The sequence below is a fragment of the Mesorhizobium sp. NPDC059025 genome (assembly GCF_042739655.1).
In the GTDB taxonomy this organism is placed as follows: domain Bacteria; phylum Pseudomonadota; class Alphaproteobacteria; order Rhizobiales; family Rhizobiaceae; genus Mesorhizobium.
In genome coordinates this window covers 669,540-727,210 of record NZ_JBHYIM010000002.1, presented here as the reverse complement: position 1 = coordinate 727,210, position 57,671 = coordinate 669,540, and the positions used below count along the sequence as shown (strand labels likewise).

Sequence of the window (57,671 nt, the reverse complement as noted above, 5' to 3'; positions counted from 1 at the left end):
GCATTTTGCTTGCGACTGGGGGAACTTGACGATCCGAAAGTACGAACAGGGGATATCAGTGAAAATCCACACCCTTCTTCTCGGCTCGGCCGCGGCAATGATCGCCGTTTCCGGCGCTCGCGCCGCCGACGCCGTCGTCGTCGCAGAGCCGGAACCGGCAGAATACGTCAAGATCTGCGACGTCTACGGCGCCGGCTATTTCTATATCCCGGGCACCGAGACCTGCCTGCGTATCGGCGGTTATGTCCGTTACGATGCCGGCCTCGGCGATCTTGGCTCGTTTGACGGCGCCAAGACCCGTGATCGCCTCAATGGCGATGAGCAGGACACCTGGCAGAAGAACGCCCGCCTCGCCCTGCGCACCTGGACCGGTCAGGAAACCGAGTTCGGTACATTGAAGACCTTTACCGAGACCCGTTTCAACTTCGGCAACCGTGATGGCAGCGGTGAAGCCGGCAACAAGGGCGACATCCAGCTCAAGTGGGCCTGGATTCAGCTCGGTGGTCTGCGCGTTGGTAAGGACGAGTCTGCTTACGACACCTTCTCGGGCTACGCTGCCAACGTCATCCAGGATACGCTGGTTCCATACGGCGAGTTCGATACCAACCTGATCAGCTACACCTTCGACGGCGGCAATGGTTTCTCCGCGATCGTGTCGCTCGAACAGGGCTCGGGCAGCTACAACACCTATGTGAAGGACGGTGCCGGCAACTGGGTCTTCGCTCCTGGCAACGACCAGACCATCGACAGCTACGTTCCAAACGTCGTGGTCGGCGCCAAGTACACGCAGGGCTGGGGTGGTATCTCCGGCGTCGTTGCCTACAACTCCTCATGGGAAGAGTGGGCCGGCAAGGTTCGCCTGGACGTGAACGCAACCGACCAGATCTCGCTGTTCATCATGGGCGGCTACGGTACGGACGACAACATCTACCGCAGCTTCTACAAGCCATGGGGCGGCAACTGGGCCGTCTGGGGCGGCGGCACCTACAAGTTCAACGAGAAGACCTCTTTGAACGCCCAGGTGTCGTATGACGAAGGCGAGACGCTTGGCGTCGCCGTCAACGTCGCGCATCAGCTGGTTCCGGGCTTCACCGTCACGGCCGAAGTTGACTATGTCAATGAAGGCAAGTTCGGCAAGGCCGACTACCGTGGCAGCTGGTCCGGTGCGGACAAGGAAAGCAGCGTCGGCGGCATCCTCCGCTTCCAGCGCGATTTCTAAGCATTTCTCCTTTAGCGGGTGCCGGCTTGACCTCCAGTCATTCGCTCTTTTTATCGAGGTGATATCTCACCGAGGAATGGCCCGGCCCCTGGTCGGGCCATTCCTTTTTGGGCATCGACAATGTTCGAGCTGCGGCCGGGGCCGCCTGCCGTGCTGGCTCCAGCCTTTGGTCCAGAACCCGCCTTTGCATTGACGTAGCGTCAATGATGGTTGCCGCTTCCATTTCCTGATGGCGATATGCATTTGTCGCTTGGTTGATCGAAAGATCAAAGGAGGACTGAGCGCGTTTTCATCAGAGTGGAGGAGACACCATGGAACGTGCAAACAGAAGTCTGGTCGGGGCGATGTGCGGCATCGCTCTGGCTGTGAGTGCAGCTGCTGCGTCGGCTGCCGATAAACCGCGTGCCCGCGACCTCGGCATTCCGTTCGAAGGGACGCCCGGGCCAAACAACGCCATCACCGATGTGCCGGGCGTCACCGTCGGGTATTCGACGATCATCGAAGGCGAAGGCAAGATTGCGGTTGGAAAGGGACCCGTGCGCACCGGCGTCACCGCAATCCTGCCGCGTGGCAAGGCGTTCGGGCCGTCTTTCGCCGGCTGGTATTCGCTGAACGGCAATGGCGAGATGACCGGGACGACCTGGATCGAGGAAAGCGGTTTCCTCGAGGGCCCGATCATGATCACGAACACGCACAGTGTCGGCGTCGTCCGCGACTCTGTCATCTCCTGGGAGGCAGAGAACAACCTCGTCGGGCCGCATTTCCGCGATCTCTATTGGAGGTTGCCGGTGGTAGCAGAGACCTGGGACGGCATCTTGAATGACATCAACGGCATGCATGTGAAGAAGGAACATGTCTACGCCGCGCTCGATACGGCCAAACCCGGTGCAATCGCGGAAGGCAATGTCGGCGGCGGCACGGGCATGAACCTGTTCAACTTCAAGGGCGGCACCGGCACGGCCTCGCGAAAACTGTCGGCCGAGGATGGTGGCTACAATGTCGGCGTTCTGGTCCAGGGCAATTTCGGTTCGCGAGCAGATCTCACCATTGCCGGTGCCCCGGTCGGCAAGGAGATCACCGACCTGATGCCGGATGTGTCATGGAAACGCGAGGAGGCGGGGTCGATCATCGTCGTGGTCGCGACTGATGCGCCGTTGTTGCCGCATCAGCTGAAGCGGCTCGCCCGCCGCGTGCCGCTCGGCATCGCCAAGACGGGTGGTTATGGCGGCAATGGCAGCGGCGACATCTTCATCACCTTCTCGACCGCCAATCCGGAGGCTTTCAATCAGGAGAAGAACACGACGGTCGAGATGGTCTCCAACGACAAGATCAATCCGCTGTTCCATGCTACTGCGGATGCGACGGAAGAGGCGATCATCAACGCCATGGTCGCGGCCGAGACCATGAAGGGACGCGACGACAATGTCTCCTTTGCCATTCCGCACGACAGGTTGCGGGAAGCCCTGAAGAAGTACAACCGGTTGGCGAAGTGAAATAAGGCGACCAGAAAGGCCAGCCCCTGCCTGGGGGCTGGCCAGACTTGACCACTCCGGGTGATCCCCGCGCCTATGTCCGCGAAGCAACGATGCGTTTGTGCACGCCGCCCAGGCTTTGGGTGAAAGTGTCGAACAGTCCGGCGTCCGTCAGTTCGCGCAGGATCTGCTCGTTGATGCCGTCGCGTGTCGCGTATTCCTGCGACAGATGCATGAAGCCGCTGGCAGGCGAAGCGTCGGGTGCATTGGCCAGCGCCTTGAACAGGGTGGCGATATAGTCGCGCCCCTTGGTGTCATCGACGCCCTGGGCCTTGAGCCACACGTGAACGGTATCGAGATATTTGAAGAAGCTGGCATAAGTCGCTGTCACGACGCTGAGAGCGTCGAACTCGCTTGCGCTCTCCACCTCGATGGCCTTGCCAAGTCCACCGAAGAGAGCAGCGATATCCTTGTCGGGCGGGCAGATGATGGTGGCGCCTTGTCTCAACGCGATCATCGGCATCGGCAGCGCCTTGGTCAGCTTGTGGGCTGGCGCAACCAGCGTAGCGATCTCCTCCAGCGAGAGCGTCGCGATCAGGCTGACGATGTGATGGTCCGCCCTGAATCGCAGCGATGGGATGACCTCGTGTGCGACCTGTGGCCTCACCGCCAGCATCACCGTGTCGCTGCCGTCGAGCACGGCCTGATTGTTGCTCGCCACCTGCACGTCCTCAAAACGCAAGGCGAGGTTTGCAGCGATCTCTTCGTTGCGTGGCGACAGAAGCACCGACACCGAGTTGTCGGCCACCGATTTGAGCCCTGTGACAATCGCTGCGGTGAGTGCGCCCGTGCCGACGAAGCCAAGTTTCATATGATGCTCTGTGTTGCTGGTTGGATTTGAATTATCGGCGACCATAGTCGCGGCAGCCACGCAGGCAAGGGCTGAAAATGTCTGCTCGCCGGTGTTTCTACCCGTCTTGGCAGTGGGAGGTTGTCATCCATGATCGGATCGCTTCGTCTGAACGGTTGTCTGCCGTCGAACGTATCGGTTAAGGTCCGCGCGGTTTGCCATTAAGGACGTGGTAGGGAGACGCAGTCGCCGGTGTTCATTTCGTGTTCAGCCCCGATGCGCTAATAAAGGCGCCATGAACAGGATCCGCTCCACTCTTCGGTCATTTTTGCTGGCGCTTTGCGTCGGCGGGCTGATTGCCGCCGCTCCGGCGAGTGCCATGCCGATCTCGTCTCCCGCCTATACCAGACAGGTTGTGACCGTCGCGGCCGACTGTTACGCGATCGGCCAGGAAGTCGCGGCCCAGAACGGTGGTACGCTCGCCAAGGCCTCGTCCGCCAACCGCGGTGGACAGGAGGTGTGCGTGATTGTCGTGCTGGTGCCGGGCAAGGACGGAGAGCGCCCGCGCAGGGCCGAGATGGTGGTGCCAGCGGGCTGATCCGGTTTCCGCGTTCCGGATCGATCTATATCCGAACAATACAACAGAACGACATGAGGCATAATGCGCGTACTGGTGGTCGAGGACGACAAGGAACTGAACCGGCAACTCGCCGATTCGCTTGTCGACGCGGGTTATGTGGTCGACCGCGCCTATGATGGCGAGGAAGGTCACTATCTCGGCGATACCGAGCCCTATGACGCGGTCGTGCTCGATATCGGCCTGCCGCAGATGGACGGCATCAGTGTCGTCGAGCGATGGCGCCGGGATGGCCGCAAGATGCCGGTGCTGATGCTGACGGCGCGCGATCGTTGGAGCGACAAGGTTTCCGGTATCGATGCCGGCGCCGACGACTATGTGACAAAGCCTTTCCACATCGAAGAAGTGCTGGCCCGCGTGCGCGCGCTCATTCGCCGCGCTGCCGGCCATGCGTCATCCGAGCTGACCTGCGGCCCATTGCGCCTGGATACCAAAGCGTCCAAGGCCGACGTCGACGGCGTGCCGCTGAAGCTGACGTCGCACGAGTTCCGGCTGCTTGCCTACCTCATGCACCACATGGGGGAGGTGGTGTCTCGCACTGAGCTGGTCGAACATTTGTATGATCAGGATTTCGATCGCGATTCCAATACCATCGAAGTTTTTGTCGGCCGGCTGCGCAAGAAGATGGGTGTCGACATGATCGAGACCGTGCGCGGCATGGGATACCGCATGCGTGAACCGGAGGCGTAAAGCGGAACCGCTTGCCACCACCAAACGCTCGAAGACGAAGGCGCCGCTGCGTTTCTGGCTGCGTTCGCTGACCTTTCGTGTTGTTGCCTTCTCGTCGATCTGGGCGGTGCTGACGCTGGTCGTCATCTTCACCCTGATCACCACGCTCTACCGTCAGGCCAGTGAACGCGGTTTCGACAGCCTGCTCTCGGCGCATCTCTTCAACCTGATCGGATCTGTCGGCATCTCGGACAAGGGCGTGTTGATCGGTGCGCCGGATCTCGGCGACCTGCGCTTCTCCGAACCTTTTTCCGGCTGGTATTGGTCGGTCGAACCGGCCTCGGAAGGTGTCAGCGGCCACTTGCGTTCATCGTCGATGATGGCGCAGACGCTGCCTTCACCGGGCATCGGCGAAGTGCCGTTCAACTCCAGCTTCCAGCGCAGCTATTCGACAAAAGGGCTGAGGGGCGAGGAGCTGCAGGTCTTCGAAAGCGAATTCGTGCTGGACGCGAAGAACCACATCGCTCGTTTCAGGGTGATGGGCAACAAGAGCGAGCTGGAAGAGGAAATCCGGTCGTTCCAGGGCCGGCTGCTTACCTACCTGTCGTTGTTTGGCGCTGGCATGATCGCCATCAACGCAATCGCCATTCTGCTTGGTCTACAGCCCTTGCGAAGGGTCCGGGCGGCCCTGGCGCTGGTGCGCGAGGGGACGGCGCAGCGCCTGGATGGGCATTTCCCGGCGGAGATCGAGCCTTTGGCCAACGAGACCAACGCGCTGATTGAGAACAACAAGCGCATCGTCGAGCGCTCGCGCACGCAGGTCGGCAACCTGGCGCATTCGCTGAAGACACCGCTTGCCGTACTCCTGAACGAGGGACGGGCGCTTGGCGGGCAGAAAGGCCAGTTGATCACCGATCAGGCTGCGTCGATGCAAAAGCAGGTCGAGCACTATCTGCAGCGGGCGCGCATCGCCGCCCAGCGCAACAGCGTGGTGTATCGCACGCCGGTCACGCCGTTGGCCGAACGCATGGTGCGCGTGATGCAGAAGCTGAACCCCAAGGTGACGCTTTCGCTTTCGCTGCCTGTCGAGGCCATCATCTTTGCCGGAGAGCGCGAAGATCTTGAAGAGATGATGGGCAACCTGCTCGAGAACGCCATGAAATGGGCGCGCGGCAATGCAAAGGTTACGGTCAGGCCGGTGGTCGCGGCCGGCGAAAGCAGCGAGCAGTTCGAGATATTGATCGAGGATGATGGTCCGGGGATCCCCGAGGACAAGGCGCGAGAGGCGCTGCAGCGCGGGAAGCGGCTGGATGAGACGAAGCCCGGGACAGGGCTGGGACTGGCTATAGTTGCTGACCTGATCAAGGAGTATGGCGGCACGCTCGCGCTCGAGCGTTCGACGATGGGAGGCCTGAAAGCGATCGTGCGCCTGCGCAGCGTCCAGTGAAGAACGTGTTATGGGGGTGGCACATGGCCCAATTTCAGCCCAATATCGGGATTATCGCCGCGGCCGCCGCCGATTGCGCGGCGAAGAGGGGAATTTTGACAGCATGACGATTCGCATGGGCCTCGTTGCCGGAATGCTGGCGCTGGCCGGCTGCAGCACGACAGGGTCGAATGGAAGCGGACCTGATATCGCTCCGAAATCGGGTTCTGACGGTTCCTCGATTGCCTCTACTGTGCTTTCGGAAATGGGCGGTGGCCTTATCAGCGGCAATATCGGGGCGAACCTGACCACGACCGAAAAGCGCAAGGCGCTGGAGGCTGAATACAAGGCGCTCGAGTATACTGCCAGTGGCCAGACAGTGACCTGGAAGAGCGATCAATCCAGCCGTTATGGCGAGGTCGTCGCGGCGCAGCCATACCGTGTCGGTTCCCAGGATTGCCGTCAGTATCGCCACACGGTCTATTCGGGTGGCGCCGGCCAGATTGCGCGTGGCACAGCCTGCCGCAACTCGGACGGCAGCTGGACACCGCTGACCTAGAGCAATTCCAGGAAAAGTGTGTAACGGTTTTCCGTCCGGAATTGCGTAAAAACAAAAGGCTGGAGCGTTTCCGCGTTTCCGTGAAAAACGGAAACGCTCTAACCGCTGCTACCACGATTTTCCAAGGGCTTTAGCCGGGCATTTGCGCTCGATCAAAGTCTCCTGGCCGCAATTCTGTCAAAGCGTCGCAGGACGCTTGTGTTGGCAGGACGAAGCCGGACCGCTATTGGAAGTGCCATGCTGTTTTGGGTCATAGCCGCGGTGCTGACGCTGGGCGCGAGCCTGGCCGTGCTGTTGCCTCTCGCCGGAGGGGGGAGGGGGCAGGATTCTCAAAATGCGCACGATCTCGAAGTCTATCGCGACCAGCTCAGAGAACTCGACGGTGACCTGTCGCGTGGGCTGATCCAGCCGGCCGAGGCCGAGCAGGCCCGTGCTGAAATCGGTCGCCGTATCCTGCGCCTGGGCGGCAATGAAACCGCGCTACAGGATTCCGGCTCCGGGTCGAAAATCGTCCGTCTGCTGTCCGTCGTCGCGGTGCTGGCCGTGCCTCTCTTGAGCTGGGGCATCTATGGCCGTCTCGGCTCGCCGGACTTGCCCTCCCAGCCTCTCGCGGAGCGCCTTGCGAAGAATCCGGCGGATAGTTCGGTTGATGAACTGGTGGCGAGAGCCGAAGCGCATCTGGTAAAGAACCCCACCGATGGCCGTGGCTGGGATGTTCTGGCCCCGATCTATCTGCGCATCGGCCGGTTTGGCGACGCCGTCACTGCCTACCGCAACGCGATCCGGCTCGAAGGAGACAATGCCGCTCGCCAGACAGGGCTGGGCGAGGCAATGGTCAATGACGCCGGCGGGGTGGTTTCGGCCGATGCACAGGCTGCCTTCGAGACCGCGTTGAAGCTTGAGCCGAACGATCCAAAGGCGAACTTCTATCTGGCGCTGGCATTTTCGCAGGAGGGCCGCAAGCCGGAAGCGGTCGCCACACTTCAGAGACTGCAGACGACGCTGCCGGCGGATTCTCCATGGCGCAAGGCCGTTGGACAGGCGCTGGCGAGCCTGAAGACCAATCCTGTTCCGCCCCAAGGCGGCCCGTCGGAAGGCGATGTCGCCGCCGCTTCGTCGCTGTCGGACGAGCAGCGCGGCGCCATGATCGAGACGATGGTGGCCAGCCTCGATGAAAAGCTCAAGCAGAACCCGCGCGACACGGAAGGATGGATGCGCCTCATGCGTTCGTATGTCGTGCTGGGCAAGACCGACGAGGCCCGCGCTGCGCTGCGGCGCGGGATCGCGGTTTTTGGCGCCGATAGTCCGGAAGCCAAGCAATTCACAGCCTTTGCCGGTAAACTCGGCCTCGCGGCAACGGAGTAGGCGATGACGCGCAAGCAGAAACGACTGTCGGTGATCGTGGCGGGGCTGGGTTTCCTGTCGATCGCGGCGGCCCTGACTTTTTATGCCCTCGGTCAGAAGGCCTCTTACTTCTACATGCCGGGCGATCTTGCTGCCGCCAACGTCGCGCCAGGCCAGCGTATCCGGCTCGGCGGGCTGGTGGAAAAGGGCACGATCGTGCGCGGCCAGGGGACAACCGTGTCCTTTGCCGTGACCGACACGCACGACGCCGTGAAGGTAACCTACACAGGCATCCTGCCGGACCTCTTTCGTGAAGAGCAGGGCGTCATCACCGAAGGTTCATTTGGCTCCGATGGCGTTTTCGTTGCCGATAGCGTGCTGGCCAAGCACGACGAACGCTATATGCCCAAGGAAGTCGCCGACGGGTTGAAGGCCAAGGGCGTGTGGCAGGAAACACAGGTTAAATAGCGGGCATGGTTGAGATCGGTCATTTCGCCCTGGTTCTGGCTTTTGCACTGGCATTGATCCAGACCGTCGTGCCGCTGGTCGGCGCCCGGCTCGGCAATGAACGCATGATGGCAGTGGCCGCGCCCACCGCCATCACCGGTTTCGCGCTGACGGCGCTTTCCTTCGCTGCGCTGATGGTTGCCTATGCCGGTTCCGACTTTTCGGTCGTGAACGTCTGGGAAAATTCGCACTCGCTGCAGCCGATGATCTACAAGCTCACCGGGACCTGGGGCAATCACGAAGGCTCCATGCTTCTGTGGGTCCTGATCCTGGCTTTCTTCGGTGCCCTGGTCGCGGCCTTTGGCGCCAATCTGCCGGCCAGCCTCAAGGCAAACGTGCTGGCCGTTCAGGGCTCGATCGGCGTCGCGTTCCTGCTGTTCATCCTGTCGACATCCAACCCTTTTACCCGGTTGATCCCGGCTCCGGTCGAAGGACGCGACCTCAATCCGATCCTGCAGGATCTTGGATTGGCGGTGCATCCCCCGCTGCTCTATCTCGGTTATGTCGGCTTCTCGATCTGCTTCTCCTTCTCTGTCGCTGCCTTGATCGATGGCCGCATCGATGCCGCCTGGGCGCGCTGGGTACGGCCGTGGACGCTGGTGGCCTGGATATTCCTTACCGGCGGCATCGCGATGGGCTCCTACTGGGCCTACTATGAGCTTGGCTGGGGCGGCTTCTGGTTCTGGGATCCGGTCGAGAATGCCTCCTTCATGCCTTGGCTGGCAGGGACTGCACTGCTGCACTCCGCCATCGTCATGGAAAAGCGCTCGGCTCTCAAGATCTGGACACTGCTGCTCGCCATTCTCACCTTCTCGCTGTCGCTGCTCGGCACTTTCCTGGTGCGCTCCGGGGTGCTGACGTCAGTTCACGCCTTTGCCACGGACCCGTCGCGCGGCGTCTTCATTCTGTGCATCCTGCTCTTTTTCATCGGCGGTTCGCTGGCGTTGTTTGCGCTGCGTGCATCCTCGCTGACGGCGGGTGGCCTGTTCCAGCCGATTTCGCGTGAGGGCGCGCTGGTGCTGAACAATCTGTTCCTGACCACCGCGACGGCAACCGTGCTGATCGGTACGCTCTATCCACTCGCGCTGGAGGCAGTGACGGGAGACAAGATTTCAGTCGGCGAGCCCTTCTTCAACCTGACGTTCGGTCCGCTGATGGTACCGCTCCTGCTGCTGGTGCCATTCGGCCCGCTGCTCGCCTGGAAGCGCGGCGACATGTTTGCCGCCGCACAGCGGTTGATGGCGGCTTTCGGGGCCGCCTTGCTGGCTGCGCTGGTCGTGCTGTTCTTCATCGATGGCGGGTCGGTCCTCGCTGCCTTCGGCACTGGCCTCGCCGTCTGGCTGATCCTGGGGGCGGCCACCGACCTGGCGATGAAATCGGGTTTCGGTTCCGTGGCGCCTCGGATCATGCTGCGTCGCTTCGTTGGCCTGCCGCGCTCGGTCTTTGGAACCGCGCTCGCCCACGCCGGCCTCGGCGTCACGCTGATCGGCATGGTCGGCACATTGAATTTCGGTGAAGAGCACATCCTGACCATGAAGCCGCAGCAGACGGTCGAAGTTGCCGGCCGGATTGTGCGGTTCGACGGAATCCAGCCGATGAAGGGACCGAACTTCAACGAGGATCGTGCCCGCTTCGAATTGATCAATGCAGGCGGCCAGGTGACGGGCACGATCAATTCGTCCAAGCGTTTCTACCCGGCCCGCCAGATGCCGACCACCGAGGCCGGCATAAAGACGATCGGCTTCAGCCAGCTTTACATCGCACTCGGTGATGAGTCCGCCGACGGCTCGGTCGTCGCGCGCATCTGGTGGAAGCCGCTGGTGACACTGATTTGGCTGGGTGGTCTGGTCATGATGGCGGGTGGTACGGTGTCCCTGGCCGACCGGCGCCTGCGGGTCGGTGCGCCAGCCAAGCGCAAGGGCAAGCCGGCAGCGGCGGCAACCGTGTCATGACGATGCGAGGTTTTGTCGCCGGCCTGGTCTTGGGATTGGTGCTGCTGGCTTCAGGCAGCGCCTTTGCCGTCAAACCCGATGAGATGTTGTCCGACCCGGCACTGGAAGCGCGCGCGCGCTCACTGTCGGCCGGCTTGCGCTGTATGGTCTGCCAGAACCAGTCCATCGACGAATCCGATGCCGATCTTGCGCGCGACCTGCGCGTCCTGGTGCGCGATCGGCTCAAAGCCGGCGACAGCGACACGCAGGTCATCGACTATGTCGTCTCGCGCTACGGCGAGTTCGTGCTTTTGAAGCCGCGTTTCGAATGGCGCACGGCTCTGCTGTGGGGGACACCCGTTCTGCTGCTTCTGATCGGCGGGGCGTTCATGTTGCGGTCGGCACGTCGGCCGAGAGCGCAGGAAACGGCTGGATTGAGCACGGATGAAAAGGCCAGGCTCGACGCGATCCTGAAGCGCGATTGAGCAATTTCAGGAAAAATGCACAGCGGCTGACCAACATTACCAAAGTTTCATCTACCGGAAATGAAGCGGTAATGTCGGCTTCTCTATCTGTTGTCCCGAAGGATGCCGCTTGAGCGTCCAGTTCTAGAGGATAACGGATTCATGACTGCTACCCCTACTTCTTCCCGCACCCGTTCGCGCCTTGCCGCTGCAGCCGCTTCGCTGGCGATCGCCGGCGCCATCGGCTTCGGCGCGGTGACGACCGGCACGGCCCCCGTGATGGCCGAGGCCGTCAATGTTCAGGCTCCCCAGGTTCCGGGTTTTGCCGATCTCGTCGAGAAGGTCTCGCCTGCCGTTGTTTCGGTGCAGGTCAAGGCCAAGGTCCAGCCGGCATCCGATGACGGCGGCATGCCCTTCGACGCTCCCGATTTCTTCCAGGACAATCCGCAGCTCAAGCGCTTTTTCAAGGAGTTCCGCGGTCCCAACGGCCAGGGTGGCCGCAGCTTCCAGCATCGTGAAAACCCCAATCGCGAGCCGCGTCCGGTTGCGCAGGGCTCAGGCTTCTTCATTTCCGAGGACGGCTACATCGTCACCAACAACCACGTCGTCGATGGTGGCACCGCCTTCACCGTCGTCATGACCGATGGCAAGGAATTCGACGCCAAGCTGGTCGGTACCGACCAGCGCACCGACCTCGCCGTGCTCAAGGTCGACAACAAGGACCAGAAGTTCACCTATGTCGAGTTCGCTGACGACTCCAAGGTCCGTGTCGGCGACTGGGTGGTGGCCGTCGGAAATCCGTTCGGTCTCGGCGGCACCGTTACCTCGGGTATCGTCTCGGCTCGCGGCCGCGACATCGGCGCCGGCCCTTATGATGATTTCATCCAGATCGACGCACCGGTGAATCGCGGCAATTCCGGCGGCCCGACCTTCAACCAGAGCGGCCAGGTGGTCGGCATCAACACCGCGATCTTCTCGCCTTCGGGCGGCAGCGTCGGCATCGCCTTCGACATTCCGGCTTCCACCGCCAAGCAGGTCGTGGAAGTGCTGATGAAGGGCGGCACGATCGAACGCGGCTGGCTCGGTGTCGAAATCCAGCCGGTCACTGCCGATATCGCCGAATCGCTCGGCTTGAAGGCTGAAAAGGGTGCGCTGGTTTCCGGTGCCCAGGACGATAGCCCTGCCAAGAAGGCTGGCATTGTCGCCGGTGACGTCATCACCCAGGTCGACGGCAAGGATGTCGCGACCACCAAGGAACTGGCCCGCCTGATCGGCGCCTACCAGCCCGGCAAGTCGGTGGATGTCACCGTTTGGCGCGGTGGCAAGGCAGAGACCATCAAGGTCGACCTCGGCAAGCTGCCGAATGGGGACAAGATGGCGTCGGCCGGCAAGCCGTCGGAGCCGTCGGGGACCAACTCCCTGGCCGACCTCGGCCTGACGGTCACCAAGTCCGACAACGGCAAGGGCGTGGTCGTGACCGAGGTCGATCCCGACAGCGATGCCGCTGATCGTGGCATCCAGGCGGGCGACGTCATCACTGCGATCAACAGCCAGGAGATCGCCGGGGCATCCGACATCTCCAATGCGATGAAGGAAGCGCAGAAAGCCGGTCGCAAGCAGGTGCTGGTGCAGATCAGCCGCGAAGACGCCAACCGCTTCGTGACGCTGCCGGTCGCCAAGGGCTGATCGATCGCCGCTGGCAAGGGAGTGCCGGAAACGCCTGGGGCAGTGGGGGCACTGAGCCAGGCGGGCCGGATATCCGGTGCCTGTCGGTGTCTTTCGGATGTTGGCCGTCCTGGGGATGGTTTCAGCGCCCGGAAAACTCTGCTTCCGGAGCGGTGGTGTCGCACCCCCGGATCACCGTGAAGGAAGCATGGTCGGCGTGTCAGTCAGTAGTGTCCGACCTCAGCGGCAGCGGGGCTCTCGTCCCGCTGCCGCAAAATCACAGGATGTCCAGAGATGTCTGCCGCAACGGCTTCGGAAATTGCGTATAACGGCTCGATGAAGATTCTGATCATCGAAGACGATCGGGAAGCCGCCGACTATCTGGAAAAGGCCTTCACCGAGGCAGGCCATACCGCCCATGTCGCCGGCGACGGTGAGACCGGCTTCGCTCTGGCCGACAGCGGCGAGTATGACGTCATGGTCGTCGACCGCATGCTGCCGCGTCGTGATGGGCTTTCCGTCATTGCGGCACTGCGTTCGCGCGGAAACACCACGCCGGTGCTCATTTTGTCGGCGCTCGGCGAAGTGGATGATCGCGTAACCGGGTTGCGCGCGGGCGGCGATGATTACCTGACCAAGCCTTATGCCTTCTCGGAGCTGCTGGCGCGTGTCGAGGTCCTGAACCGCCGCGCCGGCGTGAAGGAGAGCGAGACGGTCTACAGGAGCGGTGATCTCGAGCTCGACCGGCTGTCGCATTCGGTCAAGCGCGCCGGCAAGGAGATTGTCCTGCAGCCCCGCGAGTTCCGCCTGCTCGAATATCTGATGCGTCATGCCGGCCAGGTGGTGACGCGCACGATGCTGCTCGAAAACGTCTGGGACTATCATTTCGATCCCCAGACCAATGTCATTGACGTGCATGTGTCGCGGCTGCGCGGCAAGATCGAAAAGGGCTTCGAAAAGCCGATCCTGCACACCATTCGCGGCGCCGGCTACATGCTGAAGAGCGGCGGTTAGGTCTCGATGGCCCTGACCGTGCCAGCCATCATGAAGACGACGGCAGCGCGCCTTTCCGCGCTGTATCTTCTGCTGTTCGCGATCTGCGCGGTCCTGCTGGTCTTCTACATGACCTCGCTGTCGGCGCGCATGCTGACGGCGCAAACACAGGAAACCATCAACGAGGAAGTGGCCGATCTTGCCCGTTCCTACCAGCGGGGCGGCCTGCCATTTCTCGTGCGCACCATGGAGCGGCGCTCGCGCGCGCCCGGCGCCAATCTCTATATGATCGCCGATCCAAACGGTGAGGTCCTGGCCGGCAACGTCCAGAGCATCGAGCCCGGGGTGATTGCCCGCGAAGGCTGGACGGAGATCCCGTTTTCCTACGAACGCTATGGCGAAAGCGGCGGCGAGCAGGCGCAGGGCGCGAACGACACCAGCAAGCCATCGGGGCAGGCGCCGGCCCAGATACGCCGCAACAAGGGCCATGACGCCATTGCCCTTGTAGTACGGCTGCCCAACCAGATGATCCTGCTCGTCGGCCGTGACCTCGGCGAGCCCGAGCGTTTCCGCAGCGTGGTTCGTCGGGCGCTCACCTTGACGCTCGGCATGATGGGACTGGGCGCATTGCTGATCTGGTTCCTGGTTGGCCGCACCGCGCTCAAGCGCATCGACAACGTGTCGGAGGCCAGCCGCCGCATCATGGGCGGCGACCTGACCGGCCGGCTTCCTGTCAGCGGAGCAGGCGATGAGTTCGACCGGCTTTCCGAGAACCTCAATGCCATGCTGGCGCGCATCGCCACGTTGAACGAGGGCCTGAAACAGGTCTCCGACAACATCGCACATGATCTCAAGACGCCGCTGACCAGGCTGCGCAATCGCGCGGAGGCGGTGCTGTCGGGCAAACACAGTGCGGCCGACTACAAGGCCGCCCTCGAAGGCACGATCGCGGAGTCCGACCAGCTTATCAGGACCTTCAACGCGATCCTGATGATCTCTCGGCTTGAGGCTGGCTATTCGTCCGAGAACGTGACGCAGGTCGACCTGGCCGCCACCGTCCGCGATGTCGTCGATCTCTATGAGCCAGTGGCAGAGGAAGCGGGCGTCGGCCTGGAAACCAATGTCAGCGGGCCATATCTGATCGATGGCAACCGCGAACTGGTCGGGCAGGCGCTGTCCAACATCGTCGACAATGCCATCAAGTATTCGGTCGATGCTACGGCCAGCCCGATGGTGCGGGTCACGCTCGAACGCATGGCAGGCATGATCAGGCTCACCGTGGCCGACAATGGCCAGGGTATCCCTGACGACGCCGACCGTGCGCGCGTCACCGAAAGGTTCGTGCGGCTGGAAAAGAGCCGTTCGCAACCTGGATCGGGACTTGGGCTCAGCCTTGCCAAGGCGATCATGAAATTCCACAAGGGCACCCTTGATCTGCAACCTGCCGATCCTGGACTATGCGTCGTCATGAGCTTCCCGGAGCGGGAAGTTTCGTCGGGGAGAAACGGATGACGGCAAGTGCAGCGGCTGAGCGCAAGAAGGTGGGATTTCGGCTGCAGCCGAAATTGAAACTTGCGCCGCTCGATGTCGGCCATGGACGCGAGGAACTTGCCGACATGGCGGCGGCGGCCAGGGAAGACGAACTGCCGCGTTTGGCCACGTTTCTGGCCGGCACGGGGGACGCACAGGATTTCCTGGCTGCCGTTTTCGATCTTTCTCCGTTCCTGCGCGATGTGGCGAGACGCCGTCCGCAGATACTGGATGCGTTGTTCGACGAAACCGTCGAACAGCGTCTTGCCGCGGTGGCCGAGATGATAGGCACCGCGTCGCGCTTGGAGAACGTTTCCGAGCAGAGCCTGATGATGGAGTTGCGCCGTCTCAAGGCCGAGGCGCATTTCCTGATCGCACTCGACGATCTGGCCGGGGTTGCCGAGACGTCGCTGACCGTGCGCAGGCTTTCCGATCTGGCCGACGCCTCGATCCGCGCGGCAGTCGATTTTCTGCTGCGCGACGCCCACGAACAGGGCAAGCTGAAGCTCGCGGATCCGAAGAAACCGACGCTGAAGTCAGGCTGGATCCTGCTCGGCATGGGCAAGCTCGGTGCCCATGAGCTGAACTTCTCCTCAGACATCGACCTCGTCGTCTTCTTCGAGCCGGAGGCTCCGGCGGTGATCGATCCGCTCGATGCCACCGAGCTGTTTTCCCGGTTGACCCGCCGTCTGGTTCGCATCCTCCAGGATCGCACCGAACATGGTTATGTCTTCCGCACCGATCTCAGGTTGCGGCCGGATCCCGGCTCGACGCCGCTGGCGATCCCGGTGGAGGCTGCGCTGACCTACTATGAGGGCAGGGGGCAGAACTGGGAGCGCGCCGCGATGATCAAGGCACGGCCCGTGGCTGGCGACATCGCTGCAGGCGAGGCCTTCCTCAAGGAACTCCAGCCCTATGTCTGGCGCAAATACATGGACTATGCGGCGATCGCCGACGTTCATTCGATCAAACGCCAGATCCACGCCCACAAGGGGCATGGCGAGGTTGCGGTCAAAGGCCACAACGTGAAGCTCGGCCGCGGCGGTATCCGCGAGATCGAATTCTTCGTACAGACCCAGCAGCTCATTGCGGGTGGCCGGTTTCCGGAATTGCGAGGGCGCGAGACGGTGCCGATGCTTGGTCAACTTGCAGAGCGCAGCTGGATCACGCCCGAAGCACGCGACGTTCTCACCAAGCAATACTGGTTCCTGCGCCGCGTCGAACACGCCATCCAGATGGTGGCCGACGAGCAGACCCACATGCTGCCGGAGGACGACGAGGGGCTGGAGCGCATCGCCCACATGCTGGGCTACAAGGACGCCGGGACTTTTTCGGCAACGCTGCGCGCTGCCTTGCAGCAGGTGGAAGGCCACTATGCGGCGTTGTTCGAAGCCGCGCCCGAATTATCGGCCGGCGTCGGCAATCTGGTCTTCACCGGTGATGTCGATGATCCCGACACCCTGCAGACATTGCTCGGGCTGGGCTTCCAACGGCCAAGCGACATTTGCCGCGTCATCCGCACCTGGCATTTCGGCCGCTACAAGGTGACGCGATCGGCGGAGGCACGCGAGCGGCTGACCGAACTTACGCCCGCACTCCTGGAGGCATTCGGCAAGACGCGCCGCGCTGACGAGGCGCTGATGCGCTTCGACGAGTTCCTGTCCGGCTTGCCGGCGGGCATCCAGCTGTTTTCGCTGCTGCAGTCCAATCCGGGGCTGCTCAGGTTGATGGCGACCATCATGGGTGCCGCGCCGCGGCTGGCGGCAATCATCACGCGCCGCCCGCATGTGTTCGACGGCCTGCTCGACCCTGCGCTGCTCACCGAGCTGCCGGATCGCACCTATCTTTCAGCGAGGCTGGCGGCCTTCATTGACGGCGACCGCGCCTACGAAGAGGTGCTCGATCGCCTGCGTATCTTCGCTGCCGAGCAGAAATTCCTCATCGGTGTACGGCTTCTGGCCGGTTCCATCGATGCGGCGCGCGCCGGCCGTGCCTTTTCCGATCTCGCCGACCTGACCATCGGAGCGGCACTGGAGGCGGTGGTGGAGGAGTTTGCCCAACGCCACGGCCGCATCCCGGGAGGCAGGATCGCGCTTCTTGGGATGGGCAAGCTGGGCAGCCGCGAGCTGACGGCGGGCTCGGACGTCGATCTTATCCTGCTTTATGACCATGACGAGCAGGCGGAGGAGTCGGATGGCGAGAAGCCGCTGGCGCCATCGCACTATTTCGCTCGCCTGACGCAGCGCCTGATTGCTGCTGTTTCGGCACCTACAGCCGAAGGTGTGCTCTACGAGCTCGATCTGAGGTTGCGGCCATCCGGCAACAAGGGGCCTGTGGCGACGCATGTCGACGCCTTCCGCAAATATCAGCGGCAGGAAGCCTGGACCTGGGAACAGATGGCGCTGACGCGGGCGAGGGCGGTTGCCGGTGATGCCGCTCTGTGCGCAGAAATCGAACGGGAGGTGGAGAACATCCTGGCGCAGCCGCGCGACCGCGCCAAGGTGGCGGCTGAGGCTGTCGAGATGCGCAAGCTGATCGAGGACGAGAAACCGCCGCACGATCTATGGGACATCAAACTCATTCCCGGCGGTCTGATCGACCTGGAATTTGTCGCCCAGGTGGCGACCATCACAGATCAGCTTGAAGGCGATGCCCGCACACCCGGCACCGCGCAGACTTTGGCGAGATTGGCGCCGAACTTTGCCGATCCCGAGATCCGGCACGCGCTTTGCGACGCATATTCGCTGTATTTGTCGGTTACCCAGATGATCAGGCTGTGCCTGACCAGCACGTTCGAACGCGATGACGTGCCGCCGGGTCTGGTCGACCTCCTTTTGGCAGCAACCGATCTGCCGGATTTCACGGTGCTGGAAGCGCACCTCAAAGAGACGTCGCGAAAGGTCAGGAAGGACTTCGACCTTTTGCTGCGTGGGAAACGCTCGTGAGGAACTGACGCCTCGGAGCGGTTTCCAAAGCATCGGGGGTGACGATGCAACAGGAGAAACCGATGAAAAAGTCGACGAAACTTGCCTTCGCATTTGCGACCCTTGCCGGCCTCGTTGGAACCGCCGCCCATGCCGAACAGAACAAGGGCGGCGACATGCGCGAAGGCTCACACTGGCGCCTCCAGAAGGCCTTGAAGGATTCCGATGGTGGCATCACCTTCGATCAGTTCTCGGAAGCGATGAACCCGGAATTGAAGAAGATCCTCGCCGACAATGGCGGCAAGGTCACGGTCGAACAGCTGGCCGCGGCGCTTGAGAAGGCGCGTTTCGAACGCATGGCGAAGCGTATGGTCGAACGTTACGACAGCAAGGGCGAGGGCGTACTGACCCAGGAAGACGTCACCGCACACCAGAAGAAGATGTTCGCACTGTTCGACAAGAACAATGACGGCAAGATCGAAAAGAGCGAGCTGCCGAAGCGTGGCGGTCGCGACCATCGCCAGAGCGAAGCCGAGTAAGCTTCCCTGAGACATCCCGGCGGCGACCGCCGCCGGGTGTTTTCATCCTGTCGGAAGATTTTATCGTAATCCCCGCAACTTGTTGCGAGGGAATGCCTCAAGCCGCTGCCTTGACCAACTGTGGTGCCTTCCGGACAGGGATGCGTACCGATACGATGGTGCCGGAGCCTTCCGTCGAGCGGATCTTGAGCGCGCCGCCATGCAGTTCGGCCAGCGAACGCGAGATCGCGAGTCCCAGGCCGGAACCGGTGTGGTTCTTCGAGAACTGGTTCTGCACCTGCTCGAATGGCCGGCCGAGCTTGCCGAGTGCTGTCTTCGGAATGCCACAGCCATTGTCTTCGATGGTGAGTGTGAGCGCGCCCGATGCGTTGCGGGCCTTCACCACGATATGCCCACCCTGGCCGGTGAATTTCACCGCGTTGGACAGCAGGTTGATGACGATCTGCTTGATCGCTCGCCGGTCGGCAACCAGTGACAGGCTGTCGGCGATGCGCGTCTCCACGGTAATTGCCTTCTGGGCGGCCTGGAGTGAAACCACCCGTACCGTTTCGGAGATCAGCGGCCCGAGATCGATCTGCTCCCGATCGATCGAGAATTGGCCAGCCTCGATCTTCGACATGTCGAGGATGTCGTTGATGACGCCGAGCAGGTATTTGCCGGACGAATTGATATCGGTGGCATATTCTTCGTAGCGCTCCGAACCCAGCGGACCGAACAGCGCCTGCTCCATCAATTCCGAGAAGCCGATGATCGCGTTGAGCGGCGTGCGCAGCTCGTGCGACATGTTGGCGAGGAATTCCGACTTTGCCTGGTTGGCGGCTTCGGCGCGATCCTTCTCCCGGATGTATTTGCGGTTCAGCTCGACCAGTTCGCGCGTGCGCTCTTCCTCTGCGCGGCGAGCGAGGCTGAGATCGTGGATGGTGGCCATCAGGCGCCGCTCACTGTCCATGAGCTTGTCCTGATGCTGCTTGATCTGCGTGATGTCGGAACCGACCGAGACGGTGCCGCCGTCGCGGGTCTTCAACTCGTTCACCTGCAGCCAGCGACCGTCGCCCAGCTGGCGTTCGATGGTGATGCCGCCATTGGGGCCGTTTGCATTGGCCAGACGGCGTTCGGCTGCGAAGGCCAGCATGCGCTCTTCGATCTCCGCACGTGCCGTGCCGGGCATGACGCTGCGGTCGGACAGGCCGTTGTCGAGCTGGAACTTGGAATTGCACATCACCAGCCGCTCCGACGCATCCCACAGCACGAAGGATTCGTTGATGTTCTCGATCGCCGTGCGCAGCCTCAGGTCAGCGGCTTCGGAGCGAAGCGCGAGGTGCCGCTGTTCGGTGACGTCGACTGCGATGCCGATAAGCTGGATTTCCGGCGCATCCGGATCCATTACCTGCGCCCTGGCGCGCATCCACACCCACTGGCCGTCGGCGTGGCGCATACGGAAGACCTGGTCGATCTGATCGATCTCGCGTGCCACGATGCGCTCGGCCAGCTCGAACAGATTTCCGTCTTCTGGATGGATGATCTCGTCGACTTCGCCGAAGGACAGCATCGTCTCGCAAGGCTCGTAGCCGAGCATGTCGTACATCGAGCGCGACCAGTACATCTTGCCGCGAGCCATGTCCCAGTCCCAGAGACCGCAGCGGCCCCTGACCAGCGCCATGTCTATGCGCTGCAGGGAATCTCCCAGGATGCGGTCAGCGCTCTTGGCGCGTGTCACCTGGCAGAAATAGGCATAGAGCACGATCAGCAGCACACCGGCTGTAAGCACGAACAGCGTCACGTTCAGGGAGACGGACTTGCGCCACTCCGCAAAGACCGCGTCCTGCGGAACAAGGACGGCTGCCGCACCCTTGCCATCGGGCCTGAGGTCGACGGCGGCATACCACTCGGTCTCACCGATGCGCACATCCAGCACACCGGCGCGCTCGCCGAAGAGGAACAGCGGCTGTCCGCCCGAGATGACGCTGTCGAGCGTACGACCTTGCCAACGGGTCGACTTGGGCGACACCGCAAGCACCGTGAAGTCCTTGTCGGTCACGGCCAGCACGTGATCGGTGCCGAGCGAACCCTGCCGTACGGCATCTTCCAGCAGCTCCTGTGGGCTGATGGCAGGTGCGGCGGCACCCGCCTTGGCGAGTTCACCAGCAGAAAGCGTGAGAATTGTCTTGGCATTGCGTTCGATGTCGTCATGCCAGCTCATCATCGACAGGAAGCGGAGGCAGGCCACGACGATCAGGAAAAGGATGATCAGGGAAGGGATCAGTCGCCGCAGGACCGGTTCAGCGGCCAACAACTTGCCGTAGGCCGGGCCGGCGATCAGCCGCGCATTACCGATCAAGGCATTGCTGCGGCGCGGACGGTTGCGCCACTCAAAAGCTGTCCGTCCGGGCGCGCGCAACGCGTCCGCCTTGGCCATGGAATGGCTCTCCCCGAAATTTTCCCCGATGATGATCCGGCAACACCGTACTTCCGAATCGTCATTAAAGAATCAAACGTGATTCGCCTTGTCCAGTGGGTGAGGAGAAAAAAGATTGAAGATTCAGTAAATCGGCCGGCGTTTTGAGCGCCGGCCCCTGTTTCTGGCCGTCAATCAGGCCAATGTGCGCTCGACAATGTCCTTGAGATCCGCCGAGAGCTTCTCCTGACCGAGGATCGACACCAGGGCTTCGCGCGCATGGCCTTGCCGCACGGGTTCGAGGGAGCGCCATGAGCGCATGGCTGTAGCAAGCCGCGCGGCGACCTGAGGGTTGCGCTTTTCGACCTGCAGGACGATGTCGGCAAAGAAACGATAGCCTTGCCCGTCGGCGCGGTGGAACCCGGTCTGGTTGGCACCTGCGAATGTACCGATCAATGCGCGCACGCGGTTGGGATTGGCGATCGAAAAGGCAGGGTGCCCGCTCAATGCCTTTACCGTTTCCAGCGCACGCTGTCCCGGTACGCCTGCCTGGATAATGAACCACTTGTCCATCACCAGTGCGTCGTCCGAATACTGTTTCTCGAACTGTTTCAAGGCTTTGTCAGCTTGGGCGGAATCAGTGTGGCGGTGAGCGAGAACGGTCAGGGCAGCAGCCCTGTCGGTCATGTTGGAGGCTTTCTCGAAGTGGTCAGCGGCGAGGTCAGCCCCGCCCGGCAACAGCGTAAGGTAGTCGAGCAGCACGTTGCGCAACGCGCGGCGGCCCGCGCCGTCGGCGTCGGGCAGGAAGGGGGCGCTGTCGCGCAATTCCTCGTAGAGACGCCTGAAGCCGTGCTGGTTGGCTGCGGCAATCGTCTGAGCGCATGCATGCCGCGCCGCAAGGATGGCCTCTGGGTCGATCCCCTTGCCGATCTCGCGTGCGATGTCGGCTTCGCCCGGCAGGCTGAGCGCCAGGGCACGGAATGCCGGTTCCAGCGACGCATCTGCAGCGATGCGTCCGGCCAGCGCTTGAAGATGCTCGCCGAATTCCGGCTGCTTTCCGCCAAGGACATTGCGGAAGCCGGCGATCAGCGCATCGGTAAGCAATGTGTTGAAGGCTTGCCAGCGCGAGAAGGCGTCGCTGTCGTTGCCGGCCAGGAAGATCAGATCTTCCGCCTTCTGTTCCAGCGACAGCGTAATCGGTGCCGAGAAGCCGCGATTGAGCGAAAGCACCGGCCGTTCGGTGATGCCGGTGAAGCGCACCGATTGATGGCGCTTGCGCAGGTGGATGACACCGTTCTCGACTGTTGCACCCTCGACGCCGCTGTAGGGCAGGTCGCTGCCGTCGGCTCCGACAAGGCCGAATGCCAGTGGTATGTGCATCAGCCGCTTGCGGCTTTCCGATGGGGTCGGGGCAAGCGACTGTTCGATCTCGAGCGTGAAGACGCGGGCCGCCTGATCGTAGCCGGAACTGACGGTTACATGCGGCGTGCCGGCCTGATGGTACCACAGCGCGAACTGCGAGAGGTCGCGGCCCGAGACGTCCTCGAACACCTTGAGGAAATCGTCGATGGTGGCAGCCTCGCCGTCATGGCGCTCGAAATAAAGGTCCATGCCGGCACGGAAGGTTTCTGCACCGAGGATGGTGCGGATCATTCGCACCACTTCCGAACCCTTCTCGTAGACAGTTGCGGTGTAGAAATTGTTGATCTCGCGGTAGCGTCGCGGGCGCACCGGATGCGCAAGCGGGCCCTGGTCCTCCGGGAACTGGTGGGCACGCAGCGTGCGCACTTCGGCGATGCGCTTGACCGGGCGCGAGCGCTCGTCCGCCGAGAATTCGTGGTCGCGATAAACGGTCAGCCCTTCCTTCAGGCAAAGCTGGAACCAGTCGCGGCAAGTGATTCTGTTGCCTGTCCAATTGTGAAAATATTCATGGGCGATGATCGCCTCGATGTTGGCGAAGTCGGCGTCGGTGGCAGTCTGTTCGTCGGCCAGCACATATTTGTCGTTGAAGATGTTGAGACCCTTGTTCTCCATCGCGCCCATGTTGAAATCGGAGACGGCGACGATGTTGAAGACATCGAGATCGTATTCGCGGCCGAATTTTTCCTCGTCCCATTTCATGGAGCGTTTGAGGGCGTCCATGGCGTAGCCGGCCAGCGCTTCCTTGCCGTGCTCTACATAGATGCCAAGCTCGACCTTGCGCCCCGACAGGGTGGTGAATTCGTCAGCCACTTTGCCGAGGCTGCCGGCGACAAGCGCGAACAGGTAGCTCGGTTTCGGGAATGGATCATGCCAGACCGCGAAGTGTTTTCCGTCACCGATATCCCCGTGCTCGACCGGATTGCCGTTGGCCAGCAGAAGCGGCGCCTCGCTGCGATCGGCCTCGATGCGCACGGTGTAAACCGACAGGATATCAGGCCGATCCAGGAAATAGGTGATGCGGCGGAAGCCCTCGGCCTCGCATTGCGTGCAATAGACGCCGCTGGAACGATAGAGGCCCATCAGGGTGCTGTTGGTCGACGGGTTCACATCCGTTTCGATGGTCAGCCGAAACGGCTTTGCCGGCGGCTTCAGGATGGTCAGCTGATCCGCTGCCGCGGCATATTCGGTCGCGCCAAGCGGTTTGCCGTCGATCGAAACGCCGGCAAGTCGCAATTCATCGCCATCCAGCACCAGCGGGGTTCCCGCCACTACACCTTGCCGGGGTTCGACGGTCAGGGTCGCGATGATCCTGGTCGCTTCCCTGGAAAGCGAGAAATTCAGCTCGGTCGTGGGGATCAGGTAGTCGCTGGGGCGATAGTCTTCGAGCCTGAAGACCTGGCCGGTATCTGTGCGCATCCGTCGATTTTTCCTGATGATCTCGGCATAGCCGGCATTTGCTGGGACAAGATAAAAGAGGTTGCGGCTCTTTACACGAAACCGTCCCTCGACAAAACTGCCGGTACATCCCCAAGGCTTTCCCAGCCTTCTCCGATCCCCGCGAGGTTGCCATGTCTGTCGTCACACCCAGATTCGGGATGGGCGCCTCGGTCCGTCGGCTCGAGGACAATGCCTTCATCCTTGGACAGGGACGCTACACCGATGACATCAGTCCGGACGGCGTGTTGCACGGCTATGTCGTTCGCTCTCCGGTCGCCAAGGCGCTTTTTTCGGTCGTCTCGACAGAGGCAGTGCGATCGGCGCCTGGTGTCCATCTGGTTCTTACCGGGGCCGACCTCGATCATCTCCGCGACCTGCGATCCGGCGTCATGCAGCCGCAGCCCGACGGCTCCCGGGCACCGACGCGTGACATACCGATCCTGTGCCGGGACGAGGTAAGTTATGTCGGCGACGCGATCGCTTTCGTTGTGGCTGACAGTCGCGAGCAGGCACAGGACGCGGCCGAGTTGATCGAGCTCGATTTCGACACACAGGACGCCGCCGCGGTAACGGCGACGGCGCTCGACGAGGAAACAGCGCCGGTCTGGCCAGAACTTGGTTCGAACCGTGCGTTTGCCTATCACATCGGAGACACGGCGAGGACGGACGCTGCCTTTGCGAAGGCAGCCAAGGTCACTCGCATCGACTTCGTCAACAACCGGCTGGTCTGCAACTACATGGAGGCGCGTGCCGCCGTTGGCGAATGGAAGCAGCAGGAGGGACGCTTCGTGCTCACCACCGGCTCGCAGGGCGTGCATTCGATGCAGAAGATCGTCAGCGGCGTGCTGGGTATAGGCAAGGATGAGTTGCGGGTTGTGACCCCGGATGTCGGCGGCGGGTTCGGCCCCAAGACATTCGTTTACCGGGAGCACCTGCTGGTCCTGGAAGCGGCCAGGCGGCTTGGACGGCCCGTGAAGTGGACCGGGGACCGGACCGAGCATTTCCTGACCGACGCACACGGTCGCGACAATGTCACCAGCGCAGAAATGGCGATGGACCAGGAGGGGCGCTTTCTCGGCCTGCGCGTGAGCCTGATCGCCAACATGGGTGCTTATATCTCGCAATACGGTCCGTTCATTCCGGTCGTCGGCGTTTCGATGTCCACCGGCGTCTACGACATCCAGGCGCTCGATGTTTCGGTTACCGCTGTCTACACCAACACCACGCCCGTCGACGCCTATCGCGGCGCGGGCCGTCCTGAAGCCGCGCTCCTGATCGAAAAGCTGGTCGACGCCTGCGCGCGCGACATGGACCTGACCGCCGACGAGATCCGGCGGCGGAACTTCATCCGGCCGGACCAGATGCCTTACCGCACACAGACCGGCCGCCTCTACGATACCGGCGAATTCGAAGGCCACATGAACCAGGCCATGCAACAGGCTGAGTGGACTCAATTTTCCACTCGGCTGGAGGAGGCGACGTCTCGTGGGAAGATCCGCGGCATCGGCATGGCGACCTATGTCGAAGCCTGTGCTTTCGCCGGTTCCGAGCCGGCGCATGTCGAATTGAACGGCGACGGCACGATCACGCTGAAGATCGGCACCCAGACCAACGGCCAGGGCCACGCCACGGCCTACGCGCAACTGCTGGCCGAAAAGCTCGATCTGCCCATCGAGCGGATTCGGGTTCGTCAGGGCGACACCGACGAATTGAAGGCTGGCGGCGGCACCGGCGGTTCGCGCTCCATTCCTCTCGGAGGTGTTTCCACTGCGCGAGCAGGTGAGGATCTGGCCGAAAAGATCAGGCGCATCGCAGCCGACGAACTGGAAGCTGCCAGCGCAGACATCGAGCTTAAGGATGGCATCGCCCGGATCGTCGGCACCGATCGCGCGATGGATTTTGCAGCCATCGCCAGGGCGGCGAAAAAGCCGGAGGACCTCAAGGGGTTCGGCGAATTCGTGCAGGACGAGGCGACCTATCCGAACGGCACGCATATCTGCGAAGTCGAGATCGATCCCGACACGGGAAGCACGGAGATCGTGCGCTACACCATCGTCGATGACTTCGGGGCGACCGTAAACCCGATACTTCTCGCTGGCCAGGTGCATGGTGGTGTCGTCCAGGGCATCGGCCAGGCACTGGTGGAGGAGACGGTCTATGGTGAGGATGGCCAGTTGCTGTCGGCCAGCTTCATGGACTATGCCATGCCGCGCGCAGACAGCGTGCCATTCTTCCATTTCGAGACCCGCAACGTGCCTTCGACCACCAACGCGCTCGGCATCAAGGGAGCGGGCGAGGCCGGAACGATCGGCGCTACGCCGGCGGCACTGAACGCTGTGACCGATGCGCTTTATCGCGCCTACGGCATAAGACATATCGACATGCCGGCGACGCCGTCGCGCATCTGGGGGGCGATACGGGACGCCGGCATGCAGTGACGTCAAATGCATCTTCCGTCCAGCCGCATACGCTGGTCGGCATCACGCTGAAGATCCTGTCGGTTTCGGTGTTCGTGGCGATGTCGTCGCTGATCAAGGCCGCCGGCGAGCTGCCTGCCGGCCAGATCGTTTTCTATCGTTCCTTCTTCGCCATCTTCCCGATCCTGGTCTTCCTCGGTTTTCGGCGCGAACTGCGTACGGCCTTTTCCACCAGGCGTCCGCTCAACCACATCGCGCGCGGCGTGGTGGGAGTTTGCGCCATGGGGTTCGGTTTCTTCGCGTTGACGCGCCTGCCACTGCCGGAAGCGATCACGCTGAACTATGCACAGCCGCTTCTGGTCGTGGTGTTCAGCGCCATCTTCCTGCGCGAGACCATCCGCATCTACCGTTGGGGTGCGGTCATCGTCGGTCTCATCGGCGTCGTCATCATTTCCTGGCCGACGCTCACCCTGCTGCGCTCGGGCGCTGCCCTTGGCGACCAGGAGGTGCTGGGGGTGATCGCCGCATTCATCGCAGCGGCGATCTCGGCGGTTGCCATGCTTCTGGTGCGAAGCCTGGTGCACAGCGAGCGCACGGCAACCATCGTTCTGTGGTTCTCGCTGACGGCGAGCATCCTTGCCCTGCTGACCATTCCGTTCGGCTGGCAGACGCTGGCGACCAGACAGGTCGTGCTGCTGATCCTGGCCGGTTTCTGCGGGGGGCTCGGGCAGATCCTGATGACCTCCGCCTATCGCCATGCCGAAGCCTCGGTCGTGGCGCCGTTCGAGTACACCTCGATGCTGCTCAGCATCGTCGTCGGCTATCTCGCCTTTGGCGACGTGCCGACGCTCCACATGCTGGTCGGAGGGGCGATCGTGGTTGCCGCTGGCCTTTTCATCATCTGGCGCGAACGGCAGCTCGGCCTTGAGCGAGCCTCGGCGCGGAAGGCTTCGCAGCCACCCGGCTGATCAGGCTTGTCCCGCGGTTTTCGTCCGTTCGAGCGCGAGGCGGGTCAAAGCCTGTCGTGTTTCTTCATCGGCGGGGAAGAAGGTTTCGATCGCAAGTTCGGAGAGCGTGACGTCGAGCGGCGTGCCGAACACCGTGGTCGTGCTGATGAAGGACAATACGGTGTCACCAAGCCGCATCCGCAAGGGATGAACGATTGCATTGCTTTCCGGCTTCACCGGTCTCGTGCTCGAGTGGACTGGATAGGTCCGCAATTCTTCCTCGAGCGCTTCCAGGACAGGATCGCCGGAGGCCTCGACCTGTTGTTTCAGGCGCTCCAGGAGATGCGCGCGCCATTCGGCGAGATTGGCGATGCTGGATGCAACGCCCTTGGGATGCAGGCTGAGCCGCAACACATTGACCGGTGCCTGCAGCAGTGACGGGTCGCTGACGCCGGCAAGCATCGGCGCAAGGGCATCATTGGCGGCAACGAGGTTCCAGTGCCGGTCGACGGCGAGCGCGGGAAAGGGCTCATGCCCTTTCAGCACCAGCTTTACGGCTTCCATCGCTGGAGCGAGGTCGGGGTCATTCAGCGAGCGTTCGCCGAAGGAAGGCGCAAAACCGGCGGCGAGAAGGATTTGATTGCGCTGCCTGAGCGGCACCGAAAGCTGTTCCGAGAGCCGCAGCACCATCTCGCGCGATGGCATGGCACGGCCACTTTCCACGAAGCTCAAATGTCGCTGTGAGATCTCGGCCTCCATGGCGAGATCGAGCTGGCTCATGCGTCGGCGCGTGCGCCATTCGCGGAGCAGGGTACCGGCAGAGATCTGGGGGGCGCTCATGAAAATCCTGTCTGGTGACTGGTGAAACGAGAGATCGGCTGCCCTTCGCGTATCGGGCGAGGATGCGTATCGGGACAGCCGCAAATCTATGATCGGAGAAAATTCATTTCCATTACCTGGCGCGTAATCGCCGTGGCTGAACCGGCCTGACAATCTCTGTCCATCAGATGCCGGACGGTCCGCAGCATCACGAGCCTGGAGAAAGATCATGCAGATTTCAGTTTCCCCATTCCTCCGCAATGTGCTGCTGCTCGATGCGCTGGCAAGTGGTGCTACGGCGATTATCCTGCTCGGCGGCGCTCATATGCTGAGCCCTCTGCTGGAAATTCCTCAGAGCCTGCTGTTCTGGTCTGGTGCTGCGCTGGTGCCGTTCGTGCTCATGGTGCTCGCGGTGTCGCACCGGCAGACTGTGTCGCGCACCATGTTGGTCGAGATCATCGCAATCAATGTGTTGTGGGTCGTCGCCAGCTTCGGCTTGCTGGTTTCCGGTGTCGTCTCACCGAACCTGCTCGGTATTGCCTTTGTCAGCGCCCAGGCGATCGCCGTAGCTCTGTTCGCCGAACTGCAATATGTCGGCCTGCGCCGCCTGGCTATCTGAGAAAGCCTTCGACACAAGGATGTTTCTGCCCGGCCGACGATCGTCCCGGGCAGATTTTGCTTTCACAGGAGTGAACGCAGTTTCATTTTCACTTCGACGAAATCGCGCCAGGCCAGTCGTTTATGCGCGGGCGTGCGCAGCAGATAGGCGGGGTGCAATGTGGGCATTGCAGGTATGGCAATGCCGCCGGCTGTCGTATGGGCGCGCCAGTTGCCGCGCAATCTCAGAATACCTTCGGTGGTGTTGAGCAGGGTTTTTGCCGAAGGTCCGCCGAGATTGACCAGGACCTTCGGATTGACCAGTTCGATCTGCCGCTCGATGAACGGCCGGCAGATTTCGGTCTCGTGCGGGGTAGGCGTGCGGTTGCCCGGTGGCCGCCATGGGATGACGTTGGCGATATAGGCGGATTTGCGGTCCAGGCCGATCGCTGTCAGCATCCGGTCGAGGAGCCGGCCCGAGCGGCCGACAAAAGGCAATCCTTCGAGATCCTCGTCGCGACCCGGCGCCTCGCCGACCAGCATCAGCGCGGCTTCCGGATTGCCGTCAGCGAAGACGAGATTCTTGGCGGTGAACTTCAGGTTGCAGCCATCGAAGCCAGCCATGGCTTCGCGCAATTCGTCCAGGTTGGAGGCCATGCCCGCAAGCTGGCGCGCGAGCTGAACCTGAGCCTCGTCGGGCACCGCAGCGGTAACTGGACCGCGCTGGGCGGCAGCCGGATTGGCGGGGCTGCTTTCTGCGAAAGCACGGCCGGTTCGAGGACGTCGATCCGAGGATGGTTCGGGAGCTGAAGCTGAAGTAGCCGCACTTCGGATCTGTGCCATCTCGGCGAAGCGGTCCAGCGGCTCCTCTGTCAATGCTTCATCGACACCGGCGTCCAGATAGAAGGCCAGCAGCTCGTGCAGCTCCGGTTGGTTTTGGGATGAGAGGGCATTCATGGCCGCACCATCTTCCGATGGCTGGAAAATTGCAAGCTTGAGACAAGGCGCCTCGGGTTGGTTCAACCCCTGCGGTTTTCTCACCGTCCGCTTGCCATCTCATCTCTTCAAGGAAGCATGCAGCGGGCGAAATGGGCCGGCTAACTCGACGGAACATGCGGCTCCTGCACCAGATAGATGGCCAGGTGCGGCGTGTAGTCGGTTACCAGGAATTCGAATTCCGCAACATGTTTCGGATCGGCGTGGCCTTTCTTGAACACGAGCCGGTCATAGGGACGCATTTCCCGCTGGAATTCGCCATAGTCAGCGGAATGGATGTTCTCGGGGCTCACATTGCGCTGATCGAAAGAAAGACCGTCTGCATCGTCGCTCAGACGGCCGAGGGCGGATTGAAGTTCGAATTCGAACTCGACCCAGGGTTCGCCACTGTTGTTGAGTGCGCTGATGCGAAGGTAAAGCTGCCCGGACGCATAGTCGCCGGAAGGATCAAACGGCACTAACGGTCGCGTGGTGCGAACGGTCAGTGTCACTGGAGCTGGCGAATCCAGCTCTTCTTCGATCACAATGGGGGCGTCGCGTGTCCCTTTGCCGGAAGCGTCGGTGATCCGGAAATCGCCAAGTTCGTCCGAGACGGAATAGGGACCGCACGACCATATCTTGTGTTCTACGGCTTGGCTCGGCGACGGTGCCATGGCGAGGGAGCCGATAAGGGTCGCAAGGAATGGCAACTGGCGAGTGGCGAAAGGACGCCATGGTGAAAACCGTGTCGGGACGGTGCTGCACATACAATCAGTATGGCTGATTGCGGGCTTTCCGGAAAGCTCAGCGTGCAGCAAGCCATCAGCTCGATGGAATACGCGGATCCTGCATCAGATAGAAGGTCCAGCGCGGCGTGTAGTCGGTGATCAGGAATTCGAATTCCGCTGTTTCCAGCGGATCGACCTTGCCCTTGGTGAACAGCAACCGGTCATAGGGTTCGAAATTGCGGTCGAAGGTCGCAAAGTTCGACGATCCTATGTTTTCGGGTGTCTTGTTGCGCTGATCGAAGGAGAGGCCGTCGCCGAACACGCTTGGCTGGTCGAGAATCTCCTGCAGTTCGAACTGGAATTCCACCCAGGCATGGCCGCTGTTGTTGAGTGCATTGATGCGCATGTAGATGATGCCGCTGGCATAATCGCCCGTGCTGTCGAAGGGCTGGATCGGCTTGATGGTGCGGATCGTCAGCGTCACCGGCGTTGCGGAAGTGAATTCCTCGTCAATGACGATAGGGTCCGCGCGCGTGCCTTTGCCGGAGACGCCCCTGATATGGAAACCACCGAGCTCGTCGGAAAAGGAATAAGCTCCGCTTTCCCAAACCTTTTGTTTCTTTTGAGCCTGGCCCGGAGAGGCTAACAGGAGAAAGCCGAGGATGGCCGCAGGCCACAACAGGCCCGAGGCGGAACGGAGGCGCGACGTTGCTAAGCCGGCTGGCCCATGAATGCGCATGAACAGGACTATGACCGATAACGGGTGTCTCGAAAAGCGTCCGTTTTCAGGTGTATCCTGTAATTGACGTTTACGTGAACGTAAAATATTCTGAAGAACGTGGCGGCTTCGTCTGTTGTCAATGCGATGCCGTCGTTCCATGCCGGTTTCGCGTCGCGGAATGATGCGCTATGGAGCGCATGAGCCAGCAATATGCCGGAACGGCAAGCCAGTGCGGAGGGACCTATGAGCGAGATCGAACGCGAGAGCATGGAATTCGACGTGGTGATCGTCGGAGCCGGGCCGGCAGGCCTCGCCGCGGCGATCCGGCTGAAGCAGCTCAATCCCGATCTTTCCGTCGTGGTGCTGGAAAAGGGCGGCGAAGCGGGGGCACACATTCTCTCCGGCGCGGTCGTCGACCCGATCGGCATCGACCGCCTTCTGCCCGGCTGGCGCGAGGAGGGAGATCATCCCTTCAAGACGCCGGTTACCGCGGACCATTTCCTGCTGCTCGGGCCGGCAGGTTCCTTCAGGCTGCCGAACGTTCTGATGCCGCCGCTGATGAACAACCACGGCAACTTCATCGTCTCGCTCGGCAATGTCTGCCGCTGGCTGGCCGGCAAGGCCGAGGCTCTGGGCGTGGAAATCTATCCGGGTTTTGCCGCAGCCGGCCTTCTCTACAATGAGGAAGGCGCGGTCACCGGTGTTTACACCGGCGACATGGGGGTGGAGAAGGACGGTACGCACGGGCCGAACTTCGCGCCAGGCATGGCACTGATGGGCAAATATGTGCTGATCGGGGAGGGCGCGCGCGGTTCACTCAGCAAGCAGCTCATCGCCAGGTATCAGCTCGACGCTGGCCGCGAGCCGGCCAAATTTGGCATTGGCCTCAAGGAACTCTGGCAGGTCAAGCCGGAGAACCACAAGCCTGGTCTTGTCCAGCATTCCTTTGGCTGGCCGCTCGATATGAAGACCGGTGGCGGTTCCTTCCTTTATCATCTCGAGGACAACCAGGTGGCGGTCGGCTTCGTCGTCCACCTGAACTACAAGAACCCGTATCTGTCGCCCTTCGAGGAATTCCAGCGCTTCAAGACACACCCGGCTATCGCGCCGACCTTTGCCGGCGCCAAGCGTCTCGGCTATGGCGCCCGCGCCATCACCGAGGGCGGTTACCAGTCGGTGCCGAAGATGTCGTTCCCCGGCGGTGTTCTGATGGGCTGTGCCGCAGGCCTCGTCAACGTGCCGCGCATCAAGGGCTCTCACAATGCCGTACTGTCCGGCATGCTGGCAGCAGAGCATGCCGTGGAGGCGATTGCCGCCGGTCGTGCCAATGACGAACTTGTCTCCTACGAAGAAGCCTGGCGCGACAGCGACATCGGCAGGGATCTGAAGAAGGTGCGCAACGTCAAGCCATTGTGGTCGCGCTTCGGAACACTCGCGGGTGTTGGCCTTGGCGCGCTCGACATGTGGCTGAACACGCTGTTCGGTTTTTCGCCGTTCGGCACGCTGAAGCACGGCAAGACCGATGCTGCATCGCTTGAGCCCGCGTCGAAGCACCAGAGGATCGCCTATCCAAAGCCCGATGGCGTGCTGACCTTCGATCGCCTGTCGTCGGTCTTCCTGTCTGGCACCAACCATGAAGAGGATCAGCCGGTCCATCTCCAGGTCAAGGATGCCGCGCTGCAGGTGAGTTCGGAGCACGATGTCTTCGGCGGTCCGTCGACGCGCTATTGTCCGGCCGGTGTCTACGAGTGGGTGGACGCCGACGGCAACGCCGCGGCAGATCCGTTGGCCAAGGATGTGCGTTTCGTCATCAACGCGCAGAATTGCGTGCACTGCAAGACTTGCGACATCAAGGACCCGAACCAGAATATCAACTGGGTGCCGCCGCAGGGTGGCGAGGGGCCAGTCTACCAGAACATGTAGTTTCGGGACCGCGCATCGGCAGGAATTCGGGATCGATTCCGGTAAATGCGGTGCGTATCGCCGATGCTTTGGAGCGTCTTCCGCCTAGCCGCGGCCTCTGGAGCGTTTCCGGTTTTCACGGAAACACGGAAACGCTCTAACTCTTTGTTTTCGCAATTCCAGACGGAAAACCGTTACACACTTTTCCTGGAATTGCTCTAAGGCTCCAAAAGAACCCTAAGGGCCTTAATTTGACCGTATGGTAGCGTTTATGCTCCTGTGCTCGCACCCCAACAGTGATAAAATGGGCGAGCGCGGGAGGATATCTGATGGGCCGGTCTATTTTCTGCAGTCTCGCTCTGCTGGCAGCGATAGGCGCGCCAGGTGTCGCGACCGCCGGCTCGAAAGTGATCACCCATATACGCACCTATGATATCGCGGGTGAAAGCGGCCAGGCGCTGATCGACGCCATGGACAAGAGCGGTCCCAAGCACGGCTTCCTGACACGGGCCATTGCCCAGACCTCCTACACCGTCGACTGGAATTTCGATCTCAAGGCCAAGGCTGATGTCTGCCACGTCAAGGCTGCCAGCGCGACGCTGGACATGACCTATATGTACCCGAATGTGACGACGCCGATGTCATCTGCCTTGCGCAAGCGGTGGCAGCGGTTCTTCGCCGGCGTACGCGCACATGAGCAGACGCACGGCCGCATCGCCAGGCAGGGAATTGCCGCTGGCGAACGCGCCATCACCGATCTTGCGGTCGCCAATGATCCGCACTGCATCAAGACACAGCGTGAGGCGCAGCGGCGTGTCGATGCGATCTACGAGGAATTTGAAGCCAAGCAGGTCGCCTTCGACCAGCGTGAGCACCGTCAAGGCGGTCGGGTCGAGGCGCTGGTCGCCAGGCTTGTGCGCGAGCGCTGATCCAGCAGCGGAAAATTCCGATTCCGTTTTGATCGCCGCCGGTTCGGCATCTATGGTGCGCACGAAAATGGCATCATGGCAGGGACAGCATGACTTTGAAGACCGGGCTTGGCCTCCTTTCGGCGTGTGTGGCTGCGCTTCTGGCTGCAACTTCCGCCATCGCCAAGACCATCGAGCAGGAAAAACCTTACGCTGTCACCGGCACCACCGGCGCTGAACTCTACGCGTCGATCGGTCAGAATGGGCCGGAAGTGGGAAGAAGCGGTGGCCGCGTCATCGCGCACACATTCTTTAAGCTCACCTGGAGACGAAACTACGTCCCGGAAAACGGTGGCTGCACATTGAAGTCGGCAACGCCAACGCTGATCATCACTTACACACTGCCCAAGCCTGCAAACCCGCTACCGCCTGCAGTACAGAAGCGCTGGGATATCTTCATCGACGGCCTTCGTCGCCACGAGAAGGTGCATGGCGACCACATCAAGGCGATGCTGGCGCAGATCGAACGGACCACCATCGGCGTATCGGTGCCCAACGATCCCGGTTGCCAGAAGATCCGCCAGGAAATCCAGAAACCGCTTTCCGATGCCTCTGTCACGCAGCGCCAGCAGAGCCGTGATTTCGATCGTGTCGAGATGGGCGCCGGCGGAGCCATCCAGCGGCTCATTCTCGAACTGGTGAACGGTAACTGACGTCGCAGGACGACGGGGGCCGGTTTCTATTGGAATGCGGTCTCGGAGAACGAACGCAGCTTGCGCGAGTGCAGCCGCTCCATCGGCATTTCGGCCAGCTTCTGCATGGCACGGATGCCAATGGTGAGATGCTGCGACACCTGCCGCTTGTAGAACTCGGTCGCCATGCCGGGCAGTTTCAACTCACCGTGCAACGGCTTGTCGGAAACGCACAGCAATGTCCCGTAAGGCACACGGAAGCGGAAACCATTGGCTGCGATCGTTGCCGATTCCATATCGAGCGCGATCGCGCGTGACTGCGACAGCCGCTGCACCGGGCCGCGCTGATCGCGCAGCTCCCAGTTGCGGTTGTCGATGGTGGCGACCGTGCCGGTGCGCATCACCCGCTTGAGATCGTAACCGGAAAGCCCTGTCACTTCGGCGACAGCCTCTTCGAGCGCCACCTGGACCTCGGCCAGCGCCGGCACCGGCACCCACACCGGCAGGTCATCGTCCAGCACGTGGTCTTCACGCACATAGGCATGCGCCAGTACGTAGTCCCCCAAGGCCTGTGTGTTGCGCAGGCCGGCGCAATGACCAAGCATGAGCCAGGCATGCGGGCGCAGCACCGCGACGTGGTCGGTGATCGTCTTGGCGTTGGAAGGGCCGACGCCGATATTGATCATGGTGATACCGCCATGATCGCCACGCTTCAGATGATAGGCGGGCATCTGCGGCAGGCGTGGCGGTGCAATTCCTTCACTTGGCATCGTAGCGCCCGGTTTCGTCACGACGTTGCCCGGCTCGACAAACTCGGTATAGCCCTCACCACCTTTCGCCATCAGATCGCGCGCCATCGCGCAGAACTCGTCGATGTAGAACTGGTAGTTGGTGAACAGAACGAAGTTCTGGAAATGCTGCGGGCTTGTCGCCGTATAGTGGGTCAGCCGGTGCAGGGAGTAGTCGATGCGCTGGGCGGTGAAGGGGGCCAGCGGTCGTGGGTCGCCCAGCGCCACTTCGAAGGTGCCGTTGGCGATCTGGTCGTCGGTGCCGTCAAGATCCGGCACATCGAACAAGTCGCGGATCGGCCGGCGGATGCGCTCGGCCGCTGCGCTGTCGACATAGGTCCCTTCAAGGAAGGCGAAGTGCACGGGGATCGGCGTCTCCGATTCCGAAACGATGACCGGAACGCCATGGTTGCGCATGATCAGCCGCAGTTGTTCGGTCAGGTAGCTTTGGAACAGGTCCGGCCGGGTGATCGTGGTCGAGAACTGGCCAGGTGTCGGCATGTGACCGTAGGCCTGGCGCGAGTCCACCTGGGTGAAGGAATTGGTGACGACGCTCACCTCGGGATAGAAGGCGCGGTAGCGTTTGTCGTTGTCGCCGCCGGCAGCCAGCGCCGAGAAGGAATCGCGCAGGAACTTGGTGTTGCGTTCATACAGCGCGCGCAGCGCCGCGACGGCCTTGCCAGCATCGTCAAAGGATTGCCGGGCGTAGGGCTCCGGCATGACCACGGTTTCAATCGCTTGTGGGTAGATTCGCTTTTCCATGACCCATTATAGAGATGGAAAATGACAGTTGGGAGGGGTGTCCCTCGGACGGTTCGCTATTTGCTTTTTTAGATGCTGCTGCAGCATTCAGGCGCGCTGCAGACTCACCAGCAGGACCAGTCCAAGTCCCGTTTTCTTGGGTGCTGGCGCTTCTATGGTCGAACCGGCATTGGCACGCATCATCGGCACTGCCAGAACCGGTGCTGCAAGCAACAGCAAGATCAGTGTTGCACGGGGCAGAAGCCTCAGCAGGGTGATGGCGTTTTGCGCAAACGAGGTCATGGCGTTTCGTCTCGATCAAAATGAACTGGAGCAGGTGGTGCCGCATCGCAGGCCAGCCTGGTTCCAGCCGTGGTCCAGCCGTGCATTCTCTGCAACGAGGATCGCAAAACCCATGCCGAACAGCGCCGTCAGCAGGCAGACGATTGTGAAGCGGCGCGCGAACATCTGGGTGTCTCTCCTTCAATGTCGGAGAGAATGCCGCAACGTGGCTGAACCTCTTCTGAGATTGCCGTTCATCCAGGGTTCAAAATGATTGACGGGAAATTGAAACGTCCTGACTTGTCCTCCCGTTCTGAAAAGGGGGGAGCTTGTCTTTTCGGCACCATAAGAAAAGGCGCCTCCGCGTGGCGGAAACGCCTTGCCGTCATGTCGTTACGGGCTGTCCGGTTACAGCTTGGTCCAGGTCTGGCTCTTGCAGATCAGGCCGCCCAGCACGCAACCGCTCATCTTGAGCGAACTGCCGGACAGCGAAGCCTTGCCGTTATAGGTCTTGTCGGTGTCCGGATCGGTGATCGTGCCGGAATATTTGCCGTCGCCGGCAGCCTTGAATGATCCGATGGTCTTGCCGGCGTGCTTGCCGGTCTTCAGCGTGATCGAGAACGAGCCGCCGCCCGAGATCGCGGCAGTCGCGCCGGATGCGGTCTTCCAGTTGCCTTCGATCGGGTCGGCGAGCGCCATACCCGACATGATCAATGTGGCAGCAAGTGCCAGGCTGACTTTGCGAAACATCGAGTTCCTCCCTTTGCGCTTCAACTGGACGCCGGGTCCAGCCTCTCCATCCCTTACGCTCAGGTAAGCTAATCCAGTCCCCGGTAAAACAAAAGCCGTGCCGCTGGGGAAGGAAAGCTGCTTTTCTTTGACCTTCGTAAGACGTTGGAAATGCGCGATTTCAATTTCTTACCAAAATGGAAGCTTCGCCGTGGTTAGCGAAACCTTGTTTTCGCAGTCGCGAATTTTCATCGAATTTGAATGGAAACCCCGCAATCGCGCCCTTGCTATCCTTAACGGTTCCTCACGTTTACTTCTTGTTTTAGCTTTGTTTTCCTCAAATTAAGCAAGCCATTTAACGACGGATTCAAGCGTCCCCGGCATCCTGTGAAGCATCGGAAGAGCGCACGTCCACACCAAGAAACGGACGGCGGCTTTCAGGAGCAACAGGGTCAGACAAGGGGATTTCAAATGGCACGTTTCGAAATGCTTGAAGCTGGGGTCGGCACGATGGGCGCAACCGCGCAGGCCGACATTCTCTTCGAACTTGGCGTGATGTATGCAACCGGCCGCGATTGCGAGACCGATGTCATTGCCGCTCACAAATGGTTCAACATCGCGGCCATCAAGGGTTCGCTGCGGGCCGCCGAATGGCGCTCGGAACTCTCGTCGGCAATGTCCAAGGGCGAAATCGCACAGGCGCTGCGCGATGCCCGCGAATGGATGACCACGCACTGATTTCCATCCCAAAGGGACGGTGACGCCGCTCCAACGGCGCATACCAAGGAAGGCGACCGGCTAGCCGGATCGACCGGACAACAGGGAAGACTTCCTCAGGCTCTGCTCGGGGGAATAGCGAGAAAACCGCGACCGGTCGTGACAAGACCGGCGCGGTTTTCGCTTTGTTCGGCCGGGCTTGACGAACGACGGTTTTTTTCACCCATTCTCGATCGTGCGCGACAAAGGGGAGCGCAAAATGGGAGAGTTAGAGTGAAAACAACAAAATTCCTGGGCACAGCGCTGTTGCTGACGGCGTTGAGCACCTCTGTGGCTTATGCCGAAGACATTTCCATCGCGGTTGTTGGACCGATGACGGGGCAGCTCGCCACGATCGGCGATCAATTCAAGCAGGGCGCACAGGCAGCCGCCGAGGCGATCAACGCTGCTGGCGGCGTGGGGGGACGGCAGATCAAGCTGGACATAGAAGATGACCAGTGCGACCCCAAGCAGGCGGTTTCGGTGGCCAACCGGATCGTCGGCAACGGCGTCAAGTTCATCGATGGCCATGCATGCTCGGGTTCGAGCATTCCGGCTTCCGCTGTCTACGCCGAGGCAGGCGCGCTGATGATGAGCCCCGCCTCCTCGAACCCGTTGATGACCGACGACGCGGCCAAGAAAGGCTGGTCGACCATCATGCGTCTTTATACCCGTGACGATGCACAGGGCGCCTTTATCGGCCCCTGGATCGCCAGGAAATATGCCGGCAAGAATGTTGTCGTTCTGCACGACAAGAGCGCATACGGCCAGGGCGTTGCCGACGCCGTGAAGAAGACGATGAACGAGGCCGGTCTCAAGGACGTCCTTTACGAAGGCATCAATGCCGGCGAGAAGGATTATTCGGCGCTCGTCACCAAGCTGAAGGACCTCAAGGCCGACGTCGTCTACTTCGGCGGCTATCACCCCGAAGGCGGGCTGATCATGCGTCAGGCGGCCGAGCAGGGTCTCAAGTTCCAGCTCATCATGCCGGATTCCATCGCCAGCCCTGAATTCTGGCAGGTCGCCGGCCCAGCCGGCGAGGGCACGATGTTCGTGTTCCCATCGGATCCACAGGCGCGGCCGGAAGCCAAGGAAGCCATCGAGAAGATCAAGGGCAAGGGTTTCGCTCCGGAAGGCTTCACGCTGTTCTCCTATGCAACGATCCAGGCCATAGCCGAAGGCGTCAAACGCGCCGGCAGCGATGATCCGGCCAAGGTTGCCGCAGCGCTGAAGGATGGCAAACCGATCAGCACCGTCGTGGGAGAGGTTGTCTTCGATGAGAAGGGCGACCTCAAGAACGCCAAATACGACATCAATCAGTGGCATGACGGCAAATATGCGCCGATCAAACAGGATTGATCCTTGGCAGGTTTCTGCTGAACAGAAGAATGGCTGGGCTCGTCCCGGCCATTCTGATTTTCCGATGCTTCGACAAGACTGAAGCGAGTTTTGACTTCGATCACAAGAATTGATCATTGCATTAACCGGACGCATGCAATGCAGCCCGGATGGGCTTGACGAACTGCAAATTTTTGCGCCCATTGCACGCAAGCGCAGCCGGGAGGGCTTGCGCAAGGCAATGGGAGGGTTCGAGTTGAAATCAGCAAAGTTCCTGGGCGCAGCCGTGTTTGCCACGGTGCTCAGCGCCTCGGCGGCATACGCCGAAGATATTTCCATCGCGGTGGTCGGCCCGATGACCGGTCAGCTCGCTCCGATCGGTGATCAGTTCAAGCAGGGCGCCAATGCCGCTGCCGCGGCGATCAACGAAAAGGGCGGCATCGGTGGCAAGAAGATCAAGATCGTCGTCGAAGACGATGCCTGCGATCCCAAGCAGGCCGTTTCAGTCGCCAACCGCATCGCGGCTGCAGGCATCAAGTTCGTTGATGGTCACGCCTGTTCCGGCTCCACCATCCCGGCGTCTGCCATCTATGCCGAGAACGGCATTGTCATGATCACGCCGGCTTCGTCCAATCCGGAATTGACCGAAGCTGCCTTCAAGAAGGGCTGGCCGACGATCCTGCGCCTCTACATCCGTGACGATGCCGGCGGCAACTTCGTCGGTCCTTGGATCGCCAAGAAATATGCCGGCAAGAATGTCGTGCTGCTGCACGACAAGAGCGCCTACGGTCAGGGCGCTGCGGATGCGGTCAAGAAGACCATGAATGAAGGTGGCCTGAAGGAAGTCGCTTATGAAGGCATCAACGCCGGTGAGAAGGACTATTCGGCGCTGGTCACCAAACTCAAGGAACTGAAGGCGGATGTCGTTTATTTCGGCGGCTATCATCCGGAAGGTGGCTTGATCAAACGTCAGGCCAAGGAACAGAACTTCGATTTCCAGCTGATCATGCCGGATAGCCTTTCCAATCCCGAATTCTGGCAGATCGCCGGCCCGGCTGGCGAAGGCACGATGTTCGTGTTCCCGTCCGATCCCCAGGCCAAGCCTGAGGCCAAGGACGCTGTTGAGAAGATCAAGGCCGGTGGCTTCTCGCCGGAAGGCTTCACGCTGTTCTCTTATGGCGTCATCCAGGCGGTTGCCCAAGGCATCGAACGCGCCGGTTCGGAAGACCCGGCCAAGGTGGCGGCGGCATTGAAGGACGGCAAGCCCATCAGCACGGTCGTTGGTGAGATCACCCTCGACGAAAAGGGCGACATCAAGGATCCGAAGTTCGACATCAACCAGTGGCACGACGGCAAGTACGCGCCGATCAAGCTGGACTGAGTTCGTCGGCTCGATTTCCATCGGAGAATGGCCGGGCCTGTTCCGGCCATTCTCTTTTTGAAAGGGGCGATACCAGCCGCTCAGGCATCCGTTTCGACAAACCTCACGAGCACGGTGCCATCGGTTACCTGCGCACCCTCGGCCGCGATCTCTGCGATGGTGCCGTCATGAGGGGCGGCGATCGTATGCTCCATTTTCATGGCCTCCAGGATCAGCAGCGGCTGTCCCTTGACCACGGTTTCACCCGGTCCCGAGCGCACCACCTTGACCAGCCCAGGCATCGGCGCGCGCAAATTGCCGGCGCCTGTGCCCGCGTCATCCGCCTTGGCGAGCGGGTCCGGAACGCCGAAATTGTAACCGGTCGCGCCGGAGAAGACGGTGACGTGCTCCGGCCAGCGAGCCAACCGTTTGCCGCTACCGGCACGCAGCGAATGGATGCCATTGTCGGTGGCGACGTCGAACCCGCCGTCGGTGCGTGCGGTGATCCGGGCGCTGATGGTGCTTTCGCCTGCCTTGAGTGCGATGTTCCGAGCGCCCGCATGGAAATGGGCGTAGCCGACAAGCGATGACCACGGATTGGACGGATCGCGATTTTCCGCAACATCGGCGGCTGCGAGTGCCGCCGTGGCGATGACCTCGTCGCCTGGAGCGGGAATGGTGGTCAGTTTTTCCTGCTTACGGCCGATCAGTCCGGTGTCCACATCGCCCGCGGCAAAATCCGGGTCTGCGGCCAGAGCCGCCAGAAAGGCCGTATTGGTGACAGAGCCCGCGATTTCCGTTGCCGCCAATGCGGTTTCCAGCGCCGAAAGTGCGGCCGTACGGTCATTCCCATGCACGACAAGCTTGGCGATCATCGGATCGTAATACGGCGAGACGGCATCCCCCTCACGCACGCCTGTTTCGATGCGCATGGTGGCACCGGCCGATGCTTGTTCGGGGAAACGCAGATGGTGCAGCGTGCCGATCGCCGGCAGGAAGCCTCTTGCAGCATCCTCCGCATAGAGCCTCGCTTCGAAGGCGTGGCCGGAAAGGGTGATCTGCTCCTGCGTCCTGGGCAGTTTCTCGCCCGAGGCGACACGCAGCTGCCACTCGACCAGATCAACGCCGGTGATCATCTCGGTGACCGGATGCTCCACCTGCAGGCGCGTGTTCATTTCCATGAACCAGAAGCGATCGGCCTTGAGCCCTTGCGACGCGTCAACGATGAATTCGATGGTGCCGGCACCAGAATACTTGATTGCTCTGGCGGCTTTGACCGCTGCCTCGGTCATCGCCTTGCGCAGGGCGGGCGTCATATCCGGAGCAGGGGCTTCCTCGATAACCTTCTGGTGGCGGCGCTGCGCGGAGCAGTCGCGCTCGTAAAGATGCACAGCGTTGCCAAAATTGTCGCCGAACACCTGCACTTCGATATGGCGCGGCTTGTCGACATATTTCTCAACAAGCACGCGGTCGTCACCGAAGGCTGCCTTGGCCTCGCGGCGGGCACCGGAAAGAGCCTCCGAAAAATCGTCGGGGTTGTCGACGCGACGCATGCCCTTGCCGCCGCCGCCGGCACGCGCCTTGATCAGCACGGGATAACCGATCTCGCGGGCCTTGCCTGCAAGCAGTACGATGTCCTGCGCCTCGCCGTGATAACCGGGAACCACCGGCACGCCGGCTTTTTCCATAAGTCGCTTGGCGGCGTCCTTGAGACCCATGGCGCGGATGGAATCGGCTGACGGACCGATGAAGATCAGGCCGGCGGCGATGACCTGATCCACGAAGTCGGGATTTTCCGAGAGGAAACCGTAGCCGGGATGGATGGCCTCGGCGCCTGTCTGTTTTGCCGCGGCGATGATGCGATCTCCCTTCAGGTAGCTTTCGCCAACAGGAGATGCACCGATATGCACGGCTTCGTCGGCCATGGCGACATGCAGCGAGGTGGCATCCGCGTCCGAATAGACCGCCACGGTGGTCACGCCCAGTCGGCGCGCCGTGCGGATGACGCGGCACGCGATTTCACCGCGGTTGGCAATCAGGATCTTTGAGAACATTGGGGCCTCCATCGGCGAAAAGACGGCTCAAGCGCTCTTCGCGAACTCCACCAGCAACGAATTGAACTCCTTTCGCGAGGCGTTGGCGTGCGATTGCACCAAGCTGCCCCTCGCGAAATCCGTCTCGACGAAACCTGTCCTGGGCATTTCTGCTTCTGCTCGCATCTACTTCGGCGTGATCACGACCGAAGGCGCGGAACGTTCGAAAGGGCCATGGAAGACCGCCTCGATGTTGTTGCCGTCGGGATCGAACAGGAAGGCGGCGTAGTAGCCGGGATGATAACTGCGCTCACCTGGCCCGCCATTATCCTTGCCGCCAGCGGCAAGCCCTGCCTCGTAAAATTTCGCTACCGTCTCGCGATCCGGGACCTGGAAAGCGAGGTGCACCCGCGATGTTGGCCCGTTGGCGGCGTCGATCCACAATTCGTCGGCGGAAAAGAAGCTGTCGCCCTCATGAATGGAATCGACGCGGCCGATGGCGGCAAGCACGGCGCGATAGAAACGCCTGGTCACCTCCAGGTCAGCTGCCCGAAGGTGTACATGGTCGATCAGGCGGCCACGATGGAATTGCATGGTCATCCTCCGATGTTGGCTAACGGAGGAAACAATGTGTCGGAAGAAGGCTGTACCGGCCACCCCACGCGGTGCGGCCGATACTCATATCGACTTTGCAAAGCGGCCTTGCGGCTGGAATAGGCGCAGCCTACTTCGAAGCGGCGATCTCGCAGACGCCACCTATGTTGATCTTGCCTTTGTAGCTGTCGCGGGTGCGTGTACAGCTTGCCATTGCTTTTTCTTCCGCGGCCGCCTGCGTTTTTGCGTTCAGCGAACTGCCGCAGATGACGAAGATATCCCTCACGCGCGCATAGGGTGTGATCGCATAGGCTGAGTGACCGCCCGCCGCCACATAGGCCTTCCATGCCTTGGTGCAAGGATCTTTCGGACTGCTTGGCAAGGTCGGGGGAAAACGCTTGTCGCCCTGACTGCCTGCGAGAGGCTCTGCGCCTGCTATGTTTGAAATCGCCGCAAGAATCACGCCAGCGAGAATGGATATATTCAGAGAACGAAGACGTCGCAATTTTACCCCCATGTGCCCAAAGCAGAACATGGCAGTGGGTAGATGAGATTATTGCCGGCGGCCAACTGAATTCTTTGAGCCAGCCGCTGATTCCGATGGGCCTCAATGAGGTGCAAGACAAAGCCACGGCATCACATCCTGAATACGCCGAACTTTGTGTCCTCGATCGGCGCATTCAGTGCGGCCGACAACGACAGCGCCAGCACCTCCCGCGACCTTGCCGGGTCGATGATGCCGTCATCCCAAAGGCGGGCGGAAGAATAGAGCGGGTGGCCCTCGCGTTCATATTTCTCCAATGTCGGGCGCTTGAATTCTGCCTCTTCAGCCGCCGACCATGTGCCGCCCTTGCGCTCGATGTTCTCCCGCCGCACCAGCGCCAGCACCATCGCCGCCTGTTCGCCTCCCATCACCGAAATACGTGCGTTCGGCCACATCCACAGGAAGCGGGGCGAGTAGGCGCGGCCACACATGCCATAATTGCCGGCGCCGAATGAGCCGCCGATGATCATCGTCACCTTCGGTACTTGTGCGGTTGCAACCGCGGTCACCAGCTTGGCGCCGTCCTTGGCGATGCCGCCGGCCTCGTACTTTTTGCCGACCATGAAGCCGGTAATGTTCTGCAGGAACACCAGCGGGATCTTGCGCTGGCAACACAGTTCGATGAAGTGCGCGCCTTTCACGGCACTTTCGGAAAACAGCACGCCATTGTTGGCGATGATGCCGACTGGCATGCCGTGGATATGGGCAAAGCCGGTGACCAGCGTTGTACCGTAGTTCTGCTTGAATTCGTCGAGTTCCGAACCGTCGACAATGCGCGCGATCACCTCTCGCACATCATAGGGCTGGCGCAGGTCAGCGGGGACGATGCCGTGGATCTCGCGTGGATCATGGAGTGGCGCCAGAGGAGACCGCAGGTCGAGCCCGATCTCCTTCCTGCGGTTGAGATTGCGCACGATGCGGCGGCAGATGGCCAGCGCATGCTCGTCGTCCATGGCGTAGTGGTCGGCGACGCCGCTTTCGCGTGTATGCAGGTCAGCCCCACCGAGCTCTTCGGCACTGACGTCCTCGCCGGTCGCCGCCTTCACCAGAGGTGGGCCACCGAGGAAAATGGTGGCCTGCTTGCGCACCATGATCGATTCATCCGCCATCGCTGGCACATAAGCGCCACCCGCCGTACAGGAACCCATTACGCAGGCGATCTGCGGAATGCCGGCGGCGCTCATATTGGCCTGGTTGTAAAAGATGCGGCCGAAATGCTCGCGGTCGGGAAAGACTTCGTCCTGGTTGGGCAGGTTGGCGCCGCCGGAATCCACCAGGTAGACGCAGGGCAGCCTGTTTTGCCGGGCGATCTCCTGCGCACGCAGATGTTTCTTCACCGTCAGCGGATAGTAGGTGCCGCCTTTGACGGTGGCGTCGTTCACCACCACCATGACCTCACGGCCTTCGACACGGCCGATGCCGGCAATCATGCCGGCGGCGGAAATCGCGTCGTCATACATGTCCCACGCTGCGAACTGGCCGATCTCGAGGAAGGGCGAGCCCGTGTCCAGCAATTGCGCCAACCGATCGCGGGGCAACAGCTTGCCGCGCGCGGTGTGGCGAGCGCGGGCTTCCTCGGAGCCGCCGCGTTGCACCAATGCAGCCTTGTCCGAAATGTCTGAGACCAGCGCGCGCATGCGCTCTGCGTTGGCGCGGAAGCCTTCGGAGGAGGTGGAGATGGAAGATTGAATGACCGGCATATTTCCTCCTCATGCGCTGACAGATGGCATCTGTTACTGCCTCGGCATTGAAAGATGTCCCGCGCGGCGCAGATGTCGCGCGGGTTCCACCTTAGATCGCTTCCGCCATCATTTCGCGACCGATCAGCCAGCGGCGGATTTCGCTGGTACCGGCGCCAATTTCATAAAGCTTGGCGTCGCGCAGTAGCCTGCCGGTCGAATAGTCGTTGATGTAGCCATTGCCGCCGAGCAACTGGATAGCATCCAGTGCCATCAAGGTCGCCTTCTCCGCGGCAAACAAGATGCAGCCGGCGGCGTCCTTGCGCGTGGTCTCCTTGCGGTCGCAGGCGGCCGCCACTGCGTAGACATAAGCGCGGCATGCATTCATCGTCGTATACATATCCGCCAGCTTGCCCTGGACGAGCTGGAAGCTGCCGATTGGCTGGCCGAACTGCTTGCGCTCATGCACATAGGGCAGGGCGACGTCCATGCACGCAGCCATGATGCCAAGCGGACCGCCAGCAAGCACGGTGCGTTCATAGTCGAGGCCGGACATCAACACCTCGACGCCGCGTCCTTCTTCATGCAGCACGTTTTCGAACGGGACTTCGACATCTTCGAACACCAGTTCACCAGTGTTGGAACCGCGCATGCCGAGCTTGTCGAGCTTCTGCGCTACCGAAAAGCCTTTGAAACTGCGCTCGATGATGAAGGCGGTGATGCCGCGCGAATGCCGCTCCGGGTCGGTCTTTGCATAGACCACCATCGTCTCGGCGTCGGGACCGTTGGTGATCCACATCTTGGTGCCGTTCAGCACATAGCGGTCGTTTTTCTTTTCGGCGCGCAGGCGCAGCGATACCACGTCTGAACCAGCGCCCGGTTCCGACATGGCGAGCGCGCCGACATGCTCACCCGAACAGAGCTGGGGCAGATACTTTTCCTTCTGCGCGGGTGTCGCCCAGCGGTTGATCTGGTTGACGCAAAGATTGGAGTGCGCGCCATAGGAAAGGCCGACCGAGGCCGAAGCACGGCTGATCTCTTCCATCGCCACCACATGAGCCAGATAGCCCATGCCCGAACCGCCGTAATCCGGATCGGCTGTCATACCGAGCAGCCCGAGTGCACCGAGCTCGGGCCACAGATGCGGCGGAAACTCGTTGCTCGTGTCGATCTCCGCAGCCAGCGGGGCGATCTTGTCCTGGGCGAAGCGGCGTGTCAGGTCGCGCAGCGCTTCGATATCCTCGCCGAGCCCGAAATTAAGCGTGTTCGTGTACATGCTTTTGCTCCCCAGCAGGCTGTGGCGCGCCGACAAGGCGCATGGTCATGGCCAGATAAGTTTCGGTGACACCGCCGATCGACAGGCGTTCGCCGGGCCGGTACCAGACGATGACGCCAGTCATCATCTGGATCAGCGCCATTGCGGTGAGGCCAACGTCGTCAACAGCGAAGACACCAGCTTCAGCGCCGTCGCGCAGGATTGCGCGCAGTTCTTTCTCGTAGGTCGTGCGCAGCTTCAGGATGTGGGTGAGCCGCTCCGGTGCGAGGCTGCGCAATTCCATGTTGGAGACGTGTGTCGACGACCGGCGTTCGATGTGGAAGGCAATATGGTTTTCGACATAGGCTGCGAGACGCGCCACCGGGCTGGCTGTCTCGGGGCGAGCGGCTTGCCACGCTGCCAGCAGTCCAGCCATATGATCCTGCATCAGCGTGTAGAGCAGGTCTTCCTTGGTTGGGAAATAGCGATAAAGCGCGGCAGCCTGCACACCCACTTCCGCAGCCAGTTGCCGCATCGAAACCGCCTCATAGCCATGACGCGCGATCAGCAGCAGCGCCGCATCGCGGATCGCCGCTTCCGTCCGTTCGCCGTCCGAACCTGTCGTTCTGGCCATGATTCTCTCTCCGCGAAGAAAAGAATAAAACGAACGTTCAATTAATTCAAGTGCAGAAGGTTTCAATTTGCGGAGGGGCGAAAGAAAACGTCATTGGCCCAGTGGATGGCGCCTCGGGCAGCTGGTGACAACGCAACGAGGTGCGGAACCTTGTCAGGTTTCCTGGCGTTCGGATTTATCCCGACCTGCTTTCCGTTGTGGCTTGCCGAGGATGCGTCGCACGCCAGCCTTCGAGAACGGCTGGACGATCTGGCCAAGGAAACTGCCGTCGATCGTGCCACTGATGCCGATATCGGTCGAGGAGGGGCGTGCTGGATTGTGATAGGTGCCGAACACCTGATCCCAGATGACGATGTTTTCACAATAGTTGGTGTTGCCTTCGCGCAGGTCGCGCGAATGATGCCAACGATGGATACACGGCGTGGTGAAGATCCGGTCGAGCGGGCCGGTGCGCATATCGATGTTGCAATGGGTCAAAAGGCCGATGAACACAGACGCCGCACCGAGCCACAGGAACACCGGCAGCGGTGCGCCGAGCAGATAAAGCGGTAGCTGGCCAAGCAACATCTTGATCAGCGAATCGACGAAGTGGAAACGCCCGGTGTTGAGCACCCAGAGCCGCTCGACGCTGTGATGCAGGGCGTGGAAGCGCCAAAGCAGCAGGCGTTCGTGGCTGAGACGATGCGCGAAATAGAGCCCGAACTCAGCGATGATCAGGCCGAGAACCGCCTGCACAAACATCGGTGCCTCGCTCGGCCAGAATGAATAGGAATGCTGCAGCGCGGGCTGCGCGACTGTTGCGAAGAGCATTGGAAAGGAGGTCGTCACCGCTGCTGCGATCTGTGTCAGGCCTTTGGTGACCAGCGTATGCGCGACATTGTTGAAGGTCTCGCCATCGGGCTCGAGCCAGCTTCGCTCATAAGGCATGATGCGCTCGAAAAAGGCGATGACGGCAATGGTCGCCAGATAGACGACGTTGAACCAGAGAATGGGGTGGTCACTTTCGAATGCGAAATGACTGCCAGTCATGCTTGCTGCAAAAATCAGCGGCCAGAGGCTGACCGACAAAGCCCTATAGGGCACGCTTTCACGGTTGAAGCGAAACGCCTGCATTCGGTCTTTCCGGTCCGTTGTCTGTCGCTGCAGGCGCACTATGCCCGAGAGATTGCGTCAACGTTGCATTCTATCGCGATTCGGCGACGAAAATTTCAACGGCGCCTGGTCGTCGATCCGTCGATGTTTGTGCCGTTTTGTCGATCCGCATTCATCCTGCGGCGCTGGTCCGGGTCTGTGCTAGCTTCCCAAGCGTACGAGGGTCGTGATTCCGCATGCTTGTCCGTCTCACTATGCTCTGCTGCGGGTTGACCAACGCCAGTCGGCGCGGCTTTTTTCCTGCCGACGAGCCGCTTGAAGGCAGGGCGCTTGCCGGTATTTCCGCGCTGGGCGAAAACCTGGATGCAGCAGCCCGTACCTGGACAAGCCCTGCGCTTCGTGCCCTTCAGACGGCTGAAGCACTGGGGCTGCAGGCGACGGAGGTGCCCGCGTTGCGGGATCAGGATTTCGGCGCCTGGGCCGGCAGGGCTTTCGAGGATGTTCAACGGGACGAGCCGGACACCGTGGGTGCCTGGCTGGTCGATCCCGGCGCGACACCACCGGATGGTGAGAATTTCAAGAGTATTGCCACTCGTACAGCCAGTCTGTTCGACGAGCAGGTAGCGGAACCCGGCCATACGATCGCTGTCACCCATCCCGCCGTGATCCGGGCGGCCATCCTGCATGTCTTGAAGGCGCCGCTCACCGGCTTCCGCTTCATCGATGTCGAACCCCTCAGCCTCGCCGATTTCCGCAGCGACGGCACCCGCTGGCAACTGCGGGCAAGCGGGGTGACGGCACCGAAGGCTCGACGTCGCTAGACAGCCATCCGGATATCTGCCGATCGCGCGGCTCGTTTGCTCAGTTGCCCCTGGCTGCGGCCACGGCACCTGGCAATTCTTCCGCCAGTATGTCGAGCTCGTGATCGAGACCGACGCTGATGCGGATGCAACGATCCAGTCCTGCCGCCATCGGTTTGCGGATGAAGACGTCGCGCGACAACAGCGATTGCAGGATCTTTCCCGCGAAGGTGCCGTCACGGCCGCAGTCGACGGTGACAAAATTGGTTGCTGAGGGAAGGGGAGCAAGCCCGTTGTCGCGAGCAATTGTCGCGATTCGCTGGCGTCCTGCCTCAACCTTGGCAACGACTTCCCGCAGCCATGGTTGGTCGGCCAGCGCCACGACGCCGGCCTCCTGCGCCATGCGGCTCACGCCATAGTGGTTGCGGATCTTCTCGAAGTCGCTGATCACCTGCTTCTCGCCAAAGGCGTAACCCAGCCGGATACCCGCCAGCCCATAGGCCTTGGAGAAGGTGCGCATGCGGATAAGATTCGGCCGTGTCACGTCGACCGACGGCAAGGCAGATGCTGGTCCGAGCTCGCCATAGGCTTCGTCCAGCACCAGCATCGTGGTCTCCGGGAGGGCTTCCAGGAACCGGTTGATGTCATCCGCTTCCCACCAGCTCCCCATCGGATTGTCGGGATTGGAGAGATAGACCAGCGGCGCATTTTCGCGTTTTACGGAGGCAAGCAGGCCATCCAGGCTTTCACGGTCATTCTCATAAGGCACCGTCACCAGCCGTCCGCCGGTGCCAGCGACATGGAAATTGAAAGTCGGATAGGCACCGAGCGAGGTCACCACGGGGTCGTTCGGCCCGACATACATGCGGGCGAGCAAGCCGAGCAGGCCATCTATGCCTTCGCCGACCACGACGTTGTCGGCCGAGATACCGAGATATGCCGCGGCAGCCTGTCTGAGGTCGTGGTTGTCCGGGTCGCAATACATCCACATGTCACCGGCGATGGCCTGCATGCGCTCGACCACAAGGGGAGAGGGGCCGAAGCTGCTTTCATTGGCACCGAGACGTGCACGGAACGGCCTGCCGCGATCGCGCTCCTGCGCCTCGGGACCGACGAACGGAACCGTAGCCGGCAGTGCTGCGACAATTGGCGAAAGCGGTGGGAGTTTTTGCATCGAAAGCCCCGGATTGTGTTCCGGTTCTGGCTACATTGGCAGGCGGGACCGCGCAAGCATTCAGATGCTTTGAGGGCTGGCGACTTCATCCTCGTTTTCTGCACGCTGTGCGATTGCTCCGGGTGAGCGCTGCCCAGGTCAAAAAAGAAAAACCCGGCGGTTGCCCGCCGGGTTTCTGCAAAGTCAAAGAGACTTGGCTTAGAAGTCGCGCTGGAAGCGGAGAAGGCCGCCGACGCTGTTCTTCTTGTCTGCACCGGTCCAGTTGGTGGTAACACCATCCTTCGCGCTGTCGAAGGTGCCAGCGTGGAGGTAGTCCACTTCGGCCGTGATGGTGAAGCCCGGAACCAGCTGGTGAGCGATGTTCGCAGCCACGCCGAGGTTCTTGTACTCGTCATACGACGCCTGCAGGTTGAACGAGGTCTTCTCGTTGAACTTGTAGGTGCCACCGCCCCAGACGGCCCAGTTGCCAGCCCACTGCTTGTAGTAGCTGCGGAACGCATTGTCGTCGGTGCCGTAGCCGCCCATGACCCACAGGTCGATCTGGTCGGTAGCCTTGACATCCAAGCGGATCTTGCCAGCCCATTCTTCGTAGTTGCTGTTGTAAGCAACGACACCGGTGATGCCGCCCCAACCAGCCGTGTACTTCACGCCACCAACGACGTTCGGCACGTAGCTGTCGATCGTGTTGGAAACAACGCCCGGAACCCAATTTCCAGCAGCGTCCTTCAGGAGGGTGTTGTAGCTGCCAGCGCCCTGTTCGAGCGAGACGATTGCCGAGAAGCCGTTGCCGGCATCGAAGGTGTAGCTGATCAGGTTGGTGTCGAAGTCACCGTAAGGAACCAGCGTATCCTGAATGACGTTGCCGGCGTAACCGATGAAGGTGTTGAAAGCCGACTCGTCCTTACCGACGCGAAGACCGCCAAGCTGGATCCAGGCGTAGTTCAGCGAAACGCTGCTGGCGACGCCATCCGAGCCCAGGCCCTGTGCGTTGCCGAAGTTGAAGCGGGTCTCGGTGTAGGTCTTCAGGGTACCGTATTCGGTTTCCTGACCGGTCCAGGTCTTGAGCGCGAAACGGGCACGCTTCCAATAGGTGTCCTGCTCCTTGCCGTTCATACGGTCGGTGGTGCGGGAACCGTCGAAGGAACCAGCATCACCCACGCCGATGTCGTAACGGATGTAGCCGCCGACGCGCAGGCAGGTCTCGGTGCCCGGGATGTAGAAGTAGCCAGCGCCGTAGACGTCGCAGATCTTGACGTATTCAGCGGGTTCCGGCTCGGCGACGACGACAGCGTCGGCGGCGCGCGCACCGGAAACTGCGAGCAGTGCCGCAGCCGAGCCGAGGAGAAGGCTCTTAATGTTCATTTTCTGACCTCCAGTCAAAAGTTTAAAAACGGGTCTGGGTATTTTTTGCTGAAGGACAGCGTTCCCTGCCCCATCCCCTTGCTGAAAAAGATGCGCTGCGCGCCGCTTCTTCGATGTCGACATTACCCATCGGGCTGTCCGGTTCAACAAGGAACGTACCGGCAAAAGCGATGCCTGGGTGCTATCGGATAGCGTTGTTGCACAAATGACACGATTTTGCCCATGGTCGAAAGCTCTCGTTAACCATGCAGTTCCAATTGCCCCTTGCCTGGCAGCCTTTTGGCGCGTTTTGCGCAGAATCACGGAACAACAGCGGCCAGAGCACGGCCTTCTTTCTCCTCCATCGTCTTTTTTATGGGGTCATATGCGCTGGCTTATTGATTGTGCCGGCCCTTTTCTTTATCCAGCGCCGCAACGGAGAGGTGGCCGAGTGGTCGAAGGCGCTCCCCTGCTAAGGGAGTAGACCTCAAAAGGGTCTCGTGGGTTCGAATCCCATCCTCTCCGCCAGCCCCCTCAATTTCCATGTTTTCAGCCGCTTTCAACGAGCAGCTCAGGCATTTCGTGGCGGTTATCTTTGCATCGCGAAACGCCTGATCTCTGACGCCAGCCGGCAGCTTCGTTCCGAAAAGGCAAGCAATAACAGCCTGTTGAGGTCAATCGGACGCGTTTCTTTCCGCGATTATGTTCGATTCTGACTGGAGGTCAGAAAATGAACATTAAGAGCCTTCTCCTCGGCTCGGCTGCGGCACTGCTCGCAGTTTCCGGTGCGCGCGCCGCCGACGCTGTCGTCGTCGCCGAGCCGGAACCCGCTGAATACGTCAAGATCTGCGACGTCTACGGCGCTGGCTACTTCTACATCCCGGGCACCGAGACCTGCCTGCGCATCGGCGGTTATGTCCGTTACGACATCGGCGTTGGTGATCGCGAAGGCACTACCGACGTGATCGACGTGCGTGGCGACGTTGATGGCACCGGCAAGCGGAACGACACCTATTTCAAGCGTGGCCGCTTCACGCTGAAGACCTGGACCGGTCAGGAAACCGAACTCGGCACCCTGAAGACCTACACCGAGACCCGCTTCAACTACGACAGCGGTAGCGTCGGTGGTTACAATGTGGCCAGCAACAAGGGTGTTTCGCTGAACTTCGCCTGGATCCAGCTCGGTGGTCTGCGCGTCGGTAAGGACGAGTCGGCCTTCAATACCTTCCAGGGTTATGCCGGTAACGTCATCGACGATACGATCGTTCCTTACGGCGAATTCGACACCAACCTGATCAGCTATACCTTCGATGCCGGCAACGGCTTCTCGGCGATCGTCTCGCTCGAGCAGGGCTCGGGTGCATATGCCACGGTTGCGAAGAATGCAGCTGGCGTTTGGGTTCCGGGCGTTGCCTCCAACACGATCGACAGCTACGTGCCCCATATCGTGCTCGGCGCTAAGTACACGCAGGGCTGGGGTGGTGTCTCCGGTGTTGTCGCGTACAACAGCGCTTGGGAAGAGTGGGCCGGCAAGGTTCGCTTGGATGTCAAGGCAACCGATCAGATCGATCTGTTCGTGATGGCCGGCTATGGCACCGATAGCAATGTTGGCAAGAACTTCTACAAGCTTTGGGATGGCAACTGGGCTGTCTGGGGCGGCGGCACCTACAAGTTCAACGAGAAGACTTCGTTCAACATCCAGGCGTCGTATGACGAAGGAAAGACCTTCGGTCTGGCTGCCAACGTGGCCCATCAGCTGGTCCCGGGCTTCACCATCACGGCTGAAGTTGACTACTACAACAAGGCCGTCAGCGACTGGCGTTCGGTCAAGGATGACGGCGTCGGCGGCATCCTGCGCTTCCAGCGCGACTTCTAAGAGATGCTGTCTCTTTAGCCATCTATCGAACCCGGGCGTTCTGCGCCCGGGTTCTTTTGTTTGACGTTGGGCTTGGGAACAAAGACGGAAACAGGGGGTGGAACGGTAACTGGAAGCAAGTTTGTCGGTAGTCTCGAAGGGATTCCGATCATTTCGGAATGAGATTTACGCAAATTGCTCTCTTGAAAGGATGTCTCCTTGTGGATAAGCCTTTGCGCATCCACAGGGGGTGTGGCAAAAAGATGTCTCAAGACGCGCTGCAGGAGAGCATGCTCTCCGATCGATTCGCTGCATTTACGTCTCAGAATGTCCGGATAAAATACAGTACCGGCAATATACGAGAGGTAAAATCCTATCGGCTCAGTGAGCTGTTCTCAGCATATCGCGACATATTGTGGGATGATGGACGGCATAAATACAATGTCAGTTCGTTCATCGGCGAGATAGACGAGATTCTGCTTGGCGAACGCTTCAGTGCTTTCGACCAAGGCACCTTGGATACCCTGATCGGTACCTTGCGCCAACGTGGCAACAGCAACGCAACCATCAATCGCAAGATGGCTGCGCTGAGCAAATTGCTGCGCAAGGCTCATAAAATGGGGGATATCCACAGCTTGCCCGAGTTCCGCCGCCAGAAGGAGCGGGCAGGGCGAATCCGTTTCCTCGAAAAGGACGAGGAAGCACGATTGTTCGCGGCCATTCGCAGCCGCAGCGAGGACGCCTACCGGCTTTCCATTTTCCTTGTCGATACCGGTTGTCGTCTCGGTGAGGCGCTCGGGCTGATCTGGAACGACCTGCAGCCGACACGTGTCAGCTTCTGGATTACCAAGTCGGGCCGCAGCCGCACCATTCCATTGACCCTGCGTGCACGGGAAGTCGTTGCTTTTTCAGGTGAGGGCCGGCGGCCGAAAGGTCCGTTTGCCATGCTGAACCAACCGCAGTTCCGCCAGATCTGGAACGAGGCGAAGACGGAAGTTGGTCTCGGCGCCGACGAACAGGTGGTGCCGCATATCCTGCGCCACACCTGTGCCTCCCGGCTTGTCCAGGGGGGTATAGACATTCGCCGCGTGCAGATGTGGCTCGGTCACCAGACCTTGCAGATGACGATGCGCTATGCGCACCTCGCGACCAATGATCTCGATAGCTGCGTTGCCGTGCTTGAAACCCGGCCCACGGCGCCTGCCGACGGCGCGAACCTGTCTCCTCTGGAGAGTGTTGCAGTCAAGCCGCGCAAGCCGCGGGCGAAGAAGAACCCGACTTCAGCCAAATCCGAGGACAAGAAACGCGCCTGAACGAGTTCGATGCTCGTTCGCGTTCATAAGATCACGGCTGCCGTTCCGCGGCGTCGATAAAATTGGCGATGGTTCCAGGCAGTTCGCCGTTTTCCAGGAAGGGAGCATGACCTTGGCCTGCCGCGGTCACGGTCTGCAGCCTCGGGTGGCGGCGCGCCATTTCCTGCAGAGTTTCTTCCGACAACAACCTTGAGTTGGCGCCGCGAACAGCCAACGTCGGCACCTTGCCAAGTGCTTCGAACTGCGGCCAGAGGGACGGCAGCGGTTTCGTCAGATCGACGGCAGCCAGCGTCTCGACCAGTTTTGGATCGAAGTCGGGAACGAGCTTGCCATCCTCCTCCCGATAGACGGCGGCGACCATGCGCTCCCAGTCTGCTGTGATCAGGGCAGGAAAGTCCTGGCCGTGAGCCGCCTTCTGAGCTTCGACGGCTTCCGCCAGATTTTGGGGTTTTCGCGCCTTCTCGAGATAGGATTTGATATGGGCCAGCCCAGCGATTTCGAGCGCCGGCCCGACATCGTTGAGCACGATCGCCTTCAGGATCGTGGGTCTCAACATCCCCAGAACGTGGATGATCAGGCCGCCACGCGAGGTGCCGATGAAGGCGGCTTGCTTGATAGCCAACTGATCGAGGCCCGCCAGAATGTCGTTGGCTTCGACGCCCACCGTGTAATTGGCGACATTGGTGTCATAGGCGGATTGGCCGCGCCCACGATAGTCGAATGAAACAACCTTGCATTGTGCCCCGGCTTCGTTGGACAGATAAAGCGCCAGTTCATGGAAATCCCGCGCATTTCGGGTCAGGCCTGGCAGGCACACGACCGGCAGGCTGCCGTGATTCTGTTCGCCGTAGATTCTGGCGTGCAGTTTCAGACCATCCGCAGAAGAATAGAAAAAATCGGAAAAACCTGCTGTCACGCCTGGCTCCTTCCCGCAGTGCCACCTTGCAAGGGCTACAGGCGAGGAAGGGCGGCGTCAAATCGGGTTTCTCTGAATGAAATCGGACGACGTTTCAGCGAACAGGAAGCGGGGCTTTTGCCGTCTATTTTCGTCCGTTGACGAGATCGCCGACGATATCGAATTCGCCCGAGATGCGCATCTTGTAGACTTCGTAGTTTTCCATCACGCGCTGGATGTAACTTCTTGTTTCGGCGTAGGGGATCCGTTCGATCCAATCGACGACCGTGTCGATGTCCTTGCCGCGGGGATCGCCATAGCGCTTGATCCACTGGTCGGCCCGGCGTGGTCCGGCATTGTAGCCCGCAAAGGTCAGCACATAGGAGCCGTTGTAGCGGTCGAGCTGTTGACCGAGGAAGGCCGCACCCAACGTCGCGTTGTAGCCTGGGTCGGTGGTGAGCTTGGCTTCTGAAAATGCCATGCCGGCCTTTTTCGCCAGCTGTTCGGCTGTGCTGGGCATCAATTGCAGCAGGCCGAGCGCGCCAACGCGGGAGACCGCACTGACGTTGAACTCGCTTTCCTGACGCGCAATGGCATAAGCAAGCGCCTTGCCGGAGCCGGAAATATTCGCGGTTTCGGGAATGACCCCGATCGGATGCGACAATGCCCCGACATTGACACCATTCGCCGCCGCGATCTTGCCGATTCTCAATGCAAGGAAATGATTGCCTCGTTTTCCGGCCATCTCGGCAAGCAAAGCCACCTCGCCGGGGCTGGTCAACTGACCGGCCAGATCGACATAGAGTGTATTTGCGTAGCGCTCATAACCTGCTTCCTGCAGCCGGCCGATGGCCGAAACCGCTTCCCGCTTCGAAAAACTTTGCCGGTCTAAGTCGCTGGGCTGTGGGGTGGTAATGTTGAGCGTGCGGCTGCCAACGCGCTCGCCGGCCAATTGGCCATAGAAGGTCGTGCCGAATGCCGCGGCTTTCATGAAATATTCCCTGGGATCGCCCGGGCCGCCGGCTTCAGCGGCCCGGCCAAGCCAGTAGTAGGCGCGCGAGAGCGAAAGGTTGCCCTGGGCAAGATTGGCAATACGGGAGAAATGCTCAGCCGCCTTGGCCGGATCTTTCAGGCCACGCAGGGCGTACCAGCCGGCGTGGAACTCAGCGTCGGCAGCATTGGTCGGACTTTCCGCCATATGTGTCGAGACGATCCGGTAGGCCGTCTTCATGTCGCCCTTGTCGACGAGTTCGCGCGAAAGCACGCGCCGTTCGACCCACCATGCGTCGGGGTCGACGAGTGCGGCGCGGTCGGTGGGAGCCTTCAGGATCAACGCCGCCGCGTCGTTGAATTTCTTGCGCTTGCGCAGATATTCCGCCTCGGCAAACAGGTAGCCTGCGGAGCGTTGCTCCGTCGGAACCGCGGCCAGCAGTTTCGGGGTGTTCTTGTCACCTTCCGAGGCGGCCGCCCAGGCATCGGCCAATTCCTTCGCGCCGGCCAGCATGGCGACGCGCTGAGCCGAGCCGACCCGGTCTGCATAGAACATGCGCTCCATGCGATAACGATGGTCCGCCGTTGGAATGATTGGGCCGAACTCGTTGATGATCGTCGTCTCGTCCTTGGCCTCCAGTTTTTCCGTGCGCCAGAACGGGGAGAGCACGGATTGCGCCGCCTTTACGTCACCTTTGGCGACATAGGCGCGGGAGAGCGCGATGATGCCCTCGGCCGTTTGCGGCTGACTGCCGTCAAAAGCCTTGATGACGATGTCCGCGCCTGGAT

General features: G+C 61.0%; 49 protein-coding genes and 1 tRNA gene (1 of these 50 only partly in view). 28 read left to right on the top strand and 22 right to left on the bottom strand.

What is annotated here, in order from left to right; all coding sequences use genetic code 11:
• The first annotated feature begins 58 nt into the window (after positions 1-58).
• Entirely contained in the window at positions 59-1,219 is a 1,161-nt protein-coding gene (locus tag ACFWYE_RS07795; protein ID WP_379110567.1) for a porin, read from the top strand.
• A 311-nt stretch (positions 1,220-1,530) separates the two neighbouring features.
• Complete coding sequence (locus ACFWYE_RS07790) at positions 1,531-2,712, top strand: P1 family peptidase (RefSeq protein ID WP_379110566.1); 1,182 nt, start codon at positions 1,531-1,533, stop codon at positions 2,710-2,712.
• Between the two features lie 73 nt (positions 2,713-2,785).
• Here ACFWYE_RS07790 and ACFWYE_RS07785 read toward each other — a convergent pair whose 3' ends face one another.
• On the bottom strand, positions 2,786-3,562 hold the full coding sequence (locus tag ACFWYE_RS07785) for a pyrroline-5-carboxylate reductase (protein WP_379110565.1): 777 nt from the start codon (positions 3,560-3,562) through the stop codon (positions 2,786-2,788).
• A gap of 274 nt (positions 3,563-3,836) precedes the next feature.
• Here ACFWYE_RS07785 and ACFWYE_RS07780 point away from each other — a divergent pair, with 274 nt between their 5' ends.
• From ACFWYE_RS07780 to ACFWYE_RS07720, 13 genes are all read left to right on the top strand, one after another.
• A complete protein-coding gene (locus ACFWYE_RS07780; RefSeq protein ID WP_379110563.1) occupies positions 3,837-4,139 on the top strand; it encodes a hypothetical protein in 303 nt (100 codons plus the stop codon).
• Positions 4,140-4,202: 63 nt separating this feature from the next.
• Entirely contained in the window at positions 4,203-4,868 is a 666-nt protein-coding gene (locus ACFWYE_RS07775; protein ID WP_129410493.1) for a response regulator transcription factor, read from the top strand.
• Positions 4,852-6,294 carry an ATP-binding protein gene (locus tag ACFWYE_RS07770; RefSeq protein ID WP_379061257.1) on the top strand — a complete coding sequence of 481 codons (1,443 nt, stop codon included), beginning with the start codon at positions 4,852-4,854 and terminating at the stop codon, positions 6,292-6,294. The genes ACFWYE_RS07775 and ACFWYE_RS07770 overlap by 17 nt, the downstream gene beginning before the upstream one ends.
• A gap of 103 nt (positions 6,295-6,397) precedes the next feature.
• Positions 6,398-6,832, top strand: coding sequence for a hypothetical protein (locus ACFWYE_RS07765; RefSeq protein WP_379061255.1), 435 nt, complete (start codon positions 6,398-6,400; stop codon positions 6,830-6,832).
• Between the two features lie 237 nt (positions 6,833-7,069).
• Complete coding sequence (gene ccmI, locus ACFWYE_RS07760) at positions 7,070-8,197, top strand: c-type cytochrome biogenesis protein CcmI (protein WP_379110562.1); 1,128 nt, start codon at positions 7,070-7,072, stop codon at positions 8,195-8,197.
• 3 nt (positions 8,198-8,200) lie between these two features.
• Positions 8,201-8,644, top strand: a complete 444-nt coding sequence (ccmE, locus tag ACFWYE_RS07755) for a cytochrome c maturation protein CcmE (RefSeq protein ID WP_129410490.1) — start codon at positions 8,201-8,203, stop codon at positions 8,642-8,644.
• Between the two features lie 5 nt (positions 8,645-8,649).
• Positions 8,650-10,635 (top strand): heme lyase CcmF/NrfE family subunit, encoded by a 1,986-nt coding sequence (locus tag ACFWYE_RS07750; protein WP_379110560.1) that lies wholly within the window; start codon positions 8,650-8,652, stop codon positions 10,633-10,635.
• On the top strand, positions 10,632-11,099 hold the full coding sequence (locus tag ACFWYE_RS07745) for a cytochrome c-type biogenesis protein (RefSeq protein WP_379110558.1): 468 nt from the start codon (positions 10,632-10,634) through the stop codon (positions 11,097-11,099). The genes ACFWYE_RS07750 and ACFWYE_RS07745 overlap by 4 nt, the downstream gene beginning before the upstream one ends.
• 141 nt (positions 11,100-11,240) lie before the next feature.
• Entirely contained in the window at positions 11,241-12,764 is a 1,524-nt protein-coding gene (locus tag ACFWYE_RS07740) for a Do family serine endopeptidase (RefSeq protein ID WP_379110557.1), read from the top strand.
• A 315-nt stretch (positions 12,765-13,079) separates the two neighbouring features.
• Entirely contained in the window at positions 13,080-13,757 is a 678-nt protein-coding gene (locus ACFWYE_RS07735; RefSeq protein WP_326891276.1) for a response regulator transcription factor, read from the top strand.
• Between the two features lie 6 nt (positions 13,758-13,763).
• Positions 13,764-15,248, top strand: a complete 1,485-nt coding sequence (locus tag ACFWYE_RS07730) for an ATP-binding protein (RefSeq protein ID WP_379110555.1) — start codon at positions 13,764-13,766, stop codon at positions 15,246-15,248.
• Complete coding sequence (locus ACFWYE_RS07725; RefSeq protein ID WP_379110553.1) at positions 15,245-18,211, top strand: bifunctional [glutamine synthetase] adenylyltransferase/[glutamine synthetase]-adenylyl-L-tyrosine phosphorylase; 2,967 nt, start codon at positions 15,245-15,247, stop codon at positions 18,209-18,211. The genes ACFWYE_RS07730 and ACFWYE_RS07725 overlap by 4 nt, the downstream gene beginning before the upstream one ends.
• 62 nt (positions 18,212-18,273) lie before the next feature.
• On the top strand, positions 18,274-18,729 hold the full coding sequence (locus tag ACFWYE_RS07720; protein WP_379110551.1) for a hypothetical protein: 456 nt from the start codon (positions 18,274-18,276) through the stop codon (positions 18,727-18,729).
• 97 nt (positions 18,730-18,826) lie between these two features.
• Here the strand turns inward: ACFWYE_RS07720 and ACFWYE_RS07715 are convergent, their stop codons facing one another.
• Both ACFWYE_RS07715 and pepN read right to left on the bottom strand, forming a co-directional pair.
• Positions 18,827-21,145, bottom strand: a complete 2,319-nt coding sequence (locus ACFWYE_RS07715; RefSeq protein ID WP_379110550.1) for a PAS domain-containing sensor histidine kinase — start codon at positions 21,143-21,145, stop codon at positions 18,827-18,829.
• A 174-nt stretch (positions 21,146-21,319) separates the two neighbouring features.
• On the bottom strand, positions 21,320-23,962 hold the full coding sequence (pepN, locus tag ACFWYE_RS07710) for an aminopeptidase N (protein ID WP_379110549.1): 2,643 nt from the start codon (positions 23,960-23,962) through the stop codon (positions 21,320-21,322).
• A gap of 152 nt (positions 23,963-24,114) precedes the next feature.
• On the opposite strand from pepN, the gene ACFWYE_RS07705 reads away from it, so the two are divergent.
• Both ACFWYE_RS07705 and ACFWYE_RS07700 read left to right on the top strand, forming a co-directional pair.
• Entirely contained in the window at positions 24,115-26,421 is a 2,307-nt protein-coding gene (locus ACFWYE_RS07705; RefSeq protein ID WP_379110547.1) for a xanthine dehydrogenase family protein molybdopterin-binding subunit, read from the top strand.
• The gene (locus ACFWYE_RS07700; protein ID WP_379061233.1) at positions 26,418-27,368 is read left to right on the top strand and encodes a DMT family transporter; all 951 of its coding nucleotides are present in this window, start codon (positions 26,418-26,420) and stop codon (positions 27,366-27,368) included. Before ACFWYE_RS07705 ends, ACFWYE_RS07700 begins: the two co-directional genes overlap by 4 nt.
• On the opposite strand, the gene ACFWYE_RS07695 is transcribed toward ACFWYE_RS07700, so the two are convergent.
• A complete protein-coding gene (locus ACFWYE_RS07695) occupies positions 27,369-28,187 on the bottom strand; it encodes a helix-turn-helix domain-containing protein (RefSeq protein WP_379061231.1) in 819 nt (272 codons plus the stop codon). It abuts the gene before it with no gap.
• Between the two features lie 208 nt (positions 28,188-28,395).
• Between ACFWYE_RS07695 and ACFWYE_RS07690 the strand changes: the two genes are divergently transcribed.
• Entirely contained in the window at positions 28,396-28,785 is a 390-nt protein-coding gene (locus tag ACFWYE_RS07690) for a hypothetical protein (protein ID WP_379110545.1), read from the top strand.
• Between the two features lie 62 nt (positions 28,786-28,847).
• On the opposite strand, the gene ACFWYE_RS07685 is transcribed toward ACFWYE_RS07690, so the two are convergent.
• The 3 genes from ACFWYE_RS07685 to ACFWYE_RS07675 all read right to left on the bottom strand — a co-directional run bounded on the left by ACFWYE_RS07685 (position 28,848) and on the right by ACFWYE_RS07675 (position 31,205).
• A complete protein-coding gene (locus ACFWYE_RS07685; protein WP_379110544.1) occupies positions 28,848-29,720 on the bottom strand; it encodes a uracil-DNA glycosylase family protein in 873 nt (290 codons plus the stop codon).
• A gap of 140 nt (positions 29,721-29,860) precedes the next feature.
• Positions 29,861-30,556 (bottom strand): hypothetical protein, encoded by a 696-nt coding sequence (locus ACFWYE_RS07680; RefSeq protein ID WP_379110542.1) that lies wholly within the window; start codon positions 30,554-30,556, stop codon positions 29,861-29,863.
• A gap of 4 nt (positions 30,557-30,560) precedes the next feature.
• Positions 30,561-31,205 (bottom strand): hypothetical protein, encoded by a 645-nt coding sequence (locus ACFWYE_RS07675; protein WP_379110646.1) that lies wholly within the window; start codon positions 31,203-31,205, stop codon positions 30,561-30,563.
• A gap of 225 nt (positions 31,206-31,430) precedes the next feature.
• Here ACFWYE_RS07675 and ACFWYE_RS07670 point away from each other — a divergent pair, with 225 nt between their 5' ends.
• From ACFWYE_RS07670 to ACFWYE_RS07660, 3 genes are all read left to right on the top strand, one after another.
• Complete coding sequence (locus ACFWYE_RS07670; protein ID WP_379110540.1) at positions 31,431-33,110, top strand: electron transfer flavoprotein-ubiquinone oxidoreductase; 1,680 nt, start codon at positions 31,431-31,433, stop codon at positions 33,108-33,110.
• A 308-nt stretch (positions 33,111-33,418) separates the two neighbouring features.
• Positions 33,419-34,018 (top strand): DUF922 domain-containing protein, encoded by a 600-nt coding sequence (locus tag ACFWYE_RS07665; RefSeq protein ID WP_379061220.1) that lies wholly within the window; start codon positions 33,419-33,421, stop codon positions 34,016-34,018.
• A gap of 89 nt (positions 34,019-34,107) precedes the next feature.
• Positions 34,108-34,710 carry a DUF922 domain-containing Zn-dependent protease gene (locus tag ACFWYE_RS07660; protein ID WP_379061218.1) on the top strand — a complete coding sequence of 201 codons (603 nt, stop codon included), beginning with the start codon at positions 34,108-34,110 and terminating at the stop codon, positions 34,708-34,710.
• A 26-nt stretch (positions 34,711-34,736) separates the two neighbouring features.
• Here ACFWYE_RS07660 and ACFWYE_RS07655 read toward each other — a convergent pair whose 3' ends face one another.
• The 4 genes from ACFWYE_RS07655 to ACFWYE_RS07640 all read right to left on the bottom strand — a co-directional run bounded on the left by ACFWYE_RS07655 (position 34,737) and on the right by ACFWYE_RS07640 (position 37,250).
• Positions 34,737-36,239, bottom strand: coding sequence for an AMP nucleosidase (locus tag ACFWYE_RS07655; protein ID WP_379061216.1), 1,503 nt, complete (start codon positions 36,237-36,239; stop codon positions 34,737-34,739).
• An 87-nt stretch (positions 36,240-36,326) separates the two neighbouring features.
• The gene (locus ACFWYE_RS07650; protein ID WP_379110539.1) at positions 36,327-36,521 is read right to left on the bottom strand and encodes a hypothetical protein; all 195 of its coding nucleotides are present in this window, start codon (positions 36,519-36,521) and stop codon (positions 36,327-36,329) included.
• Positions 36,522-36,536: 15 nt separating this feature from the next.
• Complete coding sequence (locus tag ACFWYE_RS07645; protein ID WP_326891239.1) at positions 36,537-36,686, bottom strand: hypothetical protein; 150 nt, start codon at positions 36,684-36,686, stop codon at positions 36,537-36,539.
• A 222-nt stretch (positions 36,687-36,908) separates the two neighbouring features.
• Positions 36,909-37,250 carry a DUF2147 domain-containing protein gene (locus ACFWYE_RS07640; protein ID WP_379061211.1) on the bottom strand — a complete coding sequence of 114 codons (342 nt, stop codon included), beginning with the start codon at positions 37,248-37,250 and terminating at the stop codon, positions 36,909-36,911.
• Between the two features lie 450 nt (positions 37,251-37,700).
• On the opposite strand from ACFWYE_RS07640, the gene ACFWYE_RS07635 reads away from it, so the two are divergent.
• From ACFWYE_RS07635 to ACFWYE_RS07625, 3 genes are all read left to right on the top strand, one after another.
• Positions 37,701-37,967 carry a sel1 repeat family protein gene (locus tag ACFWYE_RS07635; RefSeq protein ID WP_129410469.1) on the top strand — a complete coding sequence of 89 codons (267 nt, stop codon included), beginning with the start codon at positions 37,701-37,703 and terminating at the stop codon, positions 37,965-37,967.
• A gap of 252 nt (positions 37,968-38,219) precedes the next feature.
• Positions 38,220-39,344 (top strand): ABC transporter substrate-binding protein, encoded by a 1,125-nt coding sequence (locus tag ACFWYE_RS07630; protein WP_379110537.1) that lies wholly within the window; start codon positions 38,220-38,222, stop codon positions 39,342-39,344.
• Between the two features lie 235 nt (positions 39,345-39,579).
• Entirely contained in the window at positions 39,580-40,704 is a 1,125-nt protein-coding gene (locus tag ACFWYE_RS07625) for an ABC transporter substrate-binding protein (RefSeq protein ID WP_379061207.1), read from the top strand.
• Positions 40,705-40,784: 80 nt separating this feature from the next.
• On the opposite strand, the gene ACFWYE_RS07620 is transcribed toward ACFWYE_RS07625, so the two are convergent.
• From ACFWYE_RS07620 to ACFWYE_RS07590, 7 genes are all read right to left on the bottom strand, one after another.
• Positions 40,785-42,737: an acetyl/propionyl/methylcrotonyl-CoA carboxylase subunit alpha gene (locus ACFWYE_RS07620; protein ID WP_379110535.1), complete on the bottom strand. Its 1,953-nt coding sequence runs from the start codon at positions 42,735-42,737 to the stop codon at positions 40,785-40,787.
• 165 nt (positions 42,738-42,902) lie between these two features.
• Entirely contained in the window at positions 42,903-43,310 is a 408-nt protein-coding gene (locus ACFWYE_RS07615) for a VOC family protein (RefSeq protein ID WP_379061202.1), read from the bottom strand.
• 130 nt (positions 43,311-43,440) lie between these two features.
• Entirely contained in the window at positions 43,441-43,815 is a 375-nt protein-coding gene (locus tag ACFWYE_RS07610; protein WP_379110533.1) for a hypothetical protein, read from the bottom strand.
• A 131-nt stretch (positions 43,816-43,946) separates the two neighbouring features.
• The gene (locus ACFWYE_RS07605) at positions 43,947-45,554 is read right to left on the bottom strand and encodes a carboxyl transferase domain-containing protein (protein WP_379110531.1); all 1,608 of its coding nucleotides are present in this window, start codon (positions 45,552-45,554) and stop codon (positions 43,947-43,949) included.
• 91 nt (positions 45,555-45,645) lie between these two features.
• Entirely contained in the window at positions 45,646-46,809 is a 1,164-nt protein-coding gene (locus tag ACFWYE_RS07600) for an isovaleryl-CoA dehydrogenase (protein ID WP_379061197.1), read from the bottom strand.
• Positions 46,790-47,422, bottom strand: coding sequence for a TetR/AcrR family transcriptional regulator (locus ACFWYE_RS07595; protein WP_379110529.1), 633 nt, complete (start codon positions 47,420-47,422; stop codon positions 46,790-46,792). The genes ACFWYE_RS07600 and ACFWYE_RS07595 overlap by 20 nt, the downstream gene beginning before the upstream one ends.
• Positions 47,423-47,575: 153 nt before the next feature.
• Positions 47,576-48,535 (bottom strand): sterol desaturase family protein, encoded by a 960-nt coding sequence (locus ACFWYE_RS07590; protein ID WP_379110528.1) that lies wholly within the window; start codon positions 48,533-48,535, stop codon positions 47,576-47,578.
• 215 nt (positions 48,536-48,750) lie between these two features.
• Between ACFWYE_RS07590 and ACFWYE_RS07585 the strand changes: the two genes are divergently transcribed.
• Entirely contained in the window at positions 48,751-49,335 is a 585-nt protein-coding gene (locus tag ACFWYE_RS07585) for a histidine phosphatase family protein (protein ID WP_379061191.1), read from the top strand.
• Positions 49,336-49,375: 40 nt separating this feature from the next.
• Here ACFWYE_RS07585 and ACFWYE_RS07580 read toward each other — a convergent pair whose 3' ends face one another.
• Together ACFWYE_RS07580 and ACFWYE_RS07575 are read right to left on the bottom strand one after the other, a co-directional pair.
• Positions 49,376-50,488 (bottom strand): pyridoxal phosphate-dependent aminotransferase, encoded by a 1,113-nt coding sequence (locus ACFWYE_RS07580; protein WP_379110526.1) that lies wholly within the window; start codon positions 50,486-50,488, stop codon positions 49,376-49,378.
• A gap of 198 nt (positions 50,489-50,686) precedes the next feature.
• Positions 50,687-51,850, bottom strand: a complete 1,164-nt coding sequence (locus ACFWYE_RS07575) for a porin (protein ID WP_379110524.1) — start codon at positions 51,848-51,850, stop codon at positions 50,687-50,689.
• 416 nt (positions 51,851-52,266) lie between these two features.
• Between ACFWYE_RS07575 and ACFWYE_RS07570 the strand changes: the two genes are divergently transcribed.
• From ACFWYE_RS07570 to ACFWYE_RS07560, 3 genes are all read left to right on the top strand, one after another.
• Positions 52,267-52,357: transfer RNA gene (locus ACFWYE_RS07570), tRNA-Ser, on the top strand.
• A gap of 202 nt (positions 52,358-52,559) precedes the next feature.
• Complete coding sequence (locus ACFWYE_RS07565) at positions 52,560-53,705, top strand: porin (protein WP_379110522.1); 1,146 nt, start codon at positions 52,560-52,562, stop codon at positions 53,703-53,705.
• A gap of 242 nt (positions 53,706-53,947) precedes the next feature.
• Positions 53,948-54,997 carry a site-specific integrase gene (locus tag ACFWYE_RS07560; protein WP_379110644.1) on the top strand — a complete coding sequence of 350 codons (1,050 nt, stop codon included), beginning with the start codon at positions 53,948-53,950 and terminating at the stop codon, positions 54,995-54,997.
• A 31-nt stretch (positions 54,998-55,028) separates the two neighbouring features.
• Here the strand turns inward: ACFWYE_RS07560 and ACFWYE_RS07555 are convergent, their stop codons facing one another.
• Positions 55,029-55,913 (bottom strand): alpha/beta fold hydrolase, encoded by an 885-nt coding sequence (locus ACFWYE_RS07555; RefSeq protein ID WP_379110521.1) that lies wholly within the window; start codon positions 55,911-55,913, stop codon positions 55,029-55,031.
• Positions 55,914-56,037: 124 nt separating this feature from the next.
• Positions 56,038-57,671 carry the 3' portion of a lytic transglycosylase domain-containing protein gene (locus ACFWYE_RS07550; RefSeq protein ID WP_379110519.1) on the bottom strand. It continues 394 nt past the right edge of the window, so only the last 1,634 of its 2,028 coding nucleotides appear in the window; its start codon lies beyond the right edge, outside the window; it ends in the stop codon at positions 56,038-56,040.

Coding starts and splice junctions, on each gene's coding strand:
- ACFWYE_RS07580 (WP_379110526.1), bottom strand. CDS start 50,488: ATGCAAAAACTCCCACCGCTTTCGCCAATTGTCGCAGCACTGCCGGCT.
- ACFWYE_RS07640 (WP_379061211.1), bottom strand. CDS start 37,250: ATGTTTCGCAAAGTCAGCCTGGCACTTGCTGCCACATTGATCATGTCG.
- ACFWYE_RS07620 (WP_379110535.1), bottom strand. CDS start 42,737: ATGTTCTCAAAGATCCTGATTGCCAACCGCGGTGAAATCGCGTGCCGC.
- ACFWYE_RS07655 (WP_379061216.1), bottom strand. CDS start 36,239: ATGGAAAAGCGAATCTACCCACAAGCGATTGAAACCGTGGTCATGCCG.
- ACFWYE_RS07695 (WP_379061231.1), bottom strand. CDS start 28,187: ATGAGCGCCCCCCAGATCTCTGCCGGTACCCTGCTCCGCGAATGGCGC.
- ACFWYE_RS07785 (WP_379110565.1), bottom strand. CDS start 3,562: ATGAAACTTGGCTTCGTCGGCACGGGCGCACTCACCGCAGCGATTGTC.
- ACFWYE_RS07705 (WP_379110547.1), top strand. CDS start 24,115: ATGTCTGTCGTCACACCCAGATTCGGGATGGGCGCCTCGGTCCGTCGG.
- ACFWYE_RS07750 (WP_379110560.1), top strand. CDS start 8,650: ATGGTTGAGATCGGTCATTTCGCCCTGGTTCTGGCTTTTGCACTGGCA.
- ACFWYE_RS07650 (WP_379110539.1), bottom strand. CDS start 36,521: ATGACCTCGTTTGCGCAAAACGCCATCACCCTGCTGAGGCTTCTGCCC.
- ACFWYE_RS07590 (WP_379110528.1), bottom strand. CDS start 48,535: ATGCAGGCGTTTCGCTTCAACCGTGAAAGCGTGCCCTATAGGGCTTTG.
- ACFWYE_RS07735 (WP_326891276.1), top strand. CDS start 13,080: ATGAAGATTCTGATCATCGAAGACGATCGGGAAGCCGCCGACTATCTG.
- ACFWYE_RS07660 (WP_379061218.1), top strand. CDS start 34,108: ATGACTTTGAAGACCGGGCTTGGCCTCCTTTCGGCGTGTGTGGCTGCG.
- ACFWYE_RS07560 (WP_379110644.1), top strand. CDS start 53,948: ATGTCTCAAGACGCGCTGCAGGAGAGCATGCTCTCCGATCGATTCGCT.
- ACFWYE_RS07600 (WP_379061197.1), bottom strand. CDS start 46,809: ATGTACACGAACACGCTTAATTTCGGGCTCGGCGAGGATATCGAAGCG.
- ACFWYE_RS07720 (WP_379110551.1), top strand. CDS start 18,274: ATGAAAAAGTCGACGAAACTTGCCTTCGCATTTGCGACCCTTGCCGGC.
- ACFWYE_RS07585 (WP_379061191.1), top strand. CDS start 48,751: ATGCTTGTCCGTCTCACTATGCTCTGCTGCGGGTTGACCAACGCCAGT.
- ccmE (WP_129410490.1), top strand. CDS start 8,201: ATGACGCGCAAGCAGAAACGACTGTCGGTGATCGTGGCGGGGCTGGGT.
- ACFWYE_RS07730 (WP_379110555.1), top strand. CDS start 13,764: ATGGCCCTGACCGTGCCAGCCATCATGAAGACGACGGCAGCGCGCCTT.
- ACFWYE_RS07605 (WP_379110531.1), bottom strand. CDS start 45,554: ATGCCGGTCATTCAATCTTCCATCTCCACCTCCTCCGAAGGCTTCCGC.
- ACFWYE_RS07595 (WP_379110529.1), bottom strand. CDS start 47,422: ATGGCCAGAACGACAGGTTCGGACGGCGAACGGACGGAAGCGGCGATC.
- ACFWYE_RS07725 (WP_379110553.1), top strand. CDS start 15,245: ATGACGGCAAGTGCAGCGGCTGAGCGCAAGAAGGTGGGATTTCGGCTG.
- ACFWYE_RS07780 (WP_379110563.1), top strand. CDS start 3,837: ATGAACAGGATCCGCTCCACTCTTCGGTCATTTTTGCTGGCGCTTTGC.
- pepN (WP_379110549.1), bottom strand. CDS start 23,962: ATGCGCACAGATACCGGCCAGGTCTTCAGGCTCGAAGACTATCGCCCC.
- ACFWYE_RS07635 (WP_129410469.1), top strand. CDS start 37,701: ATGGCACGTTTCGAAATGCTTGAAGCTGGGGTCGGCACGATGGGCGCA.
- ccmI (WP_379110562.1), top strand. CDS start 7,070: ATGCTGTTTTGGGTCATAGCCGCGGTGCTGACGCTGGGCGCGAGCCTG.
- ACFWYE_RS07670 (WP_379110540.1), top strand. CDS start 31,431: ATGAGCGAGATCGAACGCGAGAGCATGGAATTCGACGTGGTGATCGTC.
- ACFWYE_RS07665 (WP_379061220.1), top strand. CDS start 33,419: ATGGGCCGGTCTATTTTCTGCAGTCTCGCTCTGCTGGCAGCGATAGGC.
- ACFWYE_RS07765 (WP_379061255.1), top strand. CDS start 6,398: ATGACGATTCGCATGGGCCTCGTTGCCGGAATGCTGGCGCTGGCCGGC.
- ACFWYE_RS07645 (WP_326891239.1), bottom strand. CDS start 36,686: ATGTTCGCGCGCCGCTTCACAATCGTCTGCCTGCTGACGGCGCTGTTC.
- ACFWYE_RS07685 (WP_379110544.1), bottom strand. CDS start 29,720: ATGAATGCCCTCTCATCCCAAAACCAACCGGAGCTGCACGAGCTGCTG.
- ACFWYE_RS07690 (WP_379110545.1), top strand. CDS start 28,396: ATGCAGATTTCAGTTTCCCCATTCCTCCGCAATGTGCTGCTGCTCGAT.
- ACFWYE_RS07740 (WP_379110557.1), top strand. CDS start 11,241: ATGACTGCTACCCCTACTTCTTCCCGCACCCGTTCGCGCCTTGCCGCT.
- ACFWYE_RS07715 (WP_379110550.1), bottom strand. CDS start 21,145: ATGGCCAAGGCGGACGCGTTGCGCGCGCCCGGACGGACAGCTTTTGAG.
- ACFWYE_RS07575 (WP_379110524.1), bottom strand. CDS start 51,850: ATGAACATTAAGAGCCTTCTCCTCGGCTCGGCTGCGGCACTGCTCGCA.
- ACFWYE_RS07745 (WP_379110558.1), top strand. CDS start 10,632: ATGACGATGCGAGGTTTTGTCGCCGGCCTGGTCTTGGGATTGGTGCTG.
- ACFWYE_RS07615 (WP_379061202.1), bottom strand. CDS start 43,310: ATGCAATTCCATCGTGGCCGCCTGATCGACCATGTACACCTTCGGGCA.
- ACFWYE_RS07790 (WP_379110566.1), top strand. CDS start 1,531: ATGGAACGTGCAAACAGAAGTCTGGTCGGGGCGATGTGCGGCATCGCT.
- ACFWYE_RS07775 (WP_129410493.1), top strand. CDS start 4,203: ATGCGCGTACTGGTGGTCGAGGACGACAAGGAACTGAACCGGCAACTC.
- ACFWYE_RS07675 (WP_379110646.1), bottom strand. CDS start 31,205: ATGCGCATTCATGGGCCAGCCGGCTTAGCAACGTCGCGCCTCCGTTCC.
- ACFWYE_RS07565 (WP_379110522.1), top strand. CDS start 52,560: ATGAACATTAAGAGCCTTCTCCTCGGCTCGGCTGCGGCACTGCTCGCA.